Origin of the sequence: Cytobacillus massiliigabonensis (assembly GCF_900199725.1) — a bacterium.
In the GTDB taxonomy this organism is placed as follows: domain Bacteria; phylum Bacillota; class Bacilli; order Bacillales; family Cytobacillaceae; genus Cytobacillus; species Cytobacillus massiliigabonensis.
Genome location: NZ_LT904903.1, coordinates 956535 through 1014205, shown reverse-complemented (window position 1 = coordinate 1014205; position 57671 = coordinate 956535). Strand labels below are relative to the sequence as shown.

The window sequence follows — 57671 nt, the reverse complement described above, 5'->3', positions numbered from 1 at the left end:
ACTTGAAAATGATATGGATTAATTAGTTCTGCTAGCATTGGCTCACCTTCTTACGTTGAAATTTTTTGGCCAAACAATCCTTGTGGCCGAATGAGGAGTATGACGATAATGGCCAAGAAGGCAATTGCATCTCGGTAGCCCGAATCGCCGTAAACAACAATAAAGGTTTCTGCCAAGCCAAGGATTAGTCCTCCTGCCATCGCTCCTTTCACGTTGCCCATGCCTCCGAGGATGATTATTGCAAGCCCCTTTAATCCCATTGATAATCCCATTTGCGGAGTAACAGAGTTAAAGGCCATCCCAACAAGAATTCCGGCAATTCCTCCCATTGCTGAAGCGATAATAACAGTCATTGTAATAATTCTTTTCGTATCTACACCAAGAAGGCTTGCTGTTTCAAGGTTTTCTGCAGTTGCTCGCAATGCCTTGCCAGCTTTCGTTTTTCCTAGCCAGAAAGAAAGAGCCATCATCAAAATAACTGAAATGACAAAAATAACAATTTGAACTAAATAGATTGTAATGGAACCAATTTGAAAATTGATCTCAGCGAATGACGCGCGAAAAGGGTGATTTCCTGCTCCAAATAAATGGTGGGAGAGATTTTCCAGTAAAATGGAGACCCCGATTGTACTTATCAAAGGCGCCAAATGCGAAACACCTTGCTTGTGGCGGAGCGGTCTTAATGCAAAGCGCTCCAGCATATAGCCCATGATGGATGTGATTAGGATGGCTGCCAGAAATCCCAGCCAAAGCGGCAATTGCAGCGAGGTTGTAACAAGGACACCGATAAAAGCACCAAACATAAAGATTTCCCCATGTGCCATATTAATAATGCCGAGTACTCCAAAAACAAGGGTAAATCCTAAGGCAACGATCGCATAAATACTGCCAAGAGTTATTCCATTGATTAATTGTTCTATTAGCATGCTGTCTCACCTTCTTACACTATTTTTATCAATCTCTCGAATATGGAAAAATGACCATCAGCGAGGACTATTTTAAGACTCGCTAATGGTATTTTTATAAGTAATGACTATTCGAAAATTTTAAATGCACCATCTTCAATCACTAATACTGTAGGATCCATCACAACATCTCCCTCTTCATCAAAGGAGAAATTCCCTAGGATTCCTTTGAAGTCTTTCACTTCTGCTAATGCATCACGAAGAGCATCACGATCCGCTTCACCGGCATTTTTTAACGCCTCTGCCATAATATACAGCGCATCATAGGCTTGCGCTGCGAACTGGTCAGGCTTCTTGCCGTATTCTTTTTCGTAATTGCTAACAAATTCTTTTACTTTCGGATCGTCTTTTTCTCCATACCATGGTGTTGCAACGATTAATCCATCAGCCGCATCCCCCGCAATTTTGATGACTTCTGGAGAATTAAAGCCATTTCCGCCTACAAACGGAACATCAATGCCCATTTTACGAGCTTGGTCCATAATAACTGCCCCTTCATTATAAAGAGCCGAACAAAGAATCATATCAGGGTTTAAGCCTTTAATTTTTGTTAATTGTGCATTATAGTCAGATTGGCCTTTTTGGAATGTTTCAATCGTTAAAACTTCAAGTCCCATATCTTCTGCGGCTTTTTTCATTGTGTCAAAGCCTGACTTTGTAAATACATCATCATTTCCATATAATATAGCTACTTTTTTCGCATCATATTTCTCTACAGCCTTCTTCATGGATGCAGGAATGGCTAATGCTTCTGGAATCGAGTTACGGAAGACATAATCACCAATTTGCGGAATGCCATCTGCCGTTGTTGATGTTCCCATAATCGGCACACCGCTTAAATCTGCTTCAGGTCCAACTACATTCATTTCCGTGCTAAGTGTTGGTCCAATAATCGCCGTTACATTTTCAGAGTTTATAAGCTTTTGAGCTGCTGTTAAAGCTTGATCCTGCTTTCCAGCAGAGTCCTCAATGACAAGATTAATATCCACTTCTCCCTTTGCATTAATCTCCTTCTGTGCTAGTTTAAGCCCGCCAGTTATCGCTTCCCCATATGCCGCACCAGGGCCGCTGATATAAGAAACAACTCCGATATCGGCTTTTACTGCACCGCCGCTTCCGCCTTTTCCTTCTTTCTCCCCAGCTGCCTGCTCTCCCCCGCCGCTGCATGCTGATAGAATAAGCATGCTGGATAATACGGAGAACTGGAACCATTTCTTCATCTTCATTGTCGAACCCCCTAGTTTTTCAAATAGTATTAATTTTCAAAATCATATAACTATTAAATTACAAAACTAGTAAAAAGTAAACAGATTATTCTACCATTTATTGAAAGTGACCCTAACTTGCAGAGTGAAAAGGGAGTTGATAAGATTTAATTAAGGAAGAACACATAAGAAAGGAGGGATTTTTGTGAAAGAACAGAAGGAAAATCAAACGTATACGTTAGAAGAATTTTTCCAATTTGTTGGGGAAGAACGAATGGAATTATATGAGGGAGTTCCTATTTCAATGTCTCCTGCAGCATTTGAACATGAAGGGGTTATTGCCAATTTAATAAGAGAGATAGGCTCTGCCCTAAAGGGAAATACATGCCAAGTTTTTGGCAGTAATCTTCAAGTGATCTTCTCATTTCAAGACGAAAAAAGAGGAAAAGAAAATGTGACTGTCCTCCCTGACATATCGATTATTTGTGATAAGAGCAAATTACGCAGCAAACGCTGCTATGGTGCTCCTGAACTGATTGTTGAAGTGTTATCCCCCAGCACAGCTCGAAACGACCGTCTGCTTAAGCGGAAATATTATGAAAAGGCAGGAGTCAAAGAATATTTGATTGTTGATTATCAAAATCAATCAATTGAAAAGCATGTTTTACACTCAGATTTCTTTCAACTAGAAGAAATCTATGATCAAGAGAATCATCCCTTCACCTCAACGATATTTCCTAACGTTAGTTTCTCCCTTCATGATATATTTTCTTTTTTAGATATCGACTAGCTCTACTAGGTTCTGCTTAAGTTTTATTGGTCTGATTAATTGAACAATCCGTTATGTATGAAGGAATAACCAGCGCAGTGAAATTAATCAGACCAACATTTACATAATTAGTTTTGAAGAGATTCTCATGAAAGTTTATTGTAATTTAATATATCCGATTTCCTCCACAATCCGCTGTCCTTCTGGACCTGTCATCCACTCGAGAAAGGGTTTGATCATTGGATTTGGATTGTCCTTTAAAGTAATGGCATACAAGGAAGCAGTGAATGGATAGCTGCCATTTGAAATATTCTCTGGACTTGGCTCGATTCCATCGATAGAAAGCAGTTTAATATCAGGATTAGGATTCATTCCTGTAGCAAAAAAGCGGAAGGAAAACCCAATCGCATTCTTATAATTGCGATAATCAGCCACCTGTTCCATTATTCCGCCCATACCTGCTGGAACCTCCTCCTTTAACGGCTTCATTATTTCTGTATCCCCCATAATTTTTTCCAAAAGGGTTTGACTGCCTGAATTTTCAGGACGCTGAAAAGCGATTATTCTTTCATTTTTTCCTTTCATTTCAGACCAATTCTTAATTTTTCCAGAATAAATGCCTTGAATTTCATTAACAGTTAAATTGGCTATTTTATTATCAGGATTAACAAAAAATACAAACGCTTCTTTTCCAATCGGTGTCAATACTAGTTCTTTCCCTGCCCTTTCTGCCATTTTCTGCTGCTCAGCAGACGGCTCCGCGCCGAAATATATATCTACATCTTTTGATAGCAGGCGTTCGTATGCATATATCGTATTTGTAAAGGTAATTTTTTCTCCACTTAAATTACCTTTACTGATATTTTCATAGGCTGCATTTGCAAATGCGGAGTAAACTGGAAATGCAGCTTCAGCACCATCTAGAACAGGCATATCCTTTTGATTCTTTATCGTAAATGCAGAAGGTGAATCAAGTTTTGGCAGAATATTATGCGGGTTTGTTACTTCATATGGGGTTAAATCTGTACTTGAATATCCCCCGCCATGGTCAAATCCATATGATGGCAATACCGTTTGACTACGCTTCCATTGGATGGCTGCACCCGTTCCAAAGCCTAATAATAAGATGACTGTAATCACCAATAATTGCTTCATCTTAAATACTGGACGTTCTTTCCTTAAAACAATAGCCAATAGGATCCCAAATAAGAATGACAGCTCATATGCTAATGGAGCCCAAATAAATAAACCGCCTACCCCCAATAAGGAAGCCATAAAATAGATTGGTGCATAGGCAATATGGGAGAGTGCAAAAATAAACCACTCATCCGCTCCATAAAAACCGCTGCTAATCACCATAAAAATAGCCCATAAAATAGCTGTATATGCAATTGGAATACAAAATAACACGTTTTGTTTCTTTTTCACAGCGACTTTATAACCGCCAACACCCCCGCCAATGACAAGAGGTAGTATGGAAGCAATTATTACTTCGTTCAAGCCAATACTCATGAATGCAAATGTTAAAAATGATAGCCCAAATGGGATGAAACCAAAATACATAAGCAATAGCCAAGCATTTTTCATCAAACAGGCACTTCCTCTCTACAGGAAAATATTAGTGTAATATTACACTAAATAGATATGAATTACAACAAACAACTGAGAATGGAGAAAAAAATTGCCACAGATGGTCTGTGGCAATTTCTTCGATTTATATTTTTATAGTAAGTTTTTTCTTAATTCTTCAGCTGATTTTGGCGACAGGTACACTGGAGGGACTTCAAATACAGATTTTGCCCCAGCCTGGCCTTCTTTATTTAATCGATAGGCTGCACGTGCATAAGCAACGAGCACACTTGATGTAAACTCAGGATTGCTGTCTAGGTTTAACGAATACTCGATGATTTGCTTGTTTCCTTCTCCTGATTGCCCTCCGCGAATGACAAATCCGCCATGCGGAAGCTTTGAATGCTTTTCTTTTAATTCCACATCAGAAATAAAATTCACTTCTGTCTCATAATCTGCAAAGTAATTCGGCATGGTTTTAATCTCTTTTTCAATTTCTGCTTGATCATAGCCTTCTTCTGTCACTACATAGCAAACACGAAGATGCTTTTCTGCTGTAGATAATTCTGGATTTATCCCGCTTCTTACTTTTTCAACAGCTTCTTTAATCGGAACAGTGTATTGCACAGCCCCCTTTACACCTTCAATTCTGCGAATGGCGTCTGAGTGACCTTGGCTAACCCCATTTCCCCAAAAAGTATATGTTTCACCAGCTGGCAAAATAGCCTCAGCCATTAAGCGATTAATCGAGAATAGACCTGGATCCCAGCCGACAGAAATAATACTAGTCTTGCCGTTTTCTCTCGCTGCTTTATCAACTGAACCGAAATATTCAGGAATTTTCGCATGCGTATCAAAACTGTCCACCGTGTTGAAAGTTCTCGCAAATTGCGGACCTTGCTCTGGCAGATCTGTAGCTGAACCGCCGCATAAAATCATGACATCAATCTCGTCCTTATACGCTTCTGCTTGGGAAATATGCAAAACTTTCAAATTAGGATTATCAACAGAGATACTTTCTGGTGCTCTTCTAGTAAATATACCTTCCACTATCATGTCGCTGCTTTGTTCAATTGCTGAAACTACGCCTCTTCCAAGGTTTCCATAGCCAACAATCCCTATTTTTATTTGTTTGTTCATCTTTTTCCCCCCGTATCTCGATTCATTCTAGGATACTAGTTTCCTATTTTTCTATGTTACCTTTTTTTAATACGTTACTCAATAAAAGAAATTCAAAATTCTCAGCAAAATTTTACTATATTACAATATTTAATGACAAATAAAAGTGCCTGCCAAATACTATACATTTACGCATAGCAAGGCAGACACTTAGATTTACAGCAGCAAAAAAGCAATGGGTGTAACGATTATTAATGTAAGTATGACACGCTGAACCCAAATAACAACGAGCTGTGGAATAGTTATAGGTATTTCTGTTGATACGATGCATGGGACAACGGCAGAGAAGAAAATAATACTTGATACAGAAACAACAGCAATGACAAACTTTACTACTAATACCGATTCCGTTACGAGCATCGCTGGCAAGAACATTTCTGCAATTCCAAGTGAGCTTGCCTTCGCAACAAGCATCGGATCCGGCAGCTGCAGTACCCATGTAAATGGATAGAAAATGTAGCCAATCCAATCAAAGATCGGTGTAAACTCTGCAAGGACTAGCCCTAATAATCCAATCGATAGAATCGATGGAAGAATAGCCATAGCCATTAGAAGTCCATCTTTAATATTTATCCAAATATTATCAATTAATTTTGGAGCAGCAGCAACCGTTTCTTTCGCTTCTTTCCAGGCTGCCGCAAATAGATTTCCTGTCACCTTTACTTCCGGCTGGGGGGTAGAGCCTTCGTAGTATTCATCTTTTATTTTGGACAAAGGCCAGATTCTAACGGTTACAGCTGTTACGAGGAAAGTCACAATGAGTGTAATCCAAAAATAAGTATTCCAAATATCCATTAATCCTAAGGTTTTTGCAACAACAACCATAAAAGTAGCTGAAACGGTAGAAAAACCAGTTGCTATAATAGCCGCTTCTTTCGCTGTATACTTTCCTTCTTTGTAAATACGATTTGTAATAAGCAAACCCAAAGAATAACTGCCCACAAACGAAGCTACTGCATCAATAGCTGATCGTCCCGGTGTTTTCCAAACCGGCCTCATAATCGGTCTCATTAAAATGCCAATGTATTCAAGCAAGCCATATCCGACCAGCAATGCGAGGAAGATCGCCCCAATTGGTACGAGCAAGCCAACAGGAATGACAAGCTTGTTAAACAAAAACGGTCCCATATCTGGATCAAACAGCCAGGCTGGTCCGATATTAAACATTAACATTATCCCTACAATCAGCCCAATCGCTTTAAAAATAGAAAATACAATATCAATGGCTGACTTTTTCCACTTCCCCGATAAAAATGGGTAAACAGCACCTGCTGCAATCACAGCCAATGCATAATATGGTACAGCTGATGCAGCATTCGTCTGAATATAGGAAACGATATGATCTAACATAATTGAATTTTTCCCACTGATTGTAACAGGTACGAAAAACATAAATGCACCGATAAAACTATAAATGAAAAATTTCCACATCCCTTTAGAATGCTCGGCACTAACCTTTGCTTTCGACTGAGTCTCTTGCTTTTTTGCCATTCCCATTTTCTTTTTCGCCCCCTAATTTTTTGTGAGTATTATCTTTATTTTCATCTTATACTAAAAATTCAGAATTTATATTATGTAATATTGATATTCTTATAATTTTTAATCATTTGAAATCTCGCGTCATCTATAATTATGAATGATTTCAGTAATACACTTAAAAATATACCACCTTCACCTATTTCTCCCATAAACTTATGACTATCGTTTTATTTTAATCTTTTAAATCGAATTCCTGGTCAAAACAATGTATAATAGGAAACTGCAAGATACTAGATTCAAATAAGGAAGTGTCATAAACAAATGGGTTGGATGTTAGGTATTTTATTTGCGGCAGCTATTGTTCTGCTAATATTATCGTTTCTTCAAACAAAGCAATCAGCTGCAAAATTAGAGCAGCATATAGATCAAGTATCCTTTTCATTAATGGACGAAGTGAATCAGCTGCAGCAGCAAATTCGCAATGTTGAGTTCGATACTGAAATTATTGTTCATGAAACAGGGATTTTAGCAGATTCTCCTGAGCATCGGACTTTATTGAAAGAAATGCTTGATCTGCAAAAGCGCGGTTACTCATTTGAAAGTATTGCAGCGGAAAAACAGCTAACAATAGAAGAGGTAGAGAATTTCCTTTCTCCTTTTATAAAAACAAGGGATGAAAGGAGCAATGATGGAAATGAAGGCTGAGAAAATGCGCAGCTTTGCAGCTGGTTTAATGATCGCAGCAGGTCTGTGTGGGGCTGTCTATTACTTAGGTTCAGATGAAACAGGAAGTAAGACTGTAACTGCAAAAATGTCAGAGAAAGAAATGAAAAGCTCATTAGCATCAAAAGGGTTTGTCATTCACACAGAAGAAGAATGGAATAAGCAGCTTGCAGACGCTAAAGCACCTGAACAGAAGCAAAATGAAGAAAAAGTCGTTTACAGGACAGTTCTTACAGTAACTTTAGGGATGACAAGTATTGATGTTGGCAAGGTGCTTGAAAAAGCCAACATCATTAAAAGCTCCACTGAATTTTCTAATATAGTAGATAAACGCGGCGTGTCAACAAAGCTGCGTCCTGGCGTCTATGAGCTAGACAGTGGAATGACGAAAGATCAAATCATAAAAACTATATTTAAATAAAAATACAGCTGAATTTCAGCTGTATTTTTTTTTAGTCTTAAATGGCTAGAATTAATCAAATGGGAAAAATTAATAAATATGCTGCATGCTGAAATGGAGGACTACATCGTGGACTTATCTTGGATGGCCTTTGTTATGATTGTCTTAGCAAGTTATCGATTAACCCATTTAATTGTTTTTGATAAAATTGCCGAGCCAATAAGAGATATTTTTTTAAAGAAAACAGAAACGGAAACTCATGAAATTAAAAAGGTGCCGAAATCAATGTTTGGCTATTTGTTAACTTGCTACTGGTGTACGGGGGTTTGGACTGCCATTTTTCTCGGTTTTATGTACATCATTATTCCTTCCATTGCTAAATACCTTATTTTTATTCTTTCCATTGCTGGTGGTCAAGCGATATTAGAAACATTTGTTGGCGTCAATATAAAGAAAACAGAGATGTATAATGAAAAAATTAAACAAAGCAAGGAATAGTTTTTGCATATATTGCCATTTTGCCCTATACAAATGACAGAATATTCATTATAATAATTCGAATACCGGAAATCAGAAAGAGCACAGACGTATTGCTACATAAAACCGCGGATTATGAAAGGCTGGTGACTAAGGGAAAACATGTTGAAAGGGAAAATCCGATCTGCTAAAAATGAAAAAACCCTGCTGGTCGCCGGGATTATTTTTATTGCGTTCACTTTAAGACCCGCTATTACTGCCGTTGGTCCTTTAGTTGGCTCCATTCGTGCCGATACTGGCATTTCAAATGGGCTAGCTGGTTTACTTACTACTCTCCCGCTGCTTGCCTTTGCAATCATGTCGTCTTTTACCCCAAAGTTTGCCGAGAAAATCGGCAATAAATGGTGTGTGCTTATTGGCTTAGTGACACTGGGTACTGGAATTATTATGCGCTCCGTTGGTATGCTTGTTTTTTTATTTTCCGGAACTATTTTAATCGGCTTAGGCATTGCCATATGCAATGTTCTTTTACCTGGCATTGTTAAACGGAGTTTCCCAAGAAAGGTAGGATTATTAACTGGAATATATACACTCTCTATGGGATTATGGGCAGGAATGGCCCCAGGTCTCAGTACACCGCTTGCTGAAGGAATGAACTTAGGCTGGCAAATGTCTCTTGGTGTTTGGACCATTCTTGTGTTCATAGCCATTATTATTTGGATCCCACAATTAAAGAGCAAAAAGCTTTCTGCAGCTCTTCCTCCTTTAGAATCAGCAAACTCATCCATTTGGCTCTCACCTATTGCCTGGCAGGTCACCTTTTTCATGGGGCTTCAATCAATGATTTATTTCAGCTTTACTGCTTGGCTGCCTGAAATCCTTCATAGTGAAGGCATGAGCATTTCTGCATCAGGCTGGATGGTCACACTTCTTCAATTCTCTGGTTTACCTGCGAACTTTATTATTCCTGTTCTTGCTGACCGCCTTCCTAATCAAAAAGGAATTGCCATTGGCATCGGTGTCTTTTGTTTCATCGGCTTAGCCGGTCTTCTTTCGAGCGGAAATACTATCATTTCTACGATTAGTATCATTCTTATTGGGATTGCCCTTGGAGCCGCAATAAGTCATTCCTTAACCCTTATTGGTCTTCGCGCAGCAAATGCGAAACAAGCCGCAGACCTATCAGGCATGGCCCAAAGTGTAGGGTACTTGCTTGCTGCCCTTGGTCCATTTGTTATTGGCTATCTATTCGACTTATTTCATTCATGGACCATTCCTTTAATCCTATTAGGAGTTATTTCATTATTAATGACCTTTGCCGGTTTTGGGGCCGGCCGTAATCAATACGTACTTCAGCAAAATAGAAAAGAAGCCTCGACAACGATCGCCTAGTCGAGACTTCTTTTCATTGGAATAGTATATTGTCGGTCGGTATGCTGAACAAGCCTTTATGACGCAAGGAATAACCAGCGCAGTGAGGCATGCCGTCCGACATTTACATGCATAGTTGGGAGCAGTTTCTTTAAATAAGTTAATTATAGAGAATCTATAATCGATTTTGCCGTCTTTTCTCCATTTTCAATACAGTCAGGAATGCCAACACCATAATACGAACATCCAGCAAGGGCAATCCCAGGATATGCGGCTTCTAGTTTCTTCTCTAAAGCTTCAACACTTTGACGATGAGTGATTAAATAGTTCGGCATTTGATCGGACCAATTCGTCACAAGACTAGATACTGGCTCCGCATCAATCCGCAAGCTTTTTCTAATATCCTCTAGCGCCACTTGAAGCAATTCCTCTTCATTCAGATCCTTTAATGAATCAAAGGCAGAATGAACACTTTTATAAAATAGTCTTACTAGTAAATTGCCATTTTCCGAGGTATGCCCCCACTTCCTGCTTGTCCATGTACAGGCATTGCACTTAAGTTCTTTATCATCTGCTGCAATAAATCCCGTTCCGTCCTCTGGAAGAACATGATCAGGTACATCAAAGCCAACGTAAACACTAATAAGTGAGCTATTTTCTAAAGCAGAAAATTCACTTTTAATCGCTTCATCATCCATCAATTTCTCTGCAGCTGAATGCGGAATAGCCAATACGATTTGATCAGCTTCAATAACCTCTTGATTATTAAAGGTAACTTGGTAATGATTGTTGACCTTTTCAATTTTTCTTGCTTCCATCCCTTTAAAGATTTCAGCTTGCTCAAGCTTTTGTTCAAATGCATCAATGAGAGTGCCTAATCCATTTCTAAAAGAAATAAATTTTTGCCCGCCACCGCTTTGGAATTTCTTTTTATTTGCTTCAAAGCCTTTAATAATACTTCCGTATTCTTCCTTATAATCAAACACATAAGGGAGAGTTGAGAAAATCGTTAAATCGCTGAGTTTTCCGGAATAAACGCCTGAAAGCACTGGAGCAATTTGTTTTTGAACGATTTCCTTTCCAAGGAAAAACTCTAGAAATTCACCTATTGAGTCATTTTTTGTGAATGTTTCATTTTTCGTGTAGAAATCCTTTAGCGCTTCCACTTTTCCTTCTGCAGAAATAAGCGTGCTTTTCGCTAAAGATTCGATGCTGGCTGGAATGCCAAAGACGGCATCTGATGGAATCGGCTTTATTTCTCCATCCGTATAGATAAACGAACGGCCGGATGCATTATAAACAATTTCACCTTCTAAACCAAGTTCTTCTATAAATGACATCATATTTGCTTTTCGCGTAACGATAGAGTCTGCCCCAGCTTCCATAAGAAAGCCATGTTCGTTAATGGTGCGTATTTTTCCGCCAAGGTCACTTGACGCTTCTGTAAGAATCAGTCTTACATCTGATTGGTTTGCTTTCTTCCACTTATGTAACTCATATATCGCGGATAAACCAGTTACACCTCCGCCAATGACTAAGACTGTTTTCATTTATGCACACCTCTATTTATATACTGAGTTCGACCGCTATATTATACCATAAGATATCGGATACACTTCGTGGACATTTTTTGACGATTTCATATGAACCCACACTGAAACCTGTATTGATTGTCCTTCTCCATGCATACAGTTGTAATATGGAGGGATGTACATGACTACCGCATTTTCAGCAATACATTTGATTCGATACTTGGTTGCCTATGTTTTTATTACTTCTGGCGTGATGAAATTAGTTAGTGATGAGCTAGGCAGTTATTTTATTAGTCTAGGGCTGCCCTTTCCTCTCTATCTGATGTATGCCGTTTCACTTATAGAGATTATCTGCGGCATTCTTATCTTGGCTAATAAACAGGTGAAAAATGCGGCAATTCCTTTAATCAGCATCATGATTGCAGCGCTGCTGCTAACAAAAATTCCAATCCTTCACACCGGTTTCATCCCATTTGCTTTCAATGCCAGGCTAGATATCATCATGCTCGTTTTATTATTCATTCTATATAAACGTCCATAAATACAAAAAAGGCTCAGTACTATAACTGAGCCTTTCACATATTTACCCTAATTAAATATAGGCAGCGTAACAATCACCATCATAACAAATAAGATCGTTATATAATTAACAGAGTATAAGAAGTTCATCTGTGCCCACTTCATATCATCTTTTGTAAAAAATCCGCTTATACTTACAGCAAGCCAGCCAAGATTAATTAATGTCGCAATCACCATAAATACTGTTCCTAGAGAGGCCAAGAAAAATGGCAATGGAAGCAAGCAAGCGATATAAATAACCATTTGCCTTTTTGTCATTTCAAATCCATAAACAACTGGAAGCATCGCAACCTTTGCCGCCTCATATTCTTTATGCTTCTTCATAGCTATCGCAAATGTATGCGGCATTTGAAAAATAAAGAGAATAAGGAATAATACAATAGGAACTAATTGAAAACCAGAATCGATGGCAGTCCACCCGATTAGAGGAGTAACTGCACCTGAAACACTGCCGATAACCGTATTAAGTGTGTATTTTCTTTTTGACCACATTGTATATAATACAACATAAACGAACCAGCCAATAAACGCATATATGACCGCTTCAATGGTTGTAAAAAACAAACAGATAAATCCGATGATGGAAAAGGAAATCCCCATTGCCAAAACTACTTTTAAAGGAATATTCCCCGTCACAGTTGGACGATGTTTTGTCCTGTCCATAATGGTATCAATATCCACATCGTACCAATTATTAATAATAAGTGCACCAGCCATGACCAGTGTACTTCCGATCATTGTCAGCAAAAATAATTGCCAATAATCTACGAAAGAAGCACCAGTAAAATACAGCGCAAGCCAAAATCCGCTAAAAACTGGCAGAACATTAGCGACTAAAACAGGTGCTTTAAAAAGTGCTCTAAGATCAGCAAGCAGCGAAGATGTATGTTGATTATTTGTTAGAGCAGCCTTCTGTGGAGATGGTGCTATTTCTTTATTCATCTATATCCTCCCCAAAGAATTTGTTTTAAAAATTCATATACCATGTTACTTCATTTTAAGTAAAAAGTCATTTTTATTCGACTAAAATTATGTTTTTTCCATGTATTTTTTAATTCCAATTTTTAAAGTAAAGATGATCATCTATAAACGATATTGATATATTAATAGTTTATTCCGCTAGATAGATTTTCTAAATAGAAATCTAATTCAAAAAAACAGGCATAATTGCCTGCTTTTCTCATTTATTATAAGTTGTATGCTTCCTCCAGTGAGCAAACGAATGTTCCTTTAAAGTCCACTTCTTTCACGCATTTTTCAACTTGTTTTTTTAAAGTCTGAGAGGTTGGATTAACAATAATTAGCTTTTTAAACTTAGCTCTTAAATATATATTTAAGACAGCAATAATATCTCCCATTACGTTCTTTTCAACTGGTTCTTGTTCGCGAGCATCCACAATTAATGTATAGTTCGAGGGATCTATCGTATTTACCATTGTTTGAAACTCACTTAAGTATACTTTCGCATCTTCTTCTTTAAAGAAGCCTCTCACTTTTACAAATAACGTATCTTTCTCATCCTCTAAAGTAATATCGTACAATTTACCCAAGTCTTTTCCTCCAAAGATAACGCCTAAATTTAAATATTTAGTATTATTATACATAAAACCGCAAGTTTCGACAAATTCCCCTAAAATTCTATATAAAAAAGACCCGTCATACATATGACGAGTCATTAGTAAATAGTTATTCAGTCCCTAGTTTTACACCTAGTTTTTTTAGATACTGCCGATAGGCAATACTCATTCGGTCACATTTTAATGAAAGTTCTACTTGCAGATCAAGCGGCAAATCCTCTGGTTTCTGATTTTCGACGATTGGCTTATCCTGAGCAAAAATCATATCCTGAAAATCAATAATTTCTTGGTCAGTCGTACCCGTTTCATAGTTAAATGACATGATTCCATAGGCGATAGACTTCCCTTCTGCAACCGGAAGGATAGTAAGTAAAATCGTCATCTTATTGTCCGTATCCGGATCCCTTTTTGTGAAACGAACAGTTAAAGGACGAATAATTTCATATGTGTAGTACACATCCTTTGATTGTCCCGTACCATCTGGGTCAGGCTGGAATACAGCAATTTCATCTGAGAATATCCGATCTTCAGCACTATTAACATTGTAATCACTAATAACTGGGTGCTCTTGGACACCAAGAAATCCTTCATGTATAAAAGATAAATGGCCCACATCAAGAAAGTTTTCAACAATTCTTGGCGGATTGGCATTTACCTCTTGTGGTCCCCATAGTACATTTCGATAGCTATCATCTGTAAATTCTGGATACGAGAAGAATGCCGGATTGTTGTTATTAAAATTCACCCAAACAAACCCGTATGCTTCTTTGCATGCATATTTTATCGCCTTCGCCTTTAATGGGATCGATCTCCCCTCTGGCAGCTGAGGAATTTTTGTGCATGTCCCTTCAGAGTTATACTCCCATCCATGATAGGGACAAACTAGATTTCCATCTTTTACACATCCAAGTGAGAGTGCTGCTCCCCTATGAATACATAAATCCTTGAAAACATGGATCCCTTTATCATTTCGGAACAGAACAATTCTTTCTCCCATTACTATTGCCTGTACAGGTTCTTCTTTTATATCAGCTGATTTACAAGCAACAATCCAATCACTGCGTAAAACGTTATCTTCTAGAATCATTTTTACCTTCCCCTTCGCTGCTTATGATACCTCTATTGTATGGAGGTCAACTTCTAAAGTCAACACGAAACACGAACATTAAAATTACATTTTTAATAAACGTACGTAATTTATATTTACTTTTACAACTTCCTTATTTATAATTCAATTATAGTTTTTAATACAGAAGCAGTGTTTTTCTTATGGAAAACCGAGAAAATCCACCGTTTATTCAGGATTGATCTCACTTCACTACATTTTGTTATTCTTTATTTTTTTCATATATTAATCAAAACTAGTTATGGAGGAGATTGGTTCAGTGGAAGAAAACAGACAAAACACGAACAATATCATTGGAGTAGATGAAAAAATTAGCTGGGGCAAGGCTTTTTTACTTGGTATGCAGCATGTACTTGCGATGGATTTATATATTGCTCCCATTATCATTGCTGGTTTACTCGCATTGGATTCAATGAATACGACCTTTTTCATTCAAATGTGTTTTCTCGCAGCCGGTCTTGCTACACTAATCCAAACGATCGGAGGTCTTCGCTTGCCGGTAGTCCAAGGTCCATCATATGTCCCGATTGGGGCATTGGCAGCAATCGGCGGCAAGCTTGGACTTGGTGCTGTATTTGGAAGCCTGCTTCCAGGGGCATTAATTATCGCTATCCTCGGATACCCGTTAAAATGGTTCGCTAAAGCTGTACAGAAGATTATCCCGCCGCTAGTTGGCGGAACAGTCATTGTTATTGTCGGAATCTCATTAATGCCAAGTGCATTTAACAGCATCTATAGTGCACCAGGAAATGTCGGGCACAATGTGTTAATCGCGTTTGTTTCTGCAGCCGTTTTAATTATTTGTATTCTTCTTGGCCGTAAGAAAAAGGGATATGGAACATTCCTCCGCTTAGTTTCCGTTATTCTTGCAATCATCGCTGGGACGATAACTGCTTCCTTTTTCGGTTCAGTGGATTTCTCTTCTGTTAAAGAAGCAGCTTGGTTTTCACTTCCTAGCTTTTTCCCATTTGGGAAACCAATATTTGATTTACAAGCGATCCTAACCATGGTATTTATTTATTTAGTTATTTTAATTGAGACAACTGGAACATGGTTTGTTGTCTCAACCGTAACTGACAGTAAATTAGATGACAAAAGATTGAATCGTGCATCTTTCGGAGAAGGAATTGGCTGTTTCGTCGGGTCACTTTTTGGCGGAACTCCAATGACTGGGTATTCCTCCAATGCTGGAATTATTGCTATTACAGGAGTAGCAAGCAGAATGGCAATCATCAGTGCAGGGATCATACTAGTCGCATTAGGCTTAATTCCAAAATTGTCTGCTGTTATCACATGTGTTCCTGAACCAGTCATCAACGGAATATTCGGTGTCGTTTGCGTGGCGATTGTCATGAATGGATTAAAGGTCATACAAAATGTGGTGATCGATGACCGCAATATGATGGTAATAGGCGTTCCAATCCTATTAACAATCGGCACAATCGTTCTACCAAAAGATCTTTTAAATAGCGTACCAGACTTTTCTAATTATATTTTATCTTCTGGAACAGCTGTTGGAGCAATCGCTACGGTCATTCTTAACTTGATTATTCCAAAAGAACGAGAAAGAACAGCTGCTGCAGGGGAAATTCATTAAACAAATAAAGAAAAGACAAGCTACTATTGGCTTGTCTTTTCTATCATTATTCACCTACATTCAAATCGGTTAAAACAATGACATTCGGGTGCTGCAAAATACTTGTTACTGGTATCTCCTCCGTTATCTCCCCTTTTAATAATGCTTCCATTGCAAACCTTTTTTTCTCACCAATAGCAATAAGAAGGATACACTCTGCCCGCAGGATGGTGGAAATTCCCATCGTAATAGCCTTTTTTGGCACCTCTTCAATTGAATTGAAAAAGCGTGCATTCGCTTCCCGAGTTGATTCAGCCAATTCAACAACATGTGTTTCACTATTAAAAGGAGTCCCAGGTTCATTGAAGCCGATATGGCCATTTTCACCAACACCTACAACTTGCAGGCTAACCGTTAACGATTTTAATAATTCTTCATAGTTATTTGCTTCCTGCTGTATATCTATTGCTTCTCCGTTAGGAATATATGTCACTTTAAACGGCTTCTTATTAAAAAGCTGCCTCTTCATATAAGAATGATAGCTTTCGTGATGTTCTTTCGGAATGCCGACATATTCATCTAAATTAATGCTTTGGCAATGGGAAAAGTCTAAATCGCTGTTCCTTAAACGTTCATAAAGCGGAAGCATAGTTCCTCCAGTTGCTAATCCGAAAGTTTCTGCTCCATTCTTTAAAGCATTTGCAATAATTTCAGCTCCCCGATTGTACAATTTTTCTTGATTTTGAATGATTTCTAGTTTTATAGCCACCTTCTCCTTCCTTCATTTTGAAAAATTTCATAATAGTGCTACATATCATTCCATACTAATACATTAAAAAGGATTGAGCAATCAAACTTATGCTCAACCCTTTTTTGCTCATCAATCGTTTATTTTTACGAAACTAAATGATTCCCATGGCTGGATTTGATCAAGTAAAAAGTGTTCCTCAGGCACTACTTTTGCTGCAATATTTGTACTGCCAGCGTTTGGCATGGCTTTTAAAGCAATTTGCAGCTCCCCTTTATACCGGATATCTAAATTATTATCAATCGTGATATCCCCACGTACTATATTTTGTGTATCATGAGCCGGAATGGATTCCTTCTTATATTTTACTCGTGACTGTGTACTTCGAATAACATATTCCGATACATCACCGCGATTAAAGTGTGGTTCCTCGAATATCACTTTTTCTTCCAATACACTTGTTAGGGATAATGTTTCAGCCCTTAACTCAAGCTTATTGCGATTCAATCGCCCTAATGCCTCAATCTCTTTCTTAGAAGCATACATATTTCCAATAATTAAATCATCAATCAAACCTGTATGCCATAAATCCTTCGCTTGAACAATGATTGGCAGATCGCGGTGCTCCTCTAATGTTGGCAATCCATATGGGGTTTCTTCCCAAGGACCAAATTTCGCGTCCTTTGAGGAAATCATTGCTGCCGTCCGAATATGATTCTTTTTAAAAAGCATAGAACTATTAATAAAGTGACTGCGTGAAAGCCCTGTATACTTCCGTGGATAAAAGTTATGACAGCCAACAATATTGTCTGGATTTGGCTTATAGGATAAAACATTATCCACGTATTTTGTTCCGTTGCTAATATTTAATTCTATTTTCATATTTGAAGCATCCAGAGACATGAAAGCTTCTTCCTGCCCAGAAAAACCCATATCTAATCGCAAACCATCTAGATGATAGGATTCCTTAAGCTGGGAAATTTCCCGAAAGGTTAATCCTAATTCCTTTAGGACAGCAGGAGCAACATCGGCAAAAATTTCAAATCCAAGTGCATGCGCAAATTGATTTAGCTGCTGAAGCTTTTCTCGCTCTTCATCATTTTTTAGAGACATTAAGCAGGTAAATATTCGGTCAAAGCCATTCGCATGTGCCAGTTCTATATAATCCTGTATGTCTTTTAATGTGCCATGCTGCGAATAAATTGAAATTCCTAATCTTCTCATGTTATACCCTCAAATTAGTCGACGCCTCGGTCTGGCTATCTTTTGTTTTCCCTGTTTTGGCTGCCTTATTAGCCATTGCAACAAACGGCAAATAAATGAAGACTGCAACTGCGATTAGAACAATACTTAATACTGCTCCCTGCCAAGATTGTGTCACTAAGAAGCCATTAATGATCGGCGGCGTTGTCCAAGGTGCAGCAATAGTTGCCGCTGGAACTAAACCCACTTTTGTTGCAAAATAAGCAATAGAGACATTTATCATTGGCGTCAAAATAAATGGGATAAACAGTACAGGATTCAATACGATTGGCAATCCAAAAAGTAAAGGCTCATTAATATTAAATAGACCTGGTCCAGCGGATAAATTTCCGACCGTTCGATAATGTTTGTTTTTTCTAGCTATTATGAACATTGCGATAATTAACGATATGGTTGTACCTGATCCGCCCATATTAACAAAGGCATCAAAAAATGGTTTATTAATAATATATGGTGCTACTTCCCCAGCTGAAATTGCAGCAACATTCGCATCAATGGCTGGCAAATTAATTGTTTGCATAAATGGATCGATGATGTTGGCGCCATGCACACCGAAAGTCCATAAGAACACAGGGATAAATGCAAGAATTAGTGCAGCAATCCATGTATTTGTTAATCCCATAAATGGTTCTTGAACAGCTGTATAGAAGGAACCAATAATATCTGGAATGTTGAATCCTGCTGAAATAATTGTACGAATTAATGCAAAGACTGCCACAGTAATCATGGCTGGAAGCAATGCTGCGAATGACTTAGAAACAGCTGGAGGGACACTATCAGGCATTTTAATCAAAAGGCGGGGATTTCCTGTTAACCGTGTGAACACTTCAGATGATAGGATAGCGATAATAATTGCGACAAATATTCCACCCGTGCCCGTTGTTAGCCCCGATAGCCCACCTTCTCCAAACGTACCAAAAAGCAAATATGTCGATAATCCAATTACCCCTGCTGATAAACCGTCCTTGTCATAGCTTTTTGCTAAATGATAGGCAATTGAGAAGGCTAACAAAAGAGAGATAATCCCGAAAGAAGCATTCCACATATTCCCCCCCCACTGTGTCCATGTACCATGATCCCAAATGGAGTCGAGTAAATTCTGATATGCTTTAATCGGCAGGTTATTTATTAATACTGCAAAGGACCCAATAATCGTCAGCGGCATAATAGTAATAAATCCATCACGAATAGCCACTAAATGACGCTGATTGCCTATTCGTGCTGCAACTGGTATGAACCTTCTTTCTAAAAAACCGAACATTCCCAACACACTCCTTTAAATTTTTTATATGGCTAACATCTAATTTAGATGTTATTCCTCTCCCAATCTTTCATATAATTCAATCATTTCCCTCGCTATGTCGCGGAAAGTAATCGAATTCATCAAATGATCCTGTGCATGAATTAACATCATGGACACTTCGACTTTCTCGCCTCTTGCTTCTTGTGTCAGCAATGCTGTTTGAGAATGATGCGCTTCTATAAGTGACTGATTAGCGAGGTCTATTTTTTCCTTCGCTCCTTGAATATCCCCTTTTTTTGCAAGCTGAATGGCTTCCATACAATCGCTCTTTGTATTGCCGCTATGCAGAATTAGCCCCATAATCGCTTGCATTACCTCTGACTCTTCCATTATCTTTTCACCCGCCTTAGCCAATTAATGTTAGAGCATGCTTTAAGACATTCGCCCCATTCATCATTCCATAGTCTGCCATATTGATAACCTCTATCGGAAAATGCTTATCCTTATATTTCATTTCAAAAGAACCCTTTAAATAGCGAACTTGCGGTCCGAGTAATAGCACGTCTACAACTTTACTTCCTAAAGTTTTGTCAACCTCACTTTCTGAGATAGCAAAAATTTCAGCTTCTATCTTTTGCTCCTCAGCTGCTTTTTGCATTTTTGATACGAGTAAACTCGTGCTCATCCCTGCAGCGCAAACTAACATAATTCTTTTCATATAAACCGCCCCCTTGAAGGTTGTAATCGCTTTCTTAGATTGAGAATATCATCTATTGGTATATACCACAATCTATTTTTCAGTATATTCCTTCTACTTTTCTAAGCTGTAAAATTGGACTACATGCTAAATCATTGCTATCTCTGCTAATTAAGTAAACTGGTATAGTCCACAAAAACGTGTAAAATTTTTTTGCAATCCTAAAAGTATTCATAAAAAACAGGCGGATTAATTGGAACTGCAGATTTCCAATTTTCCTCTGCTTCTTTCCCTAACGGATCAATCGCATAGTTTAGTGCCTCAATAACAGATAAATATCCAATTAACATCGCAGATACTATCGTAATTGGCAATGATAAAATATGTTGCCTTTCTATCAATCTATGATTAATAACTTCTACATCCCCATCTTTCGAGATGTGAAATAAACATTCATTCCATGGGGCAAAAGGGTCATGAACCGATAAATACAAGGAATCTTTTAAATGGCCCCATGAATACTTCGTAAGGAAGGCGTTAACATCAACGATCCTTACCATTACATCTTGCGTAATTTCCTTCTTAAATTGCGGCTGATCAAATTGAAATCCAAAATGACTTGCTGCAGAAGTTACCCCTTTAATCACATTCACACTTGCCTGATGAGAGGCAATAAAGTTCCAAAGGGGCTGTTCAGCCTGCCGGCTATCTGCAACAAAGTCTCTAATGTAAAATGTTAAATCCTTTATTTCATAGCGTATATATCCTGCCATGGACTTACCTATTGTGTAATAAGCAAAATGGCTGTCTGGCTCTCTTCTTGCAAGTCTCTGCCACCAAGCAGCATCTCTTTGCATTCCCCCATTTGTCCTCATGGCATGTTTATTATGATATTGCAGGATTTTATTAAATCCCTCTTCATCCAGCCATTCAAAGCTAAACCTTTTCATCCTATTTGTCTGAATTAGAAATTGCGGAAAGGATTCTTTTGGTATGGAATAATGCAGTTTATCAAAAAATAGCTCCCAGCCAAAATGACGATAAAATGAAACAGAAAATGGGGCTAAAACAGATATAGATTGATTATTATTCCGCATTTCAGCCAAAGATCTGACAATTAGCCTCTTCATGATCCCTTCGTTTCTATATTCCGGGTATGTTGCTACAAAGCCCATTCCGCCCATCTCGTAATTGACACCATGTACCGATATATTTAATGGCAATATAAGGAGTTTTCCTGCCAAATCCCTCTTATCATAAGCACCAATGACCGTACTATGCCGAACCCAATATTGAAAATCATCCCGGCGTGCCCCTTTATATTTACTAGGAAAGCAATAATCTCTTAAACGATGTACCTGCTCTTCATCTTCTTGTGAGACAAGCTTAATTTCAATTTCACGATTCATCCCATTAGCCCCTTTCGAAGCTGGAAACACTAATTTTCCTCTCCAATTCCTTCTGTGGTTATAACATCTGTCAACTTCCCAATTGCAGCCTCCTCATCTTTTCCTTTTGCTGAAATCATTACAACTGCTCCCGGAGGTATCCCTTGAGCCATTACACCCATAATTGATTTTAAGTTAACTGTTTTTTCATTATAAGTAAGCTGTACATCTGATGAAAAAGGTGTCGCTGCTGTCACTAATAATGTACATGGTCTCGCATGAAGACCTTCCTGTGCCGTAATTTTAAATCTTTTTTCCATGAAAATACCTCCCCCTATTTCATTATTAAAAGTCAATACGGTCTTTGTACTGATTAATTAGAGCCATATTGGCCGAATGATTAGCTGAAACATTCGCACTCTGAAAGACTGGCAATCTATCCATATCTAAGGATTCTATCACTTGGCTAAATAATGCATGCAATAAAGCAGAACCGATCACAGTAGAAGCCGGTCCATATTGTACACCATGAAGGCTTAATATCCCGTCCCCAACTGGTATATGTGTATTTAATACGAGGTCAACAACTTCTTCCAGCCGATGCCCGCTTTTATGCCGTGATAGCTGTTCACGATACTCCAATGATTGAAGGGATATAACTGTTATCCCAGCTTTTTTACCTAATAGGGCGGCATCGATTGGTGCAGGATTACACCCAGAGGTTGATATAACGATAAGTACATCCCTTTTCTTAAACTCAAAATTCTCCAAATGCTTTTTAATAAATGCTGGGTCCTTTTCATTTTTTGAAGAGGCCAAAGCACCGTAATGAAGCATTAATGGTTCAATAGTTATTGGACGAACAGGTACAAGCCCTCCTGCCCGATAATAAGCATCCTGAGCTAATAAATGGGAATGGCCGCAGCCAAATAATTGGAGAATCCCCCCGTTTTGAAAACACGCTGCAATTATTTTCGAAGCGCTTTCAATTTGTTCTTGTTCCTGCTCGCATACTTTACTCAAGAGGCGCTGGATCTCCGCGAAATAAGACTGCATTCTGTTCACCTCTTAATTTCACTTATAAATTTATAGCGATCAGCACGATACGTACTGCGTACTAATTCGAATGGAACACCATCTGTTAGAAAACTAGTCCTTTTAATAATGAGGACGGCCTGTGAGGTACTAATTTGCAAATATTTGCTGTCTTCCTTCGTAACAATCGCTGCCTCCATTTGCTGAATCGCATTTCCAATTTTCTGATGAGAACGCGCTTCAATTAATGCATAGAGAGAACCCATTATTTTCTTCTCGTCTAAATCCGGGAAAATTTTCACAGGAATATAGGTCCTTTCAATTGCCATCGGCTTTAAATCTGCATTCCGTATACGAACGACATGGAAAACGAGCTCATCTTTTTCTAGCTGCAACTCTCTCGCTATATCAACCGGTGGAATCATCTTCTCAAAATTAATTAATTTACTGCTTGGTTCCATTCCTCTGGCTCTCATATCCTCCGTAAAACTAGTTAATCCATTTAAAGGCTGCTCAAGCTTTGGATTAGCAACATATGTGCCTCTCCCCTTTTCTCGATATAATAGTCCACTATTCACAAGATTTGTTATGGATTGTCTGACAGTCATACGGCTCACATTTAACTGTTCAGATAACTCACGCTCTGAAGGGATATTTTCGCCAATTTTATATTCTTCTAGATAAATGCGCTGCTTTAGCAACTCCTCAATTTGGAGATAGATAGGCACACGAGATTCTTTATCTATCAAGCCTTTCTCATTCCTTTCCTTGCAAATAACTATCATTTATCATAAACAATACGTCCGCGGCAGATTGTTTTTTGTACATTTAAGGACTGATCCAATATCACTAAGTCTGCATCAAAGCCTTCTGCGATATATCCTTTATTAGAAAGATTCAGCTGTGCAGCCGCATTTGCAGATGACAAGGAGACAAGCTCTTGTAATGAACAATTTGTAGCCTTTTTTATGTTGCGAATAGCTTGATCCATTGTTAGAACACTCCCGGCTAAAGTCCCATTGGCGAGGTGGGCACCATTTTCCGTAACTGTCACCGATTGTCCGCCTAAATCATAAGAGCCGTAGGGGAGCCCTTTTGCACGCATTGCATCCGTAATCAAGATGATTCCTGAAGCTCCTTTTAAACGGAATGAAAGCTTCAAAGCATCTGAGTGACTATGCAAAAAATCAGCTATTATCTCTGTTTTGACCCTTTCATCAAGAAGCATTGCCCCAACAACACCTGGTTCACGATGATGGAAAGGACGCATGCCATTATATAAATGGGTTGCTTGTTTTACTCCTAGCTCAACTGCCCTTTCCGCTTCCTCAGCTGTTGCATCTGAATGGCCAATCGAAACAAGAATTCCCATTTTACTTAATGCTTCAACAAATTCAAATCCATTCGTAACCTCTGGCGCCACCGTTACTTGTTTGATCCGATCCCCGCTAAGCTTTTGCCATCGGTAAAACTGTTCAATAGATGGCTCAATAATATGGTCCTCAGGCTGGGCACCAGCCCATTTACTTGATATAAAAGGACCTTCGACATGTATACCTAACAGCTCTGCTTCATCCATATTACTTTCATAATGACGAATATTTTTTAACGCATTTTCAATCGCATCAATCGATTGCGTCATCGTTGTTGCTAAAAAACCTGTCGTTCCTTCCTTAACTAAGGAATGAGCCATCCCCCGAATTGCCTCTCTGGTTGCATCCATCGCATCAAAGCCCTCTGAGCCATGAATATGCATATCAATAAAGCCAGGAAACACCAACCATCCTTTTGAGACACCATCCAGATGTTCATCCACACTAACTTGTAAATCCCTGCCTATTTTTTCGATTTTCCCATCCTTAAGCAATATACTGCCAACAAACTCCTCTTTATCATAGTTAACGATTGTGACATTGGAAATAAGTATTCTTCTTCCCATTTTAACAGCTCCTAAAAGGCTAAAAATAAGACGTAATCCATTAGCCTTCGATGTCTTAACATCCCTTAAACAAATCGTCCTGTATTAATTGGTATAGTTGTCTATACCAATTATAGGTGATTCGCATTAAAAAGAAAAGTCTAAATTTTTAATTTCTTTATCTTTTTTTTTATGAAACATATATTGGACTTGTTTTTTAATGGTTATAATGAGTTTGTACTATAATGACTATTTTAGAGGAGTGGTGAAGTTGGCTGTAGAAGTCTACCTAACTTTTAATGGAAATTGCCGTGAAGCTGTAGAATATTATGCAGAAGTTTTCGGAACTGAAAAACCGCACATTATGGCCTTTGGTGATTCAGAGCCAAACCCTGAATATCCGCTTCCAGAGGAAGCCAAAAATTTAGTGATGCATGCACGTCTAACAATTAGCGGGAGCACCGTTATGTTCTCTGACACTTTTCCTGGATCACCTTTCACCCAAGGAAATAACATTACCCTTGCCATTGTCAGCAAGGACATCGATGAAATTAAAACGGTATTTAATAAATTGAAAGAAGGCGGGACAGTCGGCATGGAGCTTCAAGAAACTTTCTGGAGCAAATGCTATGGTCAATTAACTGATAAGTTTGGCATTGGCTGGCAATTAAGCCATGACAGTGGAGAAACAGGCATGTAAGCTATCGCTTGAAAAAAGGAAGGAGCTGTCCAAGAAGTCTATTTTCAGACTATTGGACAGCTCTTTTTCTTATATATTGATGGTACTATAAGAGTGCAATCAGATGCTCATAATCAAACAAAAGGCCAGTTTAGTTCAAAATGAACTTAATAGAGCCTATTGGTTCCCGAAAATTAGTAATTTTAAAATAAACTGTACTCAATAGAGTCTATTGGTTCCCGAAAACGGGTAATTTTGGAATAAACCGAACTCAATAGAGCCTATTGGTTCCCGAAAACGAGTAATTTTAGAATAAACTGTACTCAATAGAGCCTATTGGTTCCCGAAAACGGGTAATTTTGGAATAAACCGAACTCAATAGAGCCTATTGGTTCCCGAAAACGAGTAATTTTAGAATAAACTGTACTCAATAGAGCCTATTGGTTCCTGAAAACGGGTAATTTTAGAATAAAATGAACTCAATAGAGCCTATTGGTTCCCGAAAATAAGCAACTTTAGAATAAAGTGAACTCAGAATAATAGAAGAACCTAAATTGTTTAAGAATCCTCCCTTTTGGGTCAGCCTCTTACTTTTTCTATTTCTTATATGTTTTTGTTCATACTGCTATTTGGATTCTTCACCTGAAGTACTCCCTTAATAGATGGCCATATGCCGATAAGCAAGAAAAGGATTCCTGCAAGAAGAGAGAGCAGCGTCCAGAATGTCATGCCAAAACCAATTAACTCATATGCCCCTTCATAATAATTGACGTCAGGCGTATTTATATATGCAGATATTATTGCAGCTGTTATATGTTTCGCCGCATACAAAAAAGCAGCAATTGCGATAAAAAAGCAACCGAGAGCAGTTATTCCCTTTTTCACCTGTATTCACCTCAACTAAAATTTCCATTGTCAAATGTACTGTCATTATACAGGAAGAAAAGAGATAAAGGTTGTGTCTTAAAGCTTTTAGTCCTTTTTCCTTATACGGTTTCTGCTCTTTGCTTTAGTTTCGCTTCGGTAAGTTCAGGATGTACTTTCCTAATGATAGCAGGTGGAAGCAGCCATTCGATATGCGGAAAAGGCAATGGAAAATTACAAGCCGCTGCCAAATACATTGTATAAAGAGTTCTGCATTAGCACCTATCAAAACATAAAAAAACAAGCAGAAGAGTAACTTTCTTCTGCTTGCCTCACTTATGTTTCCAGCTGCTTTCCATCCTTAAGAAGAGGAAGACAAACAGTAACCACTGTGCCTCTATTTAACTCTGAATCAACGATAATTTCCCCTTTATGCAGTTCGGCAATTTGCATAGCGATGCTCATTCCTAATCCAGAGCCCTCGACCCGTTCATCTGTATTCGTTCCTCGATAGTAGCGATTAAATAAATGCTTTCTAGTCTCTTCATCCATCCCTATTCCGTTATCTTTAATGATGATCTTGAGCTTCCCGCTTTCCACATCTGCTTCTATTCTTACTCTGATAGAAGTTCCAGCCGGATTATGAATAATTGCATTATATATTAAATTATCTATCATTCTTTCAAACCAGCGTTTGGCTACTTGAAGAGACAGACTATGATTTAATGGATGAAACGATAGCTGGTAGTCTGCTAATGTCCTATCCTCATGAAACTTACTAACAATGCTCGATAGCAGATCATTTACTTCAATTAGCTGAAAATCAACAAGCGAAGCATTATTCTTTAATCGAAAGCTTAAAGAGAAGTCTTCAATAAGGCTTAGCATATAAGCACTTTTTTCGCCAATTGTTTTCCCTATATCCTCAAGCTCTTGTTTTGACCACTCATATTGTCCCCTTTCCAATAGCGTTCCATAGCCTTGCATCGTCGTTAAAGGGGTACGAAGATCATGAGAAATGCCAGTCATCCATTCCTCCCTTGTTTTTTCAAGCTGCTCCCTCTCCTTTGTTGATGCGGCTAATTTTTCTGCCATCGCATAAAACGCTTGAAAAACCTCTGCATATAAGCGATATTTCAGCCGAACCTTCCCGTTTTTCCGGAAAATAAGCTTCTTTTCCTTTTCTGTTAATACTTCATTGTACTTGCCGGTCCCCATCCGGCTAAGCCAGCTGGTAAAAATAAAAAGCGGATTCCCATAGCGGAAGCCATTCCAAAAGGAAATAATAATGGTGATCACAAGAACACCTACACCTGATGCAGCAAACGCAATAATAATGTCCTTCAATGAATCGAACTTGATTTCCTGCTTATTTTCATTCGGTGTGTAGAGAACCCATAGGGCTTGCGTTTGCGGATCCTTCACTATCGTTGTTTTCGTCGAATACGTGTCAGGAGCTACTTTCCGGATAAATATATCTAATGGCAGCTCTTTATCAAGATCTAACTGGCTGCCGATCGATTGGACTAACTTTTCGTTTGCATCATAAATTTTTAACAATCCGTCAATGGATGAAAGTTTATCCTCCGCATGCTTCACATATGCTTTCGGAACCATACCTTCTTTTCCGTAGTCAGCAGTCATTTGCTGCAGCAATTTACGCGCTTCATCTTCATATCCTAAAACAAATAAATAAGGCTCTTCATACAAAGTTTCTAAATAGAAGGAGAGGGAATATCCTTGAAGCTCGTTTGTTTCCTGTATGTTATGTAAATCATGCTGGCTATATTGATTAGGAATCGTATCCGGAACATTGCCTGATTCAATCACATCCCCTTTATGATCAATGATTTGCACCCAAATCCCTTCCTCAGCCAAATCCTTATCCCAGCCATCAAGCATCGTAACTTCTTTCAAGGAATTTCCAGTATTCATCGAAATGCTTTCAATTTTCGTCTGATAGTAGTTATACTTAGATTCATCCTTCGTTATCCAAACGACTGCTATGAGTAAAATAAAAAAGAATAGAATGATAATTGCAACTGCCAATGATATAAATTGTAAAGAGAAATGGAGGAATAGCCGCCTTCTTAATCGATTCATAATTTTTTCCCTTTTACAAGCTTATAGCCTAGACCCCTGACAGTTAGCAGAAAATTAGGATTGCTTGGATCTTCTTCAATCCGCTCTCTAATTCTTCTAATATGAACAGACACTGTGTTGTCATCTACAAAGTGTTCAAATCCCCATACTGCTTCCAGCAGGGTCGCTTTAGAAAGAACGATATTCGGATGTTTACAAAAATAAAGGAGCAATAAGTATACTTGTGTAGGACATGGGACTGGCACTCCATTAACAATTAATTCTCCGGCACTCTCATCTAAAATAAATCGTCCAAAATCATATAATTTAGTAGTCTTAGATACGGGCTGTTCCTTAGCAGCAGGCATTCTCCTTAGATATGCTTTTATTCTGGCAGCTATTTCAAGCGGATTAAATGGTTTCGTGACATAATCATCCCCGCCGGTTGCAAATCCTGTTAGCACATCAAGATCAGAAACCTTGGCTGTTAAAAATAAAATATATGCATTTGTTTTCTCACGAATTTTCGGACAAAGCTCAAATCCGCTGCAATCAGGCAGCATGACATCGAGAATAATAATATCAATCTTTGCCTTTTCTATGATCGCAAGCGCCTCACTGCCTGTATGGGCTGTATAAATATGCTGAAACCCTTCCTTTTTCAACATCAGCTCCAGCATTTTCACGATTGCTTTTTCATCATCCACAATTAAGATGTTGTTTGTTTCCATGTGTATCCACCTCCCCCATATCGTAGCATAGCAACTTTACGAACAGTTGAACGAAATGGAAAAAATTAATCCAATAGTAAAGTTTTGTTCATTGTCTTGAAAGCTGAAAAAAGTAGAGTAGGAGTATGCAGAATTGATTAAAGGAGAGGTATTATGAAACAAAGGCTAGCAATGATTGATGGGATTAGAGGGTTTAGTTTAATCGGCATTTTAATGGCAAATATGCTTATTTTTCAATACGGGATATGGGGAATGGATGAGCTGCAGCACTTCAAATTATTTACCGGTGATGAAGCGGCAAATATTTGGCTAAAGGTATTTGTGGAAGGCAGCTTTATGCCAATTTTTATGTTTTTGTTTGGATATTCGATGATTAAAATGAAGGAAAAGCTTGAAGAAAATGGCGGAAAGGTAAAACGGCATTTCGCACGTCGTTTCTTTCTATTAATCGTTCTTGGGCTGCTGCATTCCACTTTTGTGTGGGAAGGCGATATTCTATTTTCTTATGGCTGCTTAGGCTTAATTATGATGATTTTCTTAAATCGCAAGCCAAAAACCATCTTCATTTGGGCTGTTATATTGCTCATTTTATCATCGCTCATCGGGTTAGGAAATATGATGGAAACACCAGAAGAAGCAGAAAGAATAGACTCATACGTTCAAAAGGCAAATCTTATTTATGCAGATGGCAGCTATTCTGAGATTAAAGATTTCCGGAATAGCGGAGAGGATCCGCTTGGTCTTCCGCCTGAAGCCTACCTACTTGTTATTCTTATTACGCCGTTTATGATGTGCCCATTATTTTTACTCGGGATGTATACGGCAAAAATCCGCTTGTTTACCCAGCCAAGCGAAGAACGGAAGCTGTATGTACGCTGGGCAAGTATACTCATCCCTATCGGCTTACTTCTAAAGAGCATTCCTTATTTACTGCCAAATACTGCTTGGGTAGGTATGGCAGAAATGCTTGGAGCGCCATTATTAGCCATCGGTTATATATTTGCATTTTCAATGTTTTATGCAAAAGGAGTAAATCCGGTTTTTCTAAAACTATTTGAAAATGTTGGACGACTTTCCATGACTAACTATTTACTTCAAAGTATTATTTGTACAACAATCTTTTATGGGTATGGGATTGGATTATTTGGACAAATCGGGGTGTTTAATGGAATATTATTAGCCATTTCAATTTACGGTCTCCAAGTCCTCTCCAGCCATTTATATTTAAAGGTTTGGAAGGTGGGGCCTTTTGAAAAATTGATGAGAATCGGAACGTATTTAAAATGGAGCGGAAATACGAAGAAGAAGGCAGAGCCAATACCTGATTACTCACAAGTTAAAGAACAAATATAAAATGATTGTATGAAAAAAGGTCAGTTCTACATTTTTTGTAGAACTGATCTTTTTTCATCTATATTAATCATTCATTCCCTCGTGATTTCCCTAGATTTTCTTCATTTTTGTGAACCATTACTTGATGAGGGTATGGGATTTCAATACCATTCTCATCAAAAGCCGCTTTAATAGCCTTGCGAATCTCTCGCTCTACCGCCCATTGTTCTCCATTCTCTGTTTTGGCAATTACTCGCAGCACTACATCGGATGCTCCTAAAGCTTGAACCCCAATGACATTTGGACCTTCCACAATGACTGGATTCTCTCCAGCCATCTGATCGCAAACTGCCTGAGTCACTTCAATCGCATGATCGATGTCCTCATCATAAGCAATTCCAATATCAACTAGCGCACGCATGCTTCCACGGGAATGATTTCTCACAGTCAAAATATCTCGGTTCGGGATATAATTCAATGTTCCATCAAAGCTTCGAAGCTGTGTCGTTCTCAGGCCTACCGCCTCTACTACTCCATCAATATTGCCGATTGTAACATAGTCATTTACATCTAATTGTTTTTCTAATAATAGGAAAAAGCCTGTAACTACATCACTAACAAGTCCTTGCGCTCCAAAACCAATCGCCAGTCCTACCACTCCTGCACCTGCAATTAAGCTTGCAACAGGCAATCCAAAAGCATTAAACAAGGAAGCAGCAAGAATAAAAATTAAACTATACGACAATATATTTTCAGCAAGCCTATGCAGGGTTAAAGCACGGCCTTCCGAAATATTCTTCCTCTTGCTCATGTTAAGAAATGTCCGGTCTAAAACCTTTCTGCCAATCTTCTTAACGATGACAAAAGCAATTAGTATTCCAATAATCTCCAAAGCCTTTACTCCGGCATCTATTAGCAAACCTTCCCAATCAAAAGTCTTAAAATTAAACAAACGATTTCACCCTTCCTTCTGATGCTTTTTCACAATGTTTATCTTAATGGGTTTCCCCTTTTCATTCAAATATTTTCTATATAGACGGAAACAATCCATTTTTGCTCTGCGCATTAAAATGTGGTGTTACTTGATAAACCTAATAGTGTAGTATAGAAAATGTAGAGTTTCTTTTGATATTCTTTTTTACAGCTAATAATTTAAAAAATATAAAGGAATATGTCTCGGAATGATGAAACCAATCAATAAGAATAAATGGATCGCTATTATTATCATTTTCGTCATTTTCATTTCTGCTTTTCGCTTAACCTGGATAAACTTCATAACTAAGTTTGATTATGAAGATAATCCAATAGCTGAACGCGGTGTACTTGATTTACGCGGGACAAAGTTTACTGCTACCCAAACACTTACGCTGAATGGCGAGTGGGAGTTTTATCCATCCACTTTTCTAACTCCCGGTCTACCGAATAACGCCCTTGATGAGGAAAAGAAAAAATTTCAGCATGTTCCTGAAAATTGGAACGATGCATTTCCTAAGGATCATAAACCTTCTTATTACTATGGCACCTATAAACTGCGGATTCTGCTTGATGACCATGACTATCAAGTATACGGGCTGAAGTTAGATTATATTTATAATGCTTCCGCTGTATACGTGAATGGTCAATTTATCGGACAAACTGGACAGCCAGCAACTAAGCTAGAAGACCATTATGGCAATAACATTCCCTACACCGTTACATTTAAACCAGTTGATAATGAAATAGACTTAGTTATTCATGTGTCCGCCAACGCAAAAAAAGGCGGTATACTCAAACCGCTTCGCATAGGGACAATTGAAGCAATTAATCTAAGAACCTATCTTTCAATCGGATTACAGCTGCTGTTATGTGTTGTTTTACTTTTACATAGTGTATATGCACTCATTGCGAATTTTATCGGATCCAAGCCAAACAAGGGATTGATTTACTTTTCCATCTTGCTATTATTCGCGATTCTCAGTGTGCTAGTGTCTGATGATAAATTATTATTAAAATGGTTTTCGTTTGAATACGAATGGTCATTAAAAATCATTTATTTTTCCTATATTGGTGTAAGTGCATTTATTCCATTGGTAATCAATAGCCTATATCCTTTAAAAAAGAAAAATAATTTCGTGCTGGGCTATTCCTATTTTTGTATACTCTATTTCTTATTTGTTCTAATTGCAGAACCTAAGTACATTATCATGACTTCTAAAGTCTTGCTTAGCTCAGCTTTAATTTTCTCTATCATCGTTTCAATCGCAACAATTATGCTGCAAAAGTCACAAAAAAATAATAAAGAACTTATTTTTTTGCTGCTTGGATGCATAAGCATTGGTGTAAATATTCTTTGGACAATTTTGGCACCGATCAACATGCATTATCCTTTTGATCTCATTTTTGCCGTTCTTGCATTTACTGCATTTTGGTTTAAGCGCTATTTTTTAGTAACTGCCAAAGCAGAGCAGCTGACTAAAAAGCTGCAGCTCGAAGATAAACAGAAGGATGAGTTTTTAGTTAATACATCCCATGAATTAAGAAATCCATTACACGGGATTATGAATATCGTCCAAACAATTTTGGAGGATAAAGTTATCTCCCCAAGCATAGAGCACAGAAAACGGCTAGAAATATTAATGGATGTCAGTAAACGAATGTCATTGATGTTGAACGATTTGCTTGATGTGAAAAGATTGAAAGAAAAGACCGTTCAATTAAACGTTGGAAAGATTAATATTCATGCAATTGTAAATGGTGTTCTCGATATGACAAAGCTAATGGCTGAAGGAAAACCTCTTCAATTTCACGTGGTTATTCCTCATTCATTTCCCGCAATTAAAGCAGATGAGAATCGTTTAATTCAAATTCTTTTTAACTTAATTCATAATGCAATCAAGTATACAGATGAAGGATCGATCACTATTCGTGCTGAAACAAATAATGGGTTAGCCTTTATTCACGTAGAAGATACTGGCATTGGAATTGAAGAGCATGCATTAACAAAAATATTCAATCCTTATGAGCAGACAGCAATAAATTCCTCTAGTGTAAGCGGAGGATTTGGACTTGGATTAAACATTTGTAAGGAATTAGTAGAATTACATGAAGGAACATTGACTGTTCGTTCAACTATTGGAAAAGGTTCTATCTTTACCTTTTCACTTCCTATAATGAATGATATATTTTACGATGAAGAATTAAACAATATCTCAAAAACGAATAACTTTATTGATATGACAGCCGCCGCAATCGAGCCATCGGATTCAGTTCAGCTATCTCTTAAGCAAAGGAATGCTTCAAAAAAGAAAGCAAAAATTTTGGCTGTCGATGATGATACGGTTAATTTACATGTACTCACACAGATTCTCGAAGCAGAAAATTACGAGATGATCACAGTGACAAGTGCTCATCAAGCTATGGCTAAGCTGAAAGAAGACCATTATGACCTAATTATCTCTGATGTAATGATGCCTCAAATATCCGGCTATGAATTAACTGTGATGATCAGGGAACGGTATACTATTTCGGAACTGCCTATTCTGCTATTAACGGCACGGGCTCGATCAGAGGATATATTAACTGGTTTTCAATCAGGAGCAAATGACTATGTGATGAAACCTGTTGATGCTTCCGAATTAAAAGCACGAGTTAGAGCATTAACAGAATTGAAGTTATCAATAGAAGAGCAGCTGCGTATGGAAGGTGCATGGCTGCAATCACAAATTCAGCCGCATTTTCTTTTCAACACGCTCAATTCAATCGCCGCTCTTGGAATGATGGATGTTACTAAAATGCAGGAGCTTCTTGAAGAATTTAGCAATTATCTGCGGTTAAGCTTTGATTTTGAAAACACGAATCCATTCGTACCCTTAGATCATGAACTATCTCTCGTACAATCCTATTTATTTATTGAAAACGCACGGTTTGGTGATAGGCTTAACGTACAGTGGGATATGGATGATAATATTGATATAAAAATACCTCCGCTGACCATACAGCCGTTAGTAGAAAATGCCATTAAGCATGGAATATTACAGCGTACGAACGGCGGAACATTATCTATTCACATAAAGAAACAGCCTGAATATATTAAAATCTCCATTCAAGATGATGGAATAGGTATGACCGAAAATAAACTTGAACAGCTTTTCAAAAAAGAAAATGAGTCACAGGAAAGAATGGGTGTAGGGATAAGAAACACGGATCGCCGGATAAAACAGCTTTTTGGAGAAGGATTAAAAATTAAGAGTACGCCTAACCTCGGCACCGTCGTCACCTTCCATGTGCCAGCTAAATAAGGAATGAACCATTTTTAGGTTCATTCCTTATTTTTATTCTTCCAATTCATATACCATTCGATGATTGCTGGACTCGGCTCTACATTTAATTCTTCCATTAATACAGTTTTTAAACGGCGATATTGATAATGAACGGATGCATGGTTATTCGTAATATCAGCATAGAGCTTCATGAGTAAAAAATAGGCTTCCTCCACTAATGGATACCGATTACATATATCCAAGCCAAGTATGATTGCTTTTTCTAAATCATTGTTTGCATGATACCATGATAGCATTTTTAATGAAGTACCTACCCATAGGAGCTGAAGCCTTTGGCGTTCGCCTTCTGCCCATAAATAGTCATATCCTTCCAAATAGTCACCTTTAAACAAACTCATTTCTTGTTCAAAAACTTCTATTGATTTATGAGTAATGTTTAGACCTGACTGAATAAAATCATCAAACCTGTCAACATCTAATGTGACATTCTCTAATGTCATGACATAGCCTTCTGTGGTATTTCTGATTAAAAAATGGTTTCCGATTGATTCAAGTGTTTTTCGCACATGATAGATAGACGTATATAACTGAGCATAAGCCTTTTTGGGCTCATATTCCCTCCATAGTAATTCGATTAACTCTGACTTACTTACAATTTTTCCACGGTAATGAACCAAATAGAGAAACAGCTGCTGTACCTTCGTCGTTCGCCATTGCAGTGGAATAGGCTGTTGTCCTTGAAAAATAGAAACCTGCTGAAGCAAGTTCATTTCCAGTGTAGTCCGCTCCTGTACGGAAGTAACAAATTTGACTTCCATTCTATGTTTAATTCGATTAATCGTTTTCAATATGCGTTCTCTCAGCACAGGCTTTAAAATATAATCAAGAGCATTCAGTTCAAATGCTTGAATGGCAAAATTATCATATGCTGTCACAAAAACGATATGTAAATTAGGCTGTCTTTCCAAAAGTTTTTCGGCTAACTCGATTCCGTTAATTTCAGGTATATGAATGTCTAGAAATACAAGATCTACATCATTCTTTTCGATTGCTTCTTTTCCACGTATTGGATCTGTAAACTTACCGATTATTTCCACACCATCAATAGTTAGCAGCTGGTGTTCTAGATAATTTAATGCTAAAGATTCATCATCTATTAATACAGCTTTCATGTTTCTACCTACCCTTTGGAATACAATGTTTCATAACGATTGTACGAGCAATTCTAGCTTTCTATGTCTCTGAAATGTTCTATGTCTATCATAACATTTATTTATTCATAGCCCTATATAGAATTGCTCTGGGTATTCGATCTAGTTTTAAAAGTGAGCGGAATTTCAGCCGATTAATTAACGGCTAAACCTTCAAACTTTTTCACTGTTCTGCTGAAATCTGATTGAGAATCTGTGACTGTTTTTTGTAAGCGATCAGTTATTTCATTAACATGTCCTACTTCTTTTGTTATGTTTTCAACTTTAATATTTATCCTTTTAATTGCCTCATCAACACTTCCTGCTAACCTTCTTACTTCATCCGCAACCACTTTAAATCCTCTGCCATGCTCTCCTGCCCGTGCTGCCTCAATGGCCGCATTTAAAGCAAGCATATTCGTTTGTGCTGAAATATTATGAATCAAATTAGTCACCTCACGAATAGACTCGGTCTGATCCTTTAAATCTTCTAAAACCTGAATATTTTCTTGTATATTTCCTATGACTTTATTGACCAAATCAACAGGGATGTTCTTTAATTCAGTCATCAAGTTTATCGTTTCATTTTCACGTTGTGTAATATTTGTGGCTATTTTTAAAACTGCATTTACCTCTCCTGCATCAGAGATGATTGGAATATAAGTAGCTTCAAGGACAATGACATCTCCCCTTTTACCTACTCTTTCGATTTTATCTTGAAACTTTTTCCCTTTACGAAGATTGTTCCATAAGTCTGTGTATTCCTTACTGTTTCTATATTCTGGTGAACAAAATTGTCTATGTTTCATATTGATCATTTCATTTACTTGATAGCCTAATGCTTGAGCAAAGTTTTCATTTACCCAAATGACTTTCCCAGCAGAATTAAATTCAATCATCGCTAGATTACATTCAAGTGCAGATAAAACAGCTTTTGAATCCAATACTTGTGTCATTTTATTCATTAATATCACTTTTATAACCCTCTTTTTCATATTGCGTGTTTTGTACAAACAGAATAATCTTGATCCTTTCATCAAACTCTTCGCCTTTAATAATTTTTTATTAAAGTCTTAAAAGAGTAGTCCTGCTTTTTAAGCCAAAGAGTAATCAAAAATAGTCTTAAAGATCAGTAATAACAATGTTATTACTGTGAGTATTTTGAATTAATTATTATGGCATACCAAACTATACATTTTCTCTACATAGTCATTTCCGGCTGCTTTATAAGTAACAAAAAACCTCTGTTCATAAAAAAAACCGCTTGCCATAGTTCAAATCCTGTGACAAGCGGGTTTTCCTATTTTGTTAACAGAAATGAGTATTCCTTTACACCTTCAATAGAATTAACAACATTTTCATATCCTAATTCTTCTAATTGCATGGCAACATCCGCACTTCTTGTGCCCGTATTGCAATACAAAGCAATCGTTTTTTCTTTCGGAAGCTTATCAAGGTTTTTATCTACAGTGTCGGATGGAACATTTATTGCCCCTTCAATCATACCTTCTTCTTCAACTTGCTTTTCTGGTCTAACATCTACTAGAATAATGTCTTTATCTCCATTAACCATTTCTTGGAACGCTGCTCCTCTAATATCTTTATAATACACCAAATCATACTCGTATTCTTTAACCCCTTGTGCATTTATAATATTAGTAAACCCGTTGTTTGCTAGAGTTTCTGCAGCCATTCCACTCCTATTGCCTGTGTTGCAATATAAAATGATCGGTTTATTCTTATAGTCCATGATCTCCTCAAGCCGTTCCTCTATTTCATCTAAAGAGATATGAATGGCATTTGGAATATGGCCGGCTTCATATTCTTCTGCAGAACGCACATCAATAATAAGGACATGATCCTTTTCATTTGCTGAATTTTTCTCTTCAAGCTCTCTTCCTGTCATTAGATGTATTTCAGCTGCTCCTGACTCTGTGCTTTCCTGTATTTCTTCGCCCTTAGAACAACCTGCAGCCAGCATGATTAATATAGCTAGAACAAACACCATTGACTTAATTGGCAGCTTACAAATTTCCACCTTTTTCCCTCCCTGGAATGAAATTGTCCTTCCCCCATGTAGAAGCTAACATAGCCTTGTATCCTTTTCAATATAAATTAAAAAAATGAATCCCTTATAGATGCAGTGTAAAGCGGGACATGGGGACAGGTCCTTTGTCCCAATAAAAATATAAATCCGAGTTTCATCAAAGAAACTCGGATTTATATTTTTATATTTATCTTTCAAAATCTAATCATTATGTTTCTTCAATTAAAAAGGATTCGTTCCAATAAGTGTTGCCGTTTTCACATAAATGCGCGGATGCAATTTTAATTGTGATACAACAAATTCCGCAATGTCTTCTGGCTGCATATATTTTTCTTCGTTTCCGTTGATTAAATTGCTTTGGACAGCAAGTTCAGTAGCAACTGTGCTTGGAGCCAATGCTGTTACACGAATATTGTTTCTGCGAACTTCTTGTGCCAAAGATTCAGTTAAACCAATCAGCCCAAATTTGGATGCACTATAGGCACTTGATGTAGCTGCGCCATTTAACCCATTCGTAGAAGAAATATTAATAATGTCCCCGCCATTCTTTTCAATTAATTGCGGAAGAACCGCACGTGTGACATAATACGGACCCATTAAATTAACATCAATCGTTCTCTTCCACTCTTCTGGATCCATGTCTAATAGAGACGCAAATTGCCCTGTTCCTGCATTATTTACAAGGATATCAGCTGTACCAAGCTTGCTTGTCAATTGTTTAACTGCTTCTTCAACCTGATCCATTGATGAAACATCGACAGCTGCATATGCCGCTTTTACACCTAATCCCTCAAATTCAGCTGCTGCTTCTTTTAAAGCATCTTCAGTCCTTGCAAGCAAACCAACATTTACTCCTTCTTTCGCTAACGCAGTCGCTATTGCTCGGCCGATCCCTCTTCCTGCACCTGTTACAATTGCTACTTTTCCTTTTAATGATTGCGACAATATAAACGTCCCCTTTCCATTTCTATCTTGCTCTTCTATTTCATTATCCATTATAGAAGAAGATTTATATATTTTATTCCTTCCTATATATGTAATCAAGTAAGTTGCTTTTGGGACAAGTAAATTAGACCTCTTTGCAAAATTCCAAAGGAGAATGTGAGCTGCTGTACTGTAATTAACGGTCCAGTTAATTTAACAAGAAATTATCCCAAACAATATCTCAAAAAGGTATGATTGGATTAAACTAAAGTAATCAGCTGCCATTTTTGGCAATTTTTTATTACCTGAAAATTTTTAACACTTAGACTGTAAGATGGACTTTAAAATTCCGTCCTATTATAAAGGGGGGAAAGCGATGGATGCCGGCCGGCAAGTGGAACAATGGTTTCATGAATACGAAATAGATATTACCAATTATTTGGTGTATTACACAGGATCCAAAGATGTGGAGGATCTTGTACAGGAAACATTTTTAAAGGCTTTTCAATCCTTCGGGCGCTTTAAGTTTGAGTCTAACCCAAAGACATGGCTAATCAGTATTGCTCGTAATACAGCGATAGATTTTTATAGAAAAAGAAGTATTTTGCATAATCTTAAGGAAAAGCTTTTACGGCAAACTTCTGATAAAGAATTATCTATCACAGAAGAAATTGTTATCCAAAAGGATGAATCCGCCCGATTATTAGAGGCTATCCATGCATTGAAAAATAATTATCGTGATGTAGTCCTTCTTAGAGGAATTGCTGATTTGTCTGCTGAGGAGACGGCACAAGTATTAGGATGGACGGATAATAAAGTAAATGTCACTTTTCATCGTGCAGTAAAAAAACTAAATTCGCTTTTAAAGGAGGATGAACAAGTTGACCCATCTTTCAGATAAAGAGCTTCTAAAGAAGATGAAGGAACTCCCTGCGTTTGAACTGAATAGGGAGCAAAAGACTAGAATTATTAAGAGTATTCGGGAGCATAAGACGCCTAGAAAAAGATTGGGCTTTTCTTTTCAGCGGGCTGGTGTGTTGGGGGCTCTATTTGCGGTATTAATTATTGTTCCTATTTTATTTTTAGAGACTATGGATTTGCCTGAAACGAATTCCTCCGCAGGTGTTGAAAGAGCAGAGAGTGGTGAATATTTTGCTCTATTTAACGAAGCAGGAAAGCCAATTTATCTAGATTCAAACTATGGGATACCTGAAAAAGTGAGTTTATTACGTCCTGTTGAATGGGTTGCAGAAGATTATAGAGGCGTAGCAAAAATAATGGTTTATCTTTGGGGCAATCCAGATGACCTTGTTAATAAGGATATGAAAATAGAGGGTGTGCATGTTGACAGCGGCTATACTCAGGAAATAGCTTCTTTCACATTAAGTAATGGCATGTATGGCTCTGATGCCCACGCCTTAACAAGTTTTAAGCCTTTTGAAAAGCATGGGTATTGGAACCTGAAGTTCATATTTGGAGAAGGAACATTTGAAGAGTTCTCAGTCTATGTGAAGGAACCTTATGTGGAGATTGGTAAGGCCACACTACTGATTTCTAAGGAGGATTTAGTGGCAGGAACTTTTGAGGATGTGAATCTTGATGTTGAAGGAGAAGATCTGCCTGAGCAAGTAAAGCTTAGACTGTATAGTCTAGAAGATGGTACTACAGAAGTATTCACATTTTCTGATAGGATGGATTTTATAAAAGCTTCAACTGGAAAAAAAGGAAGCAGTTTTACAGGCGACATAGTTTTAAAGAAAAGCGGTAAATATTGGATAACCGTTCTAAATCAATCAGTGCTAGTTGAGGTGAGGAAATCTCAGCCTCCTGCAAATGAATAAATTACAGGCATGTCATTAAATGAAATGAAGAATATTTTACAATTGCCTATAAAAGAAAAACTTAGTTCTGTTCCCGAATTAAAAAGAACTCTATTAAATTATAAAGAAAAAGTTATATCTCAAATACATGAGCTTCAATGAATTGCGGACTTTATTGATGCTAAGCTGGAAAAAGACGAGACTCTATTTAGGCCACAATAAAAGGTTTTAAAATCTCCTTTTACACCTCGCCAAAAAGCCTATTCTCACATTGAGAATAGGCTTCTACTTCATTCTTTTTCCGTCAAAATGTTATTGTACTGTATATCCACCGTCTACTAGCAAGCTTGCTCCAGTTACAAATGAGGCATCATCACTTGCTAAGAACAATACTGCTTTTGCAATTTCTTCTGGTCTGCCAAGTCTGCCAATTGGGTGCAGAGAAGCAAGATATTCCTTCACTTTTGGATCAACCCCACCGATTAACGGTGTATCAATATAGCCTGGACAAACAGCATTCACACGAATTCCATGCTTTGAATAGGCAGCGCTCAAATTCTGAGTTAATAGCTTAACTCCGCCCTTTGCAGCTGAGTAGGCCGTTACATTTGGTAAACTCACATGACTATGAATAGAGCCAGCATTAACAATTGCCCCGCCTGTCCCTTGTTTAAGCATTTGTTCAATCGCATATTTATCAGAAAGAAATACACCTGACAGATTAATATCAATCGTTCTCTTCCATTGCTCATAAGATAGCTCATGTGCGATTGCATCATTAGCAATCCCCGCATTCGCATACATAATATCAAGCTTTCCGTATTTATCGACAGCTGCAAAAATCATATGTTTTACTTCGTCTTCCTTTGTTACATCTGTTTTGACAAACAATGTATCATACCCGTTTGCATTCAGTTCCTTAGAAAGCTCTTGTCCGCGATCAGAATAATCGGCAATGACTACTTTTGCACCTTCTTCAGCAAATAAACGAACGGTTGCCTCACCAATTCCACTTGCTCCGCCTGTAATAATCGCCACTTTATTTTCTAGTCTCATCATATGTCACTCCAATTTAATATTCTTAAGATTTTCCAATTATCTTGCTGTTGCTCCACCATCAATGACAAATTCTGCCCCTGTTGAAAAGGCGGACTCATCTGAAGCAAGGAATAGAACCATATTAGCTACATCCTTCACAGCCCCTAGACGTCCCAAAGGGAATAAATCTTTCCCTAGTTGATCTTTTGAGTTACCTGTTACTTGGGAAGCATAGTCTGCCATACCAGTATCAATATACCCTGGATGAATCGAATTTACTCTAACTCCAGCTGCAGCATACTCCATAGCCGCATCCTTCGTCATCATTCGGACAGCTCCTTTACTTGCCCCATATAACACATGGCCAGGAGCTCCTGTTAAACCGGCAATAGATGACGCATTAATAACAGATCCTTTTTTGTTTATTGCTATTAATGGCATAATATGTTTCATCCCTAAGAATACGCCTGTTACATTAATAGACATGAGACGATTCCATTCCTCTAATTCAATTTCAGCAAGCGGTTTAATCATATAAATCCCTGCATTATTGAACAGGACATCCACTTTCCCAAAACGCTTAATGGTTTCTTCAGCAACTAGTTTCCAATCCTCTTCCTTACTTACATCATGACGGATAAATAGAGCTTCTCCTCCATTTTCCTTTATTTCATTTACTGCTAGTTGTCCAGATTCTTGGTTTATATCAGTGATAACAATTTTGGCTCCTTCTTTTGCGAATAACAATGCGGTTTCTTTGCCAATCCCTGTTCCACCGCCAGTAATAATGGCTACTCTATTATCAAGTCTCATTGGAATCACCTTTCCTTTTCTTCATTTTTATTAAATCCACTGTTAATCACTTCATTCTCTTTAATAAGTAGACTTAAATGATCTATTTATGAAAGAGTCACTATTGTTATAATTCAATTTTACTACTGCCGCTTTGAATTACTATCCTCCATATTGCTGTATAATACATAGAAGATTATCCTTCATCTATAGGGTTAAATTGTTTTAAGGAGAATGAATTGGTATGAAGCAGCAATCCCATGACTATGAAGAAATAGATTTTGAGCAATTCATCATCTTTATTAAAAGTCATAGCAAGCAAATTAGAGAAAATATTACGATATACAAAAACCTAGAGCCTAATATTATTGAAGAAGATCGAATACTAATTGGTACACTGCTAGACTCTTTTATACACTTTTTGTCTCATTCAGATATTGAAGATATCAGCAATGATTATGAGGATCATTTAGATACTTGGCTGCAATCACAAATAACTATTTTGAATACAAGAATTTTCAATTATTTTTTCTTTATTTTTGAAAAATCAGTCCTTACTTTAATGGCGAATGTAAAACAGCATAACCGCAATATTCCCATTCTAATGTTTCTTTCATCCGTTTTTTCCCATCTGTTTCACAGCTATAGCAAACGCAGTGATACTGAAACGGAACATACATTTTCTAAAAAGGCAGAGGACAACGAGGAACTAAGAAGACTATATTTACTAGATCAATTGAACGAGATTCTAATCAGTACCTCAGGCAGTAGTAATCTTGCACATATTCTAAAAAAATGTGAGGATATCTTTCACTATAAAAGATGTGTATTTTACGCCTACATTCCTTGGTCCAATCAATTTTACGGGGTCATTGGATCTGAACTAACAAAGGTTCAAAGCATGAGAGGACAGCTTAATAAGCAGAATACTTTTTTTAATATGAAGGGGCCAATATTTCTTAAAAATCCTCATAATTATGTAAGGGAGGAACATATCAAGCTGTTCAATCTCTCTTCAGTTATTTTTGTTCCTATATTTAATCAGCAGCAATTATTAGGCTGGTTAACATTTGATCAGTTAGGGGAAGAATTTGATTGTTCGAAGGAAGAGTTAATCTTACTCGAACAGGCCGGAAAACGGATTGGACTATACCTTTCAAGAAACCATGATGAAAGAAGCAGAATAGCAGAGATTCAATTGACTGAACGAGAAACAATGATCCTAGACTTGCTTGCCGATGGGCATGACAACAAAAAAATGGGAGAATTATTGCATTTAAGTGAACACACCGTCAGAGACTATATTAGCAGCCTGATGACGAAGCTACATGCCAAAAATCGCACTCAAGTCGTTGCCTCCGCTTTCCGTCTCGGTCTAATCGAATAAAACATCCGTTTTCCCAGATGGCTCGTAGACACTATCCTCTTGAAGGTGAAAAAGGAACATAATAAGCCAGACCCTGTTGGGTCTGGCTTATTATGTTCCTATCCCGACTTCCACCTTATATTTCATGAAGAAGAATTTCAGCCAATTCCTCATGTTTTGAATAAAAAGGAGAGTGATCTGTATTCAATGTGAACACCTTTTTACATGGTAAAGCATGATACATATTCTGCTGGCACTCTTTTGTGATAGCTCTGTCTTGGAGACATTCAATATAATAACGAGGAATTTTTCCATATCTATCGTTTGTTAGGGATAACCTCTCCGAAAAAACGGCTAATGGCTGTGATGTTATACGAGTCGTTGCATTTTCAATATCTTTCTGATCACAGCTTCCGTAGAAAATATCTATCAGTTTGTCAGATTTTAAATTAAAGGCAGTACCTTCATTGCAAGGAATTAAGTTAGGTGCAATCAAGGATTCCTTATCTGTTCTAATAATATCCAGCATCGTTTCCCCATCTTTAAGCATGTAAGCTGTAACATAAATAAGTGATTTGATTTTTTCTGGATGACGTTCTGCTGCTTGAGAAATTGCAATCCCTCCCATGCTGTGCCCAACAAGGATGACAGGTTCATCTGCTTTAGCAATCACACGTAAAACTGAATCCGTATATTTGCGTAAATTAACAGATGAATCGCCAGTTTTATCTAAATCTACTCCTGGTAAATCCACTGTCAAAACTACATGTCCCTGTTTCTCAAATAATGGTATGACCTTTTCCCAGCACCATGAGCCATGCCATGCACCATGTACGAATACGTATGTTGCCATTACCTTCACATCTTCCCTTATGTATAATTTATTTTTTCATCTTTCTCCATCAAATAATTATACGAAAATCAGTAAATGAATGAAAGTATTCCCGACAGCTGACCATTACGACTCAACAGCAGAAAAAAGTCTCTACTCATTGAAGCTCACAGTTTGATCCTTTCAGATTGACTCTCAGTCTGAACGTTCTTATAATCAGATTAACTAATATAGCTATTTTAGCTAATAACTGGAGGTGTCGAAATGATTATTAACTCAACAGAATTACAAAATAATTTTGGCAAGTATTTAATGCTTGCGGCACAAGAGGATATTGTTATTACACGGAACGGAACAGAAATCGCCAAGCTGACTTCTGTAAAAGATACATCGGCAGCAATTAGTCCTGTAATATCGGAGCAAGTGCACGAAAAGGAATCGGACTATTTCACTGATGGAAAAAAGGCTACTTTAGAGGAGTTTCTTCTATTGCATCAGGAAACTGAAGAAAGATATGAATATATTGATGGAGAAATCTATTTACTCTCTTCTCCGAGAACGGCTCATCAAATTGCTTTAACCGAGTTATTTGTCATATTCTATAATTTTTTTCAAGGGAAAAAGTGTACTCCAATGATTGCTCCCTACGATATAGAACTTAAAAGATCGGCAGAAAGCTTAAATATTGTACAGCCAGATCTTATGATTATTTGTGACCTTGAGGAAAAGTTAAATAAAAATGATTATTACAAAGGCGTCCCATCCCTCGTTGCCGAAGTTTTATCAAATGGTACCCGAAGGAAGGATATGATTAAAAAGCTTGATCTTTATATGTCTTGTGGGGTACAGGAATATTGGATCGTTAATCCAGATAACAAAGAAGTGACCGTCTATCTATTTGAAGACCAAAATATCAGCACCTATTCCACCTATAAAAATAATGAAGCAGCCCAATCCTTTATTTTTGAAGGGCTTCATGCAGGGATCCAAAGGATATTTAGAATGTAACATGACATTTTAAACGTTCTGCATATAATAAAAAAACCTGAAACAATTTGGAAGCATCCACCAAATTGTTTCAGACCTTTTATCGTACCTCTAATTGTTTTTTATTAATACCCGATCTTTTACAATAGCTCACTGATTACAATCATATGTCTGATGATTCATTCTGTTCGTTTGCCTCACCAATTGCCTTCACTGCTATTGGACTGATAGCAGCTAGATTGTTATCCGAAATCTTCACATTCACAATTTCTGCATTGGGTTCTACTACTATATCTGCTTCTGATATATTTTTGACTTCTATTTTCTCTTCCTTATAATAAATTTCCAAGTGCTCTAGAATTGAGAGTTTCGTCATGTCTATTTCATTTGAAACCACTATAATTATTTCATCTGAATTAGAAATCTCTCCATCATTATTAACATCCTTGTATGTTATCCCGGTTGCTTGAAGTGTCATCGTTTTGGCTATTCGTTCTGCCTCCGCACGCTCTGCTTTTGCCTTTTCTTCTGCTATTCTTTTCCTCTCTGCTTCTTCCTTTTTCTGTTGGGCGGCAAGTGCCTCTGCTGCCTTTTCTTCCTGTATTTGCTTATAAATAAGCCCGCTTGCTCCTCCAAGAATGACTAAGCTCATGATAACGATCAAACTCGATACCACCGTTTTTTTATTCTTGTATACAAATTTGCCTAAAGCGCTAAGCTGCTGTAATTTGACTTCCTCCATTGTCTTTTTGATCATTGGATGAATAGCTTCCCATCTTTTTTCAATCCTTTTATCACCAAAAATCACTTTTGCATGCGTGCTCATATAACGCTGAACGGAATTTTTAAAAGCAGGATCATTTACCTGCGATGTTCCCCGCATTCTGATAAAACGCTGCAAAAAACCTCTCATTTCTTCCAAGCCGCCATTTGAATCAACAAATGAAAACATTTCATCATAGCGATAGAAAGTATCCTTTCCATGCCCTTTGTTATAAAAGCATAAAGCAATCCTGTCCGTCTTCTCTTCTAAATGGCTCGTTGGCATTAACTTGATAACGATTGCTTGCAGTTTGCCGAAATGAGAGTAGTTAAAATATCGTTCTGGATTAGAGAAATACCTTTTCTCCATAATGTCATGAACTAGATGGATAAGTTCGACCTTTTGCTTAATCTCAGCAGTCATGCATTCCTTTGGAATATGATTGGCTATGACAGCAGCTTGATCGAATTCCTCTGGACTTAGCAACTCTATCTTTAAGCCGCGCATCACTTCTATTGACAGTTCCGTCATCATATTCTTTTTAAACCATTGAATGCTATCTGCGAGACTTCTGGTTCCATTTAAATTTTTCTGCACCTCATAAAAGGCTCTTAATCGGTTTCTTTCCTGTTGAAAAACTATGATAAGCCTTTCTTTAGTCAGCCCATTAATCACTTGGTTATCAAATACCTCTGGATACTGATCCAGCCAAAATTTAATTTCTCCTATTACCTCTTTTAATGTTGTCATTCGATTCAAGCTCATTTTCACATAAGCTTCTAGAATAACTGGCACTAATTTTGGGTTTTTCAAAATAGCAGCATTCACATTTTTAAACAGCAGCGGGTTTCCTTTTAGGTGTTTATAAACATGGTTTAAATAATTTGAATCATTTGCTCCATGGTATAATGCCCTAATTAAATATTTGTAAATTTCTCCGAGATCTTGTTGAGCAAATAAGGAGGCTAGCTGTAAAATCTCAACGATTGTTTCATCTTCAGGCAATTCACTCTTTGAGATTTTTGCTGCATCATCTTTTACTAGTTTCACTAAAACATGGTACAACTCTGTTTTTTGCGTGATATTATCACTCGTTAAAAATGAACGAAAACTTTTATATAGGGATGACTGTTTATTGTTTGAATGGCTATAGGTTCCTTCTTTAATAGCATATAAGGCGATTAAATCATTATAAGACTGGAGTGAAGGGCTTTTTTGATCACATAGAGCTGTTTTCGCAAACGTATAAAAATCTGCTAGCTTTGAAGGTGCATGCTGTAAATTTCTATATACAAACTCAATAAAAGGCTGATGATTTAAATTTTCGTTTGCATTGATAAAATGATTAAAAGCAAAATCAAAAACGTAATCCTTGCTTATTAAACTGTCATTTGGACGGATGCTTCCCTTTTCAACAAACATGAGGTTAATATTCTTTTTACTTTGGGGTTCTGCAGCATAGGAAATAAACCCAAAATATCTCCTTAGTTCAAATGGAATACATTGGAATAAATAATAAGTTAAATCAAAAGCAGATTCACTTACAGCAGCGATATCGCCAGGTAAAGACACATATACTTTTTTCTTCGATGTTAATGAAGAAAGCAGTGCAAATACCAACTGCATAAATTGATCAGTCGGAATATTATTATCGTTCAAAACAGCCTTTAATGGCTTGATATTCCCTTTTATAAAAGGTAAATGATCTAACTCTTCCAGTTCGCTCCCGTTTGCAAGTTCATAGCCCGTACGGAAAGGGAGACTCCCAAAAACTGTATCAGCGGAATACAGATACTCCTTCGCTCTTTCTTTAGGGACAATCATATTATGAGAAAAAAAGGTTTCCCTCTCTCCTGTATAGTCCGATTCTTTATATACACTTTGTCCAAAAATCAATTCCCCTGTTTCAGTAACCATAATAAGCTTTGACTTTGGATACTTTCCTTCATCTCTTTCCCCGCTATTCGAAAGTTCCCTAGGAGGATAATAAGAACATAGAGGGTGGATCACCTTTTTAATAAAATTGTTATCCAGCCCTTTTGATTTAGCAATCGTATCGTATCCAGGAGTGGTCGTAAAAATTCCTGCCCTCTCCCTCGTGTACATTTGCTGCTGAATTTGTAACATCGCCTAGTATTCCTTTCCTTCAATATAGCCTAGCTGGTTCAATAGCCATATGACTGGTTCGTCGACACGAATCGGATTGACTACTCCCGCTATTTCCTTATTTACTGGATTCGTACCTAATGCTGATACAGCAAAAAAAGCGGTGTTTGTGAAGTAAACATCTAAAGCATCTTTAAATGGGCGATCAATTTTCTCAATAAGCCTTCTGACTTCCCCATTAATATTTTCGAATTCTATTAAATTTAACGCGCCTGTATGTACATAGTTATTAAACAAATTACTGTTCGGCTGAATATAGGCACCATCTTCTTCAGCCAGTGTGGTTAATAAATCACTCTTTGTAAGGATAACAGCCGTCGGAATAGAGGTTTTCCCTTTATCCTGATGACCAATAAAATTCTCAAACAAATTTAGAATGACATCTCGAGGTTCAGCATATCGCTCAGATAAGTCTCCACGATTATCTAAATGAATGAGCATCCGTTCCCGGATCGACTTGATTTGTAATGGGTCGACCAAAAATAAGATCCCTGCAGAATTCTTAATGTGGGATGCAAAAATAGATAGAAAATCCTGGTCAACCATCCCTTCACCTGGAACATCAAAAAAGACTAAAGTGAGCGGTGCTTGCTTTTCATTTTTAAAGATTAATTGAAAAATATAGGGCTCCTGCAGCTCTAATCTCGTAGATTGCAGCATTCTGCCATTTTCAAAAATAGGATTTTCATATTTTTCTTTGAATTTACGGCTGACATCTGCATTTAACGGCATACATGCTGCATTAAAATTATAGGCAGTCGTGTTTTGGAGTGTATGAATTAAAGAAGTCATATAGACAGATTTGCCTACTGAGGATGCTCCTACAATCGAGATAATATTGCTTGGCACCTTGCCGGCATTAATAGGCAGTTCGTTATGGCAGCTAGGACAAAGGCGCTTTCTCGTAACCATCCCATGTGAATCTGTAATGGCAACGAGTACGCCGTCGGCATACATTTTATCATCATCATGAATGTATTTTGGATGCAGCACCGCTTCCATCTCTGGTGCAGAGTCCATGCCGAATTTTGCCCGATATTTATTCAGCTCTTCATCTTCCTGAAGTGCGTAATTTTCATCATCTTCCAAATGATGCGATGCCCGGAATACTACATCTTCCGGCAGAAACTTTTCAAAGCAATAAGGACAGACGATATCATAAAAAGGCGGCTTTACTTTAACTTCTTCTTTCTTAAACAAATTCTTAAACATGCTGATCATCATACATCCTCCTATTCTGGAATGAGTTCATATAAATCACCATACTGTTTTCCATTAGTAAAAAAGAGACGAATATAGTCATCCTTATTAACTTGAATTTCCGGCAGAGAGGTTTGACCTGGCTGAAAGTCATTTACAAAATGATAAATGGACCCATCGAATGTGCTTGCAGGATGACTATCCTTTTTTTTGACATAGCATAAGGTTTCTTTTGGTATGAATAGTTCAGATGTAATAGTGATTTTCACCGTCTTTTTTGGGCTAAACCATCCCTTTTTATACTTTATCGAATAATAAATCTTCGCTTTTTGTGCTTTAATGGTTATTTCATTGTGCTGATTATCCTGATTCAGAATAACTATGTTACCATCTTCATACATGGCCGGGTAGATTTTATAAACAATTTTCCCTATTGAGTCAACAGTATCCATATAACCAGCATTTGATTTATATTCTTCTCTGGTATAGAGCTTCATAGGAATAGAGCTTTCCTCACCAAAGGAAAGCCCTTCCTCTTCCGTCGATTTACAAATATAAACAAATTCTATATTCTTTGGCCATTGCCAAGATAGGATGACAGCATGATCTTGCATCCTTACCTTTGGATCTCTAATCCAGAGATTGGACTCTGCATAACTCCAATTCATGATGAAAACTCCTTAATAAAAAGTTTTGCTTGTATTTTTCTTTTCAGATTCAGCAAATGATTTTCTGTTATACAAACTAACATCCGTCCTGTTCTTTCCATTTTCAGCATTATACATTCTATACGGTACGACAGCAGAGAATAAACTTACTATGACGGCAAGGATGATATCACTCCAAATCCTAATATAAATTCCCTTTAGGAAAAGACTTCCGAATCCCCATTCTAAAATCAAGCCTGCAAGCACTCCTGCAGCTAAACCTCCAATAGCAAAGCTTTTTGCTAAGAAACGGTTATCAAACATCAGCCCTAATGCTAATCCCAATCCCACACCTATTAAAGCAATAAATAGGATTCTAAGAACTTTATATAGAAGCATATATTGAGCAGCACCTTGACGTTCACCAATGAGGAGCCGATCCTGTGAATCCTTTTGAATGTCTTGAAAAGCGCTCGAAAGCTTATTTGCATCATTGACGCTATAATAAGATCCGCCTGTTCGTTCCGAAATATCGTGTAATAGATCTGCACCTTCATTTCGTTTTTGGCTTAGTCCAACTGTATTAATAACAATTTGTTTATCTTGAAAGGGTTTTACAGATTGTGCAACATCCATTTCACTAAACCCATCTGATAAAAGAACCGCCATTGTCAGCCTGTCATCCTTTATGCTGTTAAGGTATTCCATAGCATCAGATAAAGCGAGTCCGATATCTGTCCCGCCTTGAAAACGGATGGACTTCTCAAAGTCATCCCCAACCTGTTTTTTCTCGCTATTATTTTTCAAAAAGGTAAATGATTGAAGCATCTTAGTTTGATCATTAAAGACCAAAAGAGCACTTCTTTGATTTCCATCTACCTTCATTAGAAACTCTTTCACTGCAGCGACTGTTTTATTTTCCGGATCCGTTTCCAGCATGCTTTCGGATATATCCACAATCAGAATAATATCTTCTGGCGACTTCGTATCCAATGCTTCTAATTCATAGATAAATTGAAGAAGTGTACCTGCAATAAACGGGAGAATTACCATGACCGGGACGAGCAATTTTAATGAAAAGGACGCATAAGATGATGCCCAGCGCAACCCATTTAATCTAGGATTCAATTTTTCCGCAATGAATGCCATTAAGCCAATCCATAGCCCTAGCTGACCGAAATATACCCCTACCAACATACTATTAGGAAGCTGACCTCTTAATTCAGAGAGTAATGCCTCTCCAGTAAATGCACCAATTAATCCTCCAATAGCTGTTAAAATAAAGAGAAGAAAATTAAAATTTCTTACCTTCATCAAGTTACCCCTTTCAATCAAGTTGATACGGAATTTGACTCAGGGTGGAACTCATATCCACTTTCTTGATATTTTTCATAATATCGAATATTATTTTGATAAAATCTTAAGTCCTCAATTGAAAACCCACCCATTAAACTCAGCTTCTCAATCCCGCTTGCTCTATTCTCATGTATACAGCCGAGGCGGTATGGGCGATTATCCTTGTCTATTCCTAAAACATATTGGATAAAGCTGCTCTGAAAATCGCCAAGGTAATACTTCTCTTCATACTTATGTTTCTGGGTATAATCTAATAAATGAATTTGGCATGCAGAATCCTTTTCTAGCAGCTGGTATAGTTCATTAAATAATTCTTCCTTTGTCATAACCTGTGAATCCCCATAATCAACCATCACATTTCCTCTTGCTAATATTTCTTGTTCGAATGTTTGATCTAGCTTTCCTGATTCGAATATGAGCCTTTGGCACATCTCTATGACTCGATTCGCAAACAGCCCCTGTTTAAGAAGAAGGGAATAGTTTGCCAAATTCTTTTCTTCAAAATAAAATTCTGCAGAACGTCTTTCCTCTAAATCTTGAAGAATGGATGTAACCATCCTCTCATAATACTCAGGAATATTTTGGTTAATCTTATTTTGATAACCTGAAGTCACTTCAGCCTTTATGCGGTGCAAATTTATTTCCAAGCTATTAACGGCATCAATCTGCCCCTTATACTCTTCATGACATTCTTCAAGAATCAAAATATAATAGTTAACTAGCTCAAGCTTTGCATTCACTAGTACATTTTTACACTTAAGCTGGTAGATTTTATTAAGTAAATGAGAGATGAAATTCCTTGTTGTCCGCTTCTTGGAAAATGGGTTTTTTCGGAAATTCTGCTGACCCCCATATTCACTGTAAATCGCGTTTAACTCTTCTTCAAATAACTCAGATTGATGGGCATACTCAGAACGAAGCCGGAGCAGATAATGGACAAATGGGTCACCTGTCCATCGATAAGCGCAATAAACTCCATAATTGGAGTTTTCCTCCACTCGCTTTTGAAGCAGTATTTTTAGCGGTCGTTTTGAATAATATCTCTTTATATTTTCAGAAAATGGGTTCAGCAAATTTTCTTGAAAAAAAACCTTTGCTGAGCTCCCAAACAATAATTCTTCTGCTTCTTTTAAAGGCAGATTTTCCAGCTGACTATACGTATAATCAGCGGGCATTAAACCAAGCATCTCTTCGATGATTTCATTAGGGGGTAAAAAGGAAGTAACCCTGCTTTCAATAGAGGCATTGTCTAGTTCAAGCAATTCAATCACTTTTTGATGGTCCAAATTCTTTGCACGATCATGGATAACCCTATTTACATGTTTAAAAAAATAATAGAGAACATTTATGACAATGGCTTCATTCGGACGGCTGACCTTTGAAAATCCAGCTGAAACAAATGCAGGTATCCGTTCATCATTTTGAATATTTTTTGAGAAATGGACATTATTGTACATTTCATTGCCGGGAAAATGTTCATGTTCATTCACTTTTTTATTTTTTATCAGGTTAATCGCAGAAATAATTTCCGCATTCTTGCTTATGCTGTTTTCTATAAATCTCCCACGTTCGTCTTTATTACTCAGCAGGTACACAAGATCAAATAAAGGTCCCTTCCTTGTAACAGATAACCTAATTTTATCCTTAGTCACAAGAATCTCTTTTGAAAAGGAATATTGCTGTTCTTGCAAATTCTTTAGTTCCCGAAGAAAACTCAAGCCTAGCACTGAGGTGCCCTCGTCTGCTGCTCTTTCTTCCAGTAAACAGAAAGCATCTATGTAGGTCATCGTGAATAAATCCCTTAAAGAGTGTTCAAGTAAAATCGTTAACTCAGGTAAAATAACTGTAAGTGAATCATTTATCTCAGTAATGACAGAGATATTAATCTTCTGAAAGGAAGCAAATTTATTCCCTAGTTCTGCAAAACGGACATTTAATTGGCGCAAAAGCTGGTTATAATCAACCAGCTTTTGCTCATCTTGATAAAAGGCTTCATATAATGAAGGCCTGCTTCTTTTTCCTGTTGTATCCATTTCAGAAGCTTTAAATGAAAACACATTTTCTGCTGCCCATGTTTCTTTCAAATGAACATGAAGATACATGATTCCGTCATGGTTAGCCCACTTTTTTTGATTTAGCTCATAGATTGCCTTAAGGGCGGACAGAGACTGGTCACCAATAAATAGGTAAATGATCGGATTGCTGATCATTCGTCTTGCATCCTTACCAAGATGGCTATTTTCAGCCTTTAGAATATAATCTTCGATGATTTTTTCTAATAACTTTTGCATTCCATTTTGGCCCCTTAAAGGTTATCTAATCACCTTAATTAGACTATTTACCTTTTCAAGAATTTGTTTATAAAATGTATACAATTCTTCCCCGTTGAGGAATTCTTTTCGATCATATTCTAATGTCGATTTTGCTTCTAAGGCTGCATCACTTAATGATTCTAATCTACTTGTTAATACCCCGGTATCATCGCTCATCGACAAGTTCGTATTTCTTCGATCTGCTTTCTTATTAATAATTGCCTTTCGCTTTTCATTAAGGGAACGGTAGACTTGGTAAAGCTCAAATTCAATAAACTTATTGACCTTTGTTAAGTTAAGGAAAGGCTCCCAGCTCTCTTCTTCTGCATCGTGATCATAGACATAAACAGCGCCTTTTTTCGTAATGGTGCTTGTATATAAAACTTCAATGAACTTCTCTATATTCACAGCTTCATCTTGATAGGATTTTAGTGAAGCTTCAAGTTCATAAAGCACTTCCTGAATTGATTCGTACTTTAGAACTTCCTCTCTAACAGAATGGATGAGATTCGGTGTACGAACAAAATTTTCGATCGCCATATTTTTATTGCTGCTGCCAAAGATATCTCTTTTGGAAACAATAGGAAGCTGCTCTGTTAAAAGTCTGCGAAGTTCTCCAATACACTTTTTCACTTCACCTAAGTTTGGCTTGTCAGAATGCTGTTCCATTTGAAATCGGCTTAGGATTTCTGAAAGATTAAATTCTCCAGAAAGAATGATTTCAAATTTATTATTCGTGTTTGCATATTCTCCCTTATCCTTGATCACACCAAATTCTATTGCTTTAGCAAATAATTCTCTTATTCTGCGGTTATAATCTTTAAGTCTCGTATTTTCATAAATGTCGCCCCATGACATTTCCGGAATAGGCGATGGAAGGTATGCCCAATTATCCTTTTCCGATTGAGAAAGGTGGCGACCTACCCCTTCTTGTTCGAATATCGTGCGTTCATAGCTTTGTTCATAACTAGTAAGAGGTGTATAGACAAATAACGGGACTCCATTTTTCGTGTTTAACCAGAAAATCCGGTTTTTCACTTCACTTTCCTTGACAGTGAAACGAGCACCGCTTACGGAAGTTCTCTGAAAATCCTTTATCCCTTTTAAAATATTTGGCGCTTTATGAGGGACCGAGACAAACCCCCAAGAAGGAAAGACAAGATTCCCTGCACTATTGTTTAAATGGAATACCGGAACAGCTTCATCATTAAGTAATTTTGCAATTTTTCGTTCAATAATATGCTCGATCGATTCATCCTCCCCGTATTTCATCACGAGAAAGTCTTCCATCGATTTCGTAATTAAATCACCAAACTTTTCAGAGAGGAATTCAGAAATGGAACTGACAATATCTAAATCCTGTTCTTTTACCCACCGATTTGATTGGTCTAGCAAATCCTTTGTAAAATCTGCAATCATATCATTTCCATCTTTTGTTTCCATAATTTCTGTTATTTTTTCAGCCATGTCAGGAACACTAACTACATTCCAGTAATAGGTTTTGTTCCCGATTCCATCCTGAGTTTCTTCGCCGCGAATTAAGATATCCCCGTTTTTTTCAAAAATCATATTTAATGTATTTAATATCTCTGTTACAACTGCATACATTTTATTATTTTCTTCATTAATCATCGCGTGGATATCTTGATAAAAATCAATCATATGCTCCATGCACTCTTTATCTGCACGAAGGTGATATTCATCAATTTTCGTCGCTATGTAGCCGTTTTTCTTTTTATCCTTGGAAAATAGCGCACTTTTTGCATCGGCTAGCCTTTCTGCCCCTTGCTGCGCCATATCGTTTATTTCCACTGGTTTTCGATAAACCTGTTCTTGCAAAAATTCAATATAGGACTTTATTAAATTTAATAAACTATTTCCTTTCGCTGTGAAAATTAAGCGGGAAACAAAAAAGGGACCCTGCTCCGGATTTAAAAATAAACGTTTAATTTGTTCCTTGAAATTTTCAAGCAGCTCTGCCGGATATTGCTTTTTTAACTTAATATAGTTTTCTCTTGCCTTTGAAAGATACCCTTGTTCTAGTTCTTGATCTAAACTTATTGATTGCTGCTTAATCACATTGTTAAAGTTTAAGCGGTCGCTGTTTTCATAGCCAGGAATCGGTTCAGGGACCTGCGAATTGAACTTTTTATGTACGGAATCAATATCAAGACCCATTCGATTCGCAAATGTTTCAACTTCCTCTTGAGTAGGAGAAGCAGGAAACATTTTTTCCATCTTCTTAAATACTTTATAGGCTAAGTAGGTCGTCATTTCTTCAACAGGCAAAATCGCAGATGATGCTCCAAGAATGTTATAGGAATAGTTAGCTGCATATGCTTTATGCATCTGCTTGATATTCGTGCCGATATTACTGATATAATCGTGAATGGCAAATTCCTCTCCCGATTGCTTATCCTCATTTGCCATGAAGTTTGTAATATTTTCAGCTGTCACATTCATTGTGTAGTCATACGCATTTTCAAGCAGTTTTCCGTCTAGATTCGTCGCAGAAATGAGATGACACAGATTATAAGGAGGCATTGGTGAATTAACAGACAGGATATTTCCATACTGCTGTTTAAAGCGCTCATTCCGCTCATCCACATTCATCCAATAATCAAGCTCTTTCAAAGCTGCAAATCCATTTTTCTTGATGTATTCACTTGTATGGGTATTTAAGCTTTTATTCGATAAATTGACATCCGGGGTAAATAAGTACCCAAGAATACTTACTTTATCAATACCTGCTGAGCCATGTTCCTTTTCCATAATGCCGCGAATAATATAGGAAATATCCAGGAAGCAGCCTGAACCTGTTCCTCCAGAGATACCTGTTAGGATGAACACGGACATCCTTTTATTTGTCCCTTCAGATAAAACCTTTATTTTCTTTTCAATGGTTTGTACGACTTGATTAATTTTTGTAAATAATAGTAATCGCCCCGCCTGTCTTATGCCAGATGCTCCACTAATCCCATCGGTAATCAACAGTTCTGGTGAGAGCCAATCTGTAATATAGGAAGGAAGTGTGCTCCTATTTTGCAATAGACTCCCAATTTCGGGATTTGAGAGAAGGACAAATTCTGTTACAGGGTCTAGCCCGATTCCTTTGTATTTTTTAAAACGGTCCTGTTCATTCGTTTCAAAAGCGAGAAATTCTATATTGTTTGGTTTCTCCTTCTTCTTCTTGGAAATTGGATCTGCCGGAAGCTTAAACCTTCTATTCACCTGGTATTTCAAACGGAGAAGAGCATCAATTCCTGTCCCTCCAAGTCCAATGACAAGCATTGGATTATCTATCGTATCCACACGGATTTTCTCACTAACAATACCGCCGCCTAATGATACGTCTAACTGCTGGATATGCTCTCTAACTGTTGCTTTCATGCCGTATACCCCCTATATGAGATAATCAAGAGAAATCGATTTGTTCACTTTATTTAGCTTAGCCTTCAGCCTATC

52 protein-coding genes (2 of these 52 cut by a window edge) are annotated in these 57671 nt (G+C 37.4%); 14 read left to right on the top strand and 38 right to left on the bottom strand.

Annotation, left to right across the window (positions count from 1 at the left end; all coding sequences use genetic code 11):
* The 3 genes from C1726_RS10925 to C1726_RS10915 form a co-directional block, all read right to left on the bottom strand.
* Window positions 1–38 carry the 5' portion of a branched-chain amino acid ABC transporter permease gene (locus C1726_RS10925; RefSeq protein ID WP_102273166.1) on the bottom strand. Its footprint begins 940 nt before the window's first position, so the window shows 38 of its 978 coding nt (coding positions 1–38); the start codon lies at window positions 36–38; its stop codon lies off the left edge, out of view.
* Between the two features lie 12 nt (window positions 39–50).
* On the bottom strand, window positions 51–926 hold the full coding sequence (locus tag C1726_RS10920; RefSeq protein ID WP_102273165.1) for a branched-chain amino acid ABC transporter permease: 876 nt from the start codon (window positions 924–926) through the stop codon (window positions 51–53).
* Window positions 927–1033: 107 nt separating this feature from the next.
* Entirely contained in the window at window positions 1034–2191 is a 1158-nt protein-coding gene (locus C1726_RS10915) for an ABC transporter substrate-binding protein (protein WP_102273164.1), read from the bottom strand.
* Between the two features lie 184 nt (window positions 2192–2375).
* Between C1726_RS10915 and C1726_RS10910 the strand changes: the two genes are divergently transcribed.
* Window positions 2376–2960, top strand: a complete 585-nt coding sequence (locus C1726_RS10910) for a Uma2 family endonuclease (RefSeq protein ID WP_102273163.1) — start codon at window positions 2376–2378, stop codon at window positions 2958–2960.
* A 135-nt stretch (window positions 2961–3095) separates the two neighbouring features.
* Here C1726_RS10910 and C1726_RS10905 read toward each other — a convergent pair whose 3' ends face one another.
* The 3 genes from C1726_RS10905 to C1726_RS10895 form a co-directional block, all read right to left on the bottom strand.
* Window positions 3096–4526, bottom strand: coding sequence for a PstS family phosphate ABC transporter substrate-binding protein (locus C1726_RS10905; protein WP_102273162.1), 1431 nt, complete (start codon window positions 4524–4526; stop codon window positions 3096–3098).
* 135 nt (window positions 4527–4661) lie between these two features.
* Window positions 4662–5648, bottom strand: coding sequence for a diaminopimelate dehydrogenase (locus C1726_RS10900; RefSeq protein ID WP_102273161.1), 987 nt, complete (start codon window positions 5646–5648; stop codon window positions 4662–4664).
* A 195-nt stretch (window positions 5649–5843) separates the two neighbouring features.
* Window positions 5844–7178 (bottom strand): YjiH family protein, encoded by a 1335-nt coding sequence (locus tag C1726_RS10895; RefSeq protein ID WP_407642025.1) that lies wholly within the window; start codon window positions 7176–7178, stop codon window positions 5844–5846.
* A 309-nt stretch (window positions 7179–7487) separates the two neighbouring features.
* Here C1726_RS10895 and C1726_RS10890 point away from each other — a divergent pair, with 309 nt between their 5' ends.
* From C1726_RS10890 to C1726_RS10875, 4 genes are all read left to right on the top strand, one after another.
* Window positions 7488–7871, top strand: coding sequence for a hypothetical protein (locus tag C1726_RS10890; protein ID WP_102273159.1), 384 nt, complete (start codon window positions 7488–7490; stop codon window positions 7869–7871).
* The gene (locus C1726_RS10885; protein ID WP_235822753.1) at window positions 7852–8310 is read left to right on the top strand and encodes an endolytic transglycosylase MltG; all 459 of its coding nucleotides are present in this window, start codon (window positions 7852–7854) and stop codon (window positions 8308–8310) included. Before C1726_RS10890 ends, C1726_RS10885 begins: the two co-directional genes overlap by 20 nt.
* A 105-nt stretch (window positions 8311–8415) precedes the next feature.
* The gene (locus tag C1726_RS10880; RefSeq protein WP_407642024.1) at window positions 8416–8787 is read left to right on the top strand and encodes a DUF1360 domain-containing protein; all 372 of its coding nucleotides are present in this window, start codon (window positions 8416–8418) and stop codon (window positions 8785–8787) included.
* 141 nt (window positions 8788–8928) lie between these two features.
* Window positions 8929–10158, top strand: coding sequence for a CynX/NimT family MFS transporter (locus C1726_RS10875; protein WP_102273158.1), 1230 nt, complete (start codon window positions 8929–8931; stop codon window positions 10156–10158).
* Between the two features lie 143 nt (window positions 10159–10301).
* Here the strand turns inward: C1726_RS10875 and hemG are convergent, their stop codons facing one another.
* Window positions 10302–11687: a protoporphyrinogen oxidase gene (gene hemG / locus C1726_RS10870; protein ID WP_102273157.1), complete on the bottom strand. Its 1386-nt coding sequence runs from the start codon at window positions 11685–11687 to the stop codon at window positions 10302–10304.
* Between the two features lie 163 nt (window positions 11688–11850).
* Between hemG and C1726_RS10865 the strand changes: the two genes are divergently transcribed.
* Complete coding sequence (locus C1726_RS10865; protein ID WP_102273156.1) at window positions 11851–12210, top strand: DoxX family protein; 360 nt, start codon at window positions 11851–11853, stop codon at window positions 12208–12210.
* Window positions 12211–12257: 47 nt separating this feature from the next.
* On the opposite strand, the gene cyoE is transcribed toward C1726_RS10865, so the two are convergent.
* The 3 genes from cyoE to C1726_RS10850 form a co-directional block, all read right to left on the bottom strand.
* A complete protein-coding gene (gene cyoE / locus C1726_RS10860) occupies window positions 12258–13190 on the bottom strand; it encodes a heme o synthase (protein ID WP_102273155.1) in 933 nt (310 codons plus the stop codon).
* Between the two features lie 245 nt (window positions 13191–13435).
* Entirely contained in the window at window positions 13436–13798 is a 363-nt protein-coding gene (locus C1726_RS10855) for a hypothetical protein (protein WP_102273154.1), read from the bottom strand.
* 136 nt (window positions 13799–13934) lie between these two features.
* Complete coding sequence (locus C1726_RS10850; RefSeq protein ID WP_102273153.1) at window positions 13935–14912, bottom strand: aromatic ring-hydroxylating dioxygenase subunit alpha; 978 nt, start codon at window positions 14910–14912, stop codon at window positions 13935–13937.
* Window positions 14913–15210: 298 nt separating this feature from the next.
* Here C1726_RS10850 and C1726_RS10845 point away from each other — a divergent pair, with 298 nt between their 5' ends.
* A complete protein-coding gene (locus tag C1726_RS10845) occupies window positions 15211–16548 on the top strand; it encodes a uracil-xanthine permease family protein (RefSeq protein WP_102273152.1) in 1338 nt (445 codons plus the stop codon).
* A gap of 46 nt (window positions 16549–16594) precedes the next feature.
* Here the strand turns inward: C1726_RS10845 and C1726_RS10840 are convergent, their stop codons facing one another.
* The 10 genes from C1726_RS10840 to nagA all read right to left on the bottom strand — a co-directional run bounded on the left by C1726_RS10840 (window position 16595) and on the right by nagA (window position 24840).
* The gene (locus C1726_RS10840) at window positions 16595–17296 is read right to left on the bottom strand and encodes a glucosamine-6-phosphate deaminase (RefSeq protein WP_102273151.1); all 702 of its coding nucleotides are present in this window, start codon (window positions 17294–17296) and stop codon (window positions 16595–16597) included.
* Window positions 17297–17407: 111 nt separating this feature from the next.
* Window positions 17408–18499, bottom strand: a complete 1092-nt coding sequence (locus tag C1726_RS10835; RefSeq protein ID WP_102273150.1) for a DUF871 domain-containing protein — start codon at window positions 18497–18499, stop codon at window positions 17408–17410.
* Window position 18500: 1 nt separating this feature from the next.
* Complete coding sequence (locus tag C1726_RS10830) at window positions 18501–19808, bottom strand: PTS sugar transporter subunit IIC (RefSeq protein WP_407642018.1); 1308 nt, start codon at window positions 19806–19808, stop codon at window positions 18501–18503.
* Between the two features lie 42 nt (window positions 19809–19850).
* Window positions 19851–20171 carry a PTS lactose/cellobiose transporter subunit IIA gene (locus C1726_RS10825; RefSeq protein WP_102273148.1) on the bottom strand — a complete coding sequence of 107 codons (321 nt, stop codon included), beginning with the start codon at window positions 20169–20171 and terminating at the stop codon, window positions 19851–19853.
* A gap of 16 nt (window positions 20172–20187) precedes the next feature.
* On the bottom strand, window positions 20188–20499 hold the full coding sequence (locus tag C1726_RS10820; protein ID WP_102273147.1) for a PTS sugar transporter subunit IIB: 312 nt from the start codon (window positions 20497–20499) through the stop codon (window positions 20188–20190).
* A 200-nt stretch (window positions 20500–20699) separates the two neighbouring features.
* Complete coding sequence (locus C1726_RS10815) at window positions 20700–21887, bottom strand: GNAT family N-acetyltransferase (RefSeq protein WP_235822751.1); 1188 nt, start codon at window positions 21885–21887, stop codon at window positions 20700–20702.
* Window positions 21888–21916: 29 nt separating this feature from the next.
* On the bottom strand, window positions 21917–22186 hold the full coding sequence (locus C1726_RS10810; RefSeq protein WP_102273146.1) for a phosphocarrier protein HPr: 270 nt from the start codon (window positions 22184–22186) through the stop codon (window positions 21917–21919).
* Between the two features lie 25 nt (window positions 22187–22211).
* Window positions 22212–22922 (bottom strand): sugar isomerase domain-containing protein, encoded by a 711-nt coding sequence (locus tag C1726_RS10805; protein ID WP_102273145.1) that lies wholly within the window; start codon window positions 22920–22922, stop codon window positions 22212–22214.
* A 5-nt stretch (window positions 22923–22927) separates the two neighbouring features.
* Complete coding sequence (locus C1726_RS10800; protein WP_102273144.1) at window positions 22928–23650, bottom strand: GntR family transcriptional regulator; 723 nt, start codon at window positions 23648–23650, stop codon at window positions 22928–22930.
* A gap of 32 nt (window positions 23651–23682) precedes the next feature.
* A complete protein-coding gene (nagA, locus tag C1726_RS10795) occupies window positions 23683–24840 on the bottom strand; it encodes an N-acetylglucosamine-6-phosphate deacetylase (RefSeq protein ID WP_102273143.1) in 1158 nt (385 codons plus the stop codon).
* Window positions 24841–25090: 250 nt separating this feature from the next.
* On the opposite strand from nagA, the gene C1726_RS10790 reads away from it, so the two are divergent.
* Window positions 25091–25519: a VOC family protein gene (locus tag C1726_RS10790; RefSeq protein ID WP_102273142.1), complete on the top strand. Its 429-nt coding sequence runs from the start codon at window positions 25091–25093 to the stop codon at window positions 25517–25519.
* 582 nt (window positions 25520–26101) lie between these two features.
* Here C1726_RS10790 and C1726_RS10785 read toward each other — a convergent pair.
* The 3 genes from C1726_RS10785 to C1726_RS10775 all read right to left on the bottom strand — a co-directional run bounded on the left by C1726_RS10785 (window position 26102) and on the right by C1726_RS10775 (window position 29175).
* Window positions 26102–26383 carry a hypothetical protein gene (locus C1726_RS10785; protein WP_235822750.1) on the bottom strand — a complete coding sequence of 94 codons (282 nt, stop codon included), beginning with the start codon at window positions 26381–26383 and terminating at the stop codon, window positions 26102–26104.
* Window positions 26384–26698: 315 nt separating this feature from the next.
* The gene (locus tag C1726_RS10780) at window positions 26699–28465 is read right to left on the bottom strand and encodes a sensor histidine kinase (RefSeq protein ID WP_102273141.1); all 1767 of its coding nucleotides are present in this window, start codon (window positions 28463–28465) and stop codon (window positions 26699–26701) included.
* Entirely contained in the window at window positions 28462–29175 is a 714-nt protein-coding gene (locus C1726_RS10775) for a response regulator transcription factor (RefSeq protein ID WP_102273140.1), read from the bottom strand. Before C1726_RS10775 ends, C1726_RS10780 begins: the two co-directional genes overlap by 4 nt.
* Before the next feature lie 153 nt (window positions 29176–29328).
* On the opposite strand from C1726_RS10775, the gene C1726_RS10770 reads away from it, so the two are divergent.
* Window positions 29329–30528 (top strand): DUF418 domain-containing protein, encoded by a 1200-nt coding sequence (locus tag C1726_RS10770; RefSeq protein ID WP_102273139.1) that lies wholly within the window; start codon window positions 29329–29331, stop codon window positions 30526–30528.
* A 67-nt stretch (window positions 30529–30595) separates the two neighbouring features.
* Here C1726_RS10770 and C1726_RS10765 read toward each other — a convergent pair whose 3' ends face one another.
* Window positions 30596–31459, bottom strand: coding sequence for a mechanosensitive ion channel family protein (locus C1726_RS10765; RefSeq protein ID WP_102273138.1), 864 nt, complete (start codon window positions 31457–31459; stop codon window positions 30596–30598).
* A 229-nt stretch (window positions 31460–31688) separates the two neighbouring features.
* On the opposite strand from C1726_RS10765, the gene C1726_RS10760 reads away from it, so the two are divergent.
* Window positions 31689–34784 carry an ATP-binding protein gene (locus C1726_RS10760; RefSeq protein ID WP_235822749.1) on the top strand — a complete coding sequence of 1032 codons (3096 nt, stop codon included), beginning with the start codon at window positions 31689–31691 and terminating at the stop codon, window positions 34782–34784.
* A 20-nt stretch (window positions 34785–34804) separates the two neighbouring features.
* On the opposite strand, the gene C1726_RS10755 is transcribed toward C1726_RS10760, so the two are convergent.
* The 4 genes from C1726_RS10755 to C1726_RS10740 form a co-directional block, all read right to left on the bottom strand.
* Complete coding sequence (locus C1726_RS10755) at window positions 34805–35938, bottom strand: response regulator (protein ID WP_102273137.1); 1134 nt, start codon at window positions 35936–35938, stop codon at window positions 34805–34807.
* A gap of 173 nt (window positions 35939–36111) precedes the next feature.
* Window positions 36112–36921: a methyl-accepting chemotaxis protein gene (locus C1726_RS26875; RefSeq protein WP_235822764.1), complete on the bottom strand. Its 810-nt coding sequence runs from the start codon at window positions 36919–36921 to the stop codon at window positions 36112–36114.
* Between the two features lie 335 nt (window positions 36922–37256).
* The gene (locus tag C1726_RS10745; protein ID WP_102273136.1) at window positions 37257–37994 is read right to left on the bottom strand and encodes a rhodanese-like domain-containing protein; all 738 of its coding nucleotides are present in this window, start codon (window positions 37992–37994) and stop codon (window positions 37257–37259) included.
* A gap of 231 nt (window positions 37995–38225) precedes the next feature.
* Window positions 38226–38948 carry a 3-ketoacyl-ACP reductase gene (locus C1726_RS10740; RefSeq protein WP_102273273.1) on the bottom strand — a complete coding sequence of 241 codons (723 nt, stop codon included), beginning with the start codon at window positions 38946–38948 and terminating at the stop codon, window positions 38226–38228.
* A 355-nt stretch (window positions 38949–39303) separates the two neighbouring features.
* On the opposite strand from C1726_RS10740, the gene C1726_RS10735 reads away from it, so the two are divergent.
* Together C1726_RS10735 and C1726_RS10730 are read left to right on the top strand one after the other, a co-directional pair.
* Window positions 39304–39828 (top strand): RNA polymerase sigma factor, encoded by a 525-nt coding sequence (locus tag C1726_RS10735; RefSeq protein WP_102273135.1) that lies wholly within the window; start codon window positions 39304–39306, stop codon window positions 39826–39828.
* Window positions 39800–40768: a hypothetical protein gene (locus C1726_RS10730; protein WP_142385077.1), complete on the top strand. Its 969-nt coding sequence runs from the start codon at window positions 39800–39802 to the stop codon at window positions 40766–40768. Before C1726_RS10735 ends, C1726_RS10730 begins: the two co-directional genes overlap by 29 nt.
* 291 nt (window positions 40769–41059) lie before the next feature.
* Here the strand turns inward: C1726_RS10730 and C1726_RS10725 are convergent, their stop codons facing one another.
* Both C1726_RS10725 and C1726_RS10720 read right to left on the bottom strand, forming a co-directional pair.
* Complete coding sequence (locus C1726_RS10725) at window positions 41060–41803, bottom strand: SDR family NAD(P)-dependent oxidoreductase (RefSeq protein ID WP_102273133.1); 744 nt, start codon at window positions 41801–41803, stop codon at window positions 41060–41062.
* A gap of 39 nt (window positions 41804–41842) precedes the next feature.
* The gene (locus C1726_RS10720; protein WP_102273132.1) at window positions 41843–42598 is read right to left on the bottom strand and encodes an SDR family NAD(P)-dependent oxidoreductase; all 756 of its coding nucleotides are present in this window, start codon (window positions 42596–42598) and stop codon (window positions 41843–41845) included.
* A gap of 223 nt (window positions 42599–42821) precedes the next feature.
* On the opposite strand from C1726_RS10720, the gene C1726_RS10715 reads away from it, so the two are divergent.
* Window positions 42822–43964, top strand: coding sequence for a LuxR C-terminal-related transcriptional regulator (locus tag C1726_RS10715; protein WP_102273131.1), 1143 nt, complete (start codon window positions 42822–42824; stop codon window positions 43962–43964).
* A 115-nt stretch (window positions 43965–44079) separates the two neighbouring features.
* Here the strand turns inward: C1726_RS10715 and C1726_RS10710 are convergent, their stop codons facing one another.
* On the bottom strand, window positions 44080–44796 hold the full coding sequence (locus C1726_RS10710) for an alpha/beta fold hydrolase (RefSeq protein WP_102273130.1): 717 nt from the start codon (window positions 44794–44796) through the stop codon (window positions 44080–44082).
* Window positions 44797–45039: 243 nt separating this feature from the next.
* On the opposite strand from C1726_RS10710, the gene C1726_RS10705 reads away from it, so the two are divergent.
* Window positions 45040–45783, top strand: a complete 744-nt coding sequence (locus C1726_RS10705) for a type II toxin-antitoxin system Phd/YefM family antitoxin (protein WP_102273129.1) — start codon at window positions 45040–45042, stop codon at window positions 45781–45783.
* Window positions 45784–45925: 142 nt separating this feature from the next.
* Here C1726_RS10705 and C1726_RS10700 read toward each other — a convergent pair whose 3' ends face one another.
* The 7 genes in view from C1726_RS10700 to C1726_RS10670 are tightly spaced (at most 21 nt apart) and all read right to left on the bottom strand, a layout consistent with a single transcriptional unit that may run on beyond the window.
* Complete coding sequence (locus C1726_RS10700; RefSeq protein WP_102273128.1) at window positions 45926–48652, bottom strand: GAP1-N2 domain-containing protein; 2727 nt, start codon at window positions 48650–48652, stop codon at window positions 45926–45928.
* Window positions 48653–48655: 3 nt separating this feature from the next.
* Entirely contained in the window at window positions 48656–49912 is a 1257-nt protein-coding gene (locus C1726_RS10695) for a TRAFAC clade GTPase domain-containing protein (protein WP_102273127.1), read from the bottom strand.
* Window positions 49913–49923: 11 nt separating this feature from the next.
* Window positions 49924–50559, bottom strand: coding sequence for a beta-mannanase (locus C1726_RS10690; RefSeq protein WP_102273126.1), 636 nt, complete (start codon window positions 50557–50559; stop codon window positions 49924–49926).
* A 12-nt stretch (window positions 50560–50571) separates the two neighbouring features.
* On the bottom strand, window positions 50572–51852 hold the full coding sequence (locus tag C1726_RS10685) for a vWA domain-containing protein (RefSeq protein WP_102273125.1): 1281 nt from the start codon (window positions 51850–51852) through the stop codon (window positions 50572–50574).
* Window positions 51853–51869: 17 nt separating this feature from the next.
* Window positions 51870–54185: a hypothetical protein gene (locus C1726_RS10680; protein ID WP_102273124.1), complete on the bottom strand. Its 2316-nt coding sequence runs from the start codon at window positions 54183–54185 to the stop codon at window positions 51870–51872.
* Window positions 54186–54206: 21 nt separating this feature from the next.
* Window positions 54207–57596 carry a tubulin-like doman-containing protein gene (locus C1726_RS10675; RefSeq protein ID WP_102273123.1) on the bottom strand — a complete coding sequence of 1130 codons (3390 nt, stop codon included), beginning with the start codon at window positions 57594–57596 and terminating at the stop codon, window positions 54207–54209.
* A 12-nt stretch (window positions 57597–57608) separates the two neighbouring features.
* A protein-coding gene (locus C1726_RS10670) for a vWA domain-containing protein (protein ID WP_235822748.1) crosses the window boundary here: on the bottom strand, window positions 57609–57671 show its 3' end. 1710 nt of this gene lie beyond the right edge of the window; only the last 63 of its 1773 coding nucleotides appear in the window; its start codon lies off the right edge, out of view — the gene reads right to left on this strand; it ends in the stop codon at window positions 57609–57611.

What these genes read in the sequence shown, in the direction of transcription:
- C1726_RS10810 (WP_102273146.1), bottom strand. Translation starts at nt 22,186, where the DNA reads ATGGAAAAAAGATTTAAAATTACGGCACAGGAAGGTCTTCATGCGAGA.
- C1726_RS26875 (WP_235822764.1), bottom strand. Translation starts at nt 36,921, where the DNA reads ATGAATAAAATGACACAAGTATTGGATTCAAAAGCTGTTTTATCTGCA.
- C1726_RS10915 (WP_102273164.1), bottom strand. Translation starts at nt 2,191, where the DNA reads ATGAAGATGAAGAAATGGTTCCAGTTCTCCGTATTATCCAGCATGCTT.
- C1726_RS10700 (WP_102273128.1), bottom strand. Translation starts at nt 48,652, where the DNA reads ATGTTACAAATTCAGCAGCAAATGTACACGAGGGAGAGGGCAGGAATT.
- C1726_RS10730 (WP_142385077.1), top strand. Translation starts at nt 39,800, where the DNA reads ATGAACAAGTTGACCCATCTTTCAGATAAAGAGCTTCTAAAGAAGATG.
- C1726_RS10875 (WP_102273158.1), top strand. Translation starts at nt 8,929, where the DNA reads ATGTTGAAAGGGAAAATCCGATCTGCTAAAAATGAAAAAACCCTGCTG.
- C1726_RS10720 (WP_102273132.1), bottom strand. Translation starts at nt 42,598, where the DNA reads ATGAGACTTGATAATAGAGTAGCCATTATTACTGGCGGTGGAACAGGG.
- C1726_RS10820 (WP_102273147.1), bottom strand. Translation starts at nt 20,499, where the DNA reads ATGAAAAGAATTATGTTAGTTTGCGCTGCAGGGATGAGCACGAGTTTA.
- C1726_RS10865 (WP_102273156.1), top strand. Translation starts at nt 11,851, where the DNA reads ATGACTACCGCATTTTCAGCAATACATTTGATTCGATACTTGGTTGCC.
- C1726_RS10815 (WP_235822751.1), bottom strand. Translation starts at nt 21,887, where the DNA reads ATGAATCGTGAAATTGAAATTAAGCTTGTCTCACAAGAAGATGAAGAG.
- C1726_RS10885 (WP_235822753.1), top strand. Translation starts at nt 7,852, where the DNA reads ATGATGGAAATGAAGGCTGAGAAAATGCGCAGCTTTGCAGCTGGTTTA.
- cyoE (WP_102273155.1), bottom strand. Translation starts at nt 13,190, where the DNA reads ATGAATAAAGAAATAGCACCATCTCCACAGAAGGCTGCTCTAACAAAT.
- C1726_RS10905 (WP_102273162.1), bottom strand. Translation starts at nt 4,526, where the DNA reads ATGAAAAATGCTTGGCTATTGCTTATGTATTTTGGTTTCATCCCATTT.
- C1726_RS10805 (WP_102273145.1), bottom strand. Translation starts at nt 22,922, where the DNA reads ATGCAGTCTTATTTCGCGGAGATCCAGCGCCTCTTGAGTAAAGTATGC.
- C1726_RS10675 (WP_102273123.1), bottom strand. Translation starts at nt 57,596, where the DNA reads ATGAAAGCAACAGTTAGAGAGCATATCCAGCAGTTAGACGTATCATTA.
- hemG (WP_102273157.1), bottom strand. Translation starts at nt 11,687, where the DNA reads ATGAAAACAGTCTTAGTCATTGGCGGAGGTGTAACTGGTTTATCCGCG.
- C1726_RS10760 (WP_235822749.1), top strand. Translation starts at nt 31,689, where the DNA reads ATGATGAAACCAATCAATAAGAATAAATGGATCGCTATTATTATCATT.
- C1726_RS10780 (WP_102273141.1), bottom strand. Translation starts at nt 28,465, where the DNA reads ATGAATCGATTAAGAAGGCGGCTATTCCTCCATTTCTCTTTACAATTT.
- C1726_RS10920 (WP_102273165.1), bottom strand. Translation starts at nt 926, where the DNA reads ATGCTAATAGAACAATTAATCAATGGAATAACTCTTGGCAGTATTTAT.
- C1726_RS10850 (WP_102273153.1), bottom strand. Translation starts at nt 14,912, where the DNA reads ATGATTCTAGAAGATAACGTTTTACGCAGTGATTGGATTGTTGCTTGT.
- C1726_RS10690 (WP_102273126.1), bottom strand. Translation starts at nt 50,559, where the DNA reads ATGAATTGGAGTTATGCAGAGTCCAATCTCTGGATTAGAGATCCAAAG.
- C1726_RS10705 (WP_102273129.1), top strand. Translation starts at nt 45,040, where the DNA reads ATGATTATTAACTCAACAGAATTACAAAATAATTTTGGCAAGTATTTA.
- C1726_RS10715 (WP_102273131.1), top strand. Translation starts at nt 42,822, where the DNA reads ATGAAGCAGCAATCCCATGACTATGAAGAAATAGATTTTGAGCAATTC.
- C1726_RS10770 (WP_102273139.1), top strand. Translation starts at nt 29,329, where the DNA reads ATGAAACAAAGGCTAGCAATGATTGATGGGATTAGAGGGTTTAGTTTA.
- C1726_RS10890 (WP_102273159.1), top strand. Translation starts at nt 7,488, where the DNA reads ATGGGTTGGATGTTAGGTATTTTATTTGCGGCAGCTATTGTTCTGCTA.
- C1726_RS10725 (WP_102273133.1), bottom strand. Translation starts at nt 41,803, where the DNA reads ATGAGACTAGAAAATAAAGTGGCGATTATTACAGGCGGAGCAAGTGGA.
- C1726_RS10775 (WP_102273140.1), bottom strand. Translation starts at nt 29,175, where the DNA reads ATGGAAACAAACAACATCTTAATTGTGGATGATGAAAAAGCAATCGTG.
- C1726_RS10755 (WP_102273137.1), bottom strand. Translation starts at nt 35,938, where the DNA reads ATGAAAGCTGTATTAATAGATGATGAATCTTTAGCATTAAATTATCTA.
- C1726_RS10835 (WP_102273150.1), bottom strand. Translation starts at nt 18,499, where the DNA reads ATGAGAAGATTAGGAATTTCAATTTATTCGCAGCATGGCACATTAAAA.
- C1726_RS10695 (WP_102273127.1), bottom strand. Translation starts at nt 49,912, where the DNA reads ATGATCAGCATGTTTAAGAATTTGTTTAAGAAAGAAGAAGTTAAAGTA.
- nagA (WP_102273143.1), bottom strand. Translation starts at nt 24,840, where the DNA reads ATGGGAAGAAGAATACTTATTTCCAATGTCACAATCGTTAACTATGAT.
- C1726_RS10710 (WP_102273130.1), bottom strand. Translation starts at nt 44,796, where the DNA reads ATGGCAACATACGTATTCGTACATGGTGCATGGCATGGCTCATGGTGC.
- C1726_RS10735 (WP_102273135.1), top strand. Translation starts at nt 39,304, where the DNA reads ATGGATGCCGGCCGGCAAGTGGAACAATGGTTTCATGAATACGAAATA.
- C1726_RS10895 (WP_407642025.1), bottom strand. Translation starts at nt 7,178, where the DNA reads ATGGCAAAAAAGCAAGAGACTCAGTCGAAAGCAAAGGTTAGTGCCGAG.
- C1726_RS10685 (WP_102273125.1), bottom strand. Translation starts at nt 51,852, where the DNA reads ATGAAGGTAAGAAATTTTAATTTTCTTCTCTTTATTTTAACAGCTATT.
- C1726_RS10900 (WP_102273161.1), bottom strand. Translation starts at nt 5,648, where the DNA reads ATGAACAAACAAATAAAAATAGGGATTGTTGGCTATGGAAACCTTGGA.
- C1726_RS10680 (WP_102273124.1), bottom strand. Translation starts at nt 54,185, where the DNA reads ATGCAAAAGTTATTAGAAAAAATCATCGAAGATTATATTCTAAAGGCT.
- C1726_RS10825 (WP_102273148.1), bottom strand. Translation starts at nt 20,171, where the DNA reads ATGGAAGAGTCAGAGGTAATGCAAGCGATTATGGGGCTAATTCTGCAT.